Here is a 55,917-nt window from a genome sequence, read left to right as displayed (position 1 = left end):
GCTGGAACAACAATGGCACCCACGATGGACAGAGGCGTTCCCCAAACCGTGACGAGGGTGAGTCTCGTGGTCAGCGCCGGCAGCGGGACGACTGGCGCGGCGATCGTCGTCGCGACGCCGGAGCCGATGAGCGGCGACCTTTCCACGGAGACAGGAAGTCGGGGCGTTTCACCGACCGCTCTGGACGGGGAGGCCCCAAGGACAGGAAGGACGATCGCCGAGGTCGCCCTCCGCAGCGCCAGCGCATTCCAGAACCCGCTGTCCCTGACGACGTCGAACCCGGCGACCTCGAGCGGAGCGCAAGGGTCGAGCTGCGTGCCCTAGGACGCGCCAATGCCGAGAACGTCGCCCGCCACCTCGTCATGACTCAGCGGCTGCTGGACAACGACCCTCACACCGCCTACGAACACGCTCGCTACGCCGCCTCCCATGCCGGGCGTGTTGCGGTCGTACGCGAGACCGCAGGCATCGCCGCGTACCTCGCCGGTCACTACAGTGAGGCGCTTCGAGAGATCCGAGCCGCTAGGCGACTGTCCGGTCTCGACCTTCACCGAGCCATCGAGGTCGACTGCGAACGCGCACTGGGACACACCGACAAGGCCCTCCAGGCCGCCAAGGCGGCCGACCCCCTCCAGCTCGACGAGGTTGAGCGCGCTGAGCTGGCCATGGTCATCTCCAGCCTCCGCCACGAGATGGGGCAGACCGATCTCGGTCTCATCGTCATCGAGGACGCCATCCGGGCGCGTCCCTCTGACAGCGACACCCTCAGGCGCCTGCACTCCGTGCGCGCCGACAGGCTCGAGGAGCTCGGGCGTCACCAGGAGGCCGCAGCGATCCGAGACCGCATCGGCCCCGAGCCGACCGAGGAGGACGAGGTCGAGGTCTTCGACATCGAGGACGACTACGACTTAGAGGCCCAGGAGCAGGGCTCTCCAGAAAAGGCTGCTCACAAGGCGGACGATCGTCACGAGGCTACGGAGGCCTCTGCCACCACGGAGACGCCCGCTGAGAGCGATGCCTCGGACCTCGATGCGGCCGACCAGGATGACACCGAGTGGACGCAGTCCTTCGCTGAGCGCGTCGAGGCCGAGATGGCAGAGCTGCTGGAGGCGGCTGAGGAGACGTCGGCGTCCCCGTCGGCAGACGAGGCAGAAGAACAGTCTTCCCCGGCTGACGCGGACGGAACCACAACCCCGACAACAACCCCGACCGACGACGCCCCAGAGGAGTCCCGATGACCCTGCCCGAACAGACTCCTCTCGACACTTCCGCGACCCTCCTGGTCAGCGAGCAGCCCCTGTGCGCCGCCTACGACGTCGCGCTGCTGGACCTCGACGGCGTCTGCTTCGCAGGCGAGGCCCGGGTGCCCTACGCCGCCGACAACGTCAACGCCGCCCGCGCAGCCGGGATGCGCCTGTCCTTCGTCACCAACAACGCCTCCCGGGCGCCTCAGACGGTCGTGGACAAGCTCAAGGCCAATGACATCGTCGCCGAGCCCGCAGAGGTCTTCAGTGCCGCCATGGATGCGGCCGCCATGCTCACCGAGCATGTCGAACCCGGCTCCATGGTCCTCGTCGTCGGCGGCGATGGCGTACGACAGGCCCTCCTCGACGAGGGCTTCCGAGTGACCAGCAGCGCGCAGGACGAGCCGGTCGCCGTCGTCCAGGGATGGGACCCCGCAGTCGACTGGGCCCTGCTGTCCGAGGGGCTCTACGCCGTCAACGCCGGTGCCCTCCACGTCGCCACCAACCTCGACGCCACCCTGCCGACCGAGCGGGGCTTCGCCCTGGGCAATGGCAGCCTCGTGGCCGCCGTCGTCAACGCCTCCGGCAAGGAGCCCCTGGCGGGGGGCAAACCCTTCCCCGGGATCTACACACGAGCTCTCAAGCGCGCCGGTGGCACCAGGCCGCTGGCCGTCGGCGACCGGCTCGACACCGACCACGTCGGTGCCCGGGCCGCCGGAATCCCCGGGCTCCACGTCCTCACCGGTGTCTCAGATGCCCGAGACGTCGTCGCAGCACCGGCCGCTGAGCGTCCCTGCTTCCTCCACACCGACCTGCGCGGCCTGACCGAGCCGCATCCCGAGCCCGTCCGAGTCGTGCAGGACGGTCAGGAGTGGTGGCAGGTCGGCGACCGACGCGCCCGCGTCGTCGGCTCGAGGCTCGAGCTGCAGCACGGGGGAGCCGTGACCGCCCAGGACGGCGCCCCCGTGCGCATCGACCTGGACTCCTACCGGGCCCTGGCCGTAGCCGCCTGGGACTGGTCCGACGCGCAGGACGCCCGGGCAGAGGCCGCCGCGCTGGACCTTCCCGAGATCGAGGTCATCGAGCCCTGAGACCGATCCGGTCTCAGGAACAGTCCGCGGAAAGGACAGAACGACGTCGAGGTGAGTCAGGAATGAGCCGCAACGAACCGGAAGCCACCGGACAGCAGGCCCCGCCTTCAGGGGCTCCTGAGCGACCGGCGGCTCCCAGGCCGCCGGTCCCCGCGCCCCCGCGCGCCGATGCCGCGATGTCCGCCTCCCACCACCTCACCGACCACGCCGACGAGCTCGCCGAGATCGGGCGGATGCCTCTGGAGGAGCGCGCCGCCGCGCTGTCCGCCATCCACGAGGAGCTCACCGCCGTTCTCCACAAGGCGGAAGGCTGACATGGCCCGCCTCATCCGCATCGACTCCGAGCTCGTACGCCGTGGACTGGCACGCTCCCGCACCCACGCCGCCGCGCTCATCACCGACGGCCACGTCACTCTTGACGGCGTGGTGGTCACCAAGCCGGCCCGCCAGGTCAACCCCGCCCATGCCATCGAGGTCCTCACTCCTTGCGGAGACGACTATGTCTCACGTGGCGCCCACAAGCTCGCAGGCGCCCTGGACGTCTTGGGGGAACGCGGCCTGGCGCCTCGTATCGACGGCCGCCGCTGCCTGGATGCGGGAGCCTCCACAGGAGGCTTCACCGACGTCCTCCTGCGCCGCGGTGCCGAGCACGTCGTCGCCGTCGACGTCGGCTACGGCCAGTTGGCCTGGTCCCTGCGCTCCGACCCACGTGTCACCGCCCTGGACCGCACCAACATCCGAACCCTCGACCCGGCCGCCGTTGCCCCGGCCCCCGACCTGGTGGTGGGTGACCTGTCCTTCATCTCCCTCACCCTGGTCCTCGAGCCACTGCTGCGCGCCGCGGCCGACGACGCCGACCTCCTGCTCATGGTCAAGCCCCAGTTCGAGGTGGGCAAGGACCGGATCGGGCACGGGGGAGTGGTGCGCGACCCGCAGCTCCACGTGGAGACCGTCCTGGCCGTGGCCGAGCACGCGCACACGCTGGGAGTGGGTGTCGACGCCGTCGCCGCCTCACCGTTGCCCGGTCCCGCTGGTAACGTCGAGTACTTCCTGAACATGCACGCCTCCCGCGCCGGGAGCCCTGAGGACCTGCGCGGCGGTGAGCTGCGCGCCCAGGTCGAGCGCGCCGTCGCCGAAGGCCCCGCTGCAAACAGCTCCCGACGAAGCAGAGCAAGGACCCAACCATGAGCAAGCTGAGCCCCACAGGCGCCGTGAGCAGCGTCAAGCCCGCCGGCTGCCCCGAGCCCCCGGAGCAGCCGGCGACGGAACCGCACCACCGGAGGATCTCGCGCGTCATGCTCCTGCAGCGCGACCTCAATGACAAGCCGGTGCCCGTCCCTCGGCCCAGCGCCCCCACGGCCTCAGCCGTGGCCCGGGCCTCGGCCGCGCTGCGCGCCCACGGCGTCGAGCCCGTCGGACCGGAGTGCACCGACCACGTCGACCTTGTACTCGTGCTCGGTGGTGACGGCACGATCCTGCGTGCCTTCGAGATCGCCCGCGAACGCGACATCCCCCTGGTGGGCATCAACACCGGGCATGTCGGCTTCCTGGCCGAGGCCGACCCCGACGGCATCGAGCAGGTCGTTGCCGACCTCGTCGCGGGCCGCTACACGGTCGAGACCCGCACTACCCTGAACGTGGAGGTCGTCTCCCCGGACGGGACGGTCACCCGCGAGTGGGCCCTCAACGAGGCGGCCCTGGAGAAGCGGGACCGCGCCCGCATGCTGGAGGTCGCCATCGGTGTGGACGGCCAGGCCGTCTCCTCCTTCGGCTGCGACGGCCTCATCATGTCCACGCCCACCGGCTCGACCGCCTACGCCTTCTCCTGCGGCGGCCCCGTCATCTGGCCCGAGGTCGAGGCCCTCCTCCTGGTGCCGGTGGCCGCGCACGCCCTGTTCACCCGCCCCTTGGTCCTGGGGCCCGACTCGTGCATGGAGGTCGTCGTCCAGAGAGCGGGCTTCGGAGGCGCCGAGATCTGGTGCGATGGCAGGCGCAGCCTGGACGTGCCCGTCGGCGCCAGGATCCGCGTCAGCCGGGCGGAGCGCCCGGTACGCCTGGCCCGGTTCAACGAGGCCCCCTTCGCCAGCCGCCTGGTGCGCAAGTTCGACCTGCCCGTGGAGGGTTGGAGGGCCTCATCCTCCGCCGACGAAAGCGAGCCGGTCGCGGACACCCCTGCGGATGGGACCACGGACGGGCCTGCCGACCATCCGGCCGAGGCAGCTGCCCAGCAGGCCCTCTCGGGAGGGATGACGTGATCGAGTCCCTGCACATCGAGGACCTCGGTGTCATTGAGGAGGCCGATCTCCCCCTCAGCCGCGGCCTGACCGCCCTGACCGGTGAGACCGGCGCCGGTAAGACGATGGTGCTGACCTCCCTGGGGCTGCTGCTGGGCCAGCGCGCCGAGACCACCATCGTGCGCACGGGCTCCGAGCGCAGCCTGGTCGAGGGCGCCTTCCTCGTCGACCCCGACTCGCGCGCCGCCGCCCGCGCCCTCGAGGCCGGGGCCGACCTCGACGACGACCTCCTCCTGGCCTCGCGCACCGTCCCCTCCACCGGCCGCTCCCGCGCCTACCTGGGAGGACGATCCGTTCCGGCCTCGGTTCTCAGCGAGGTGGGAGGCCGACTGGTCTCCGTCCACGGCCAGGCCGACCAGCTGCGGCTGCGTTCGGCCGCCGCCCAACGCGCCGCCCTGGACTCCCTGGGCGGGGCCGAGCATGCCGCCCTGTGCCGTCGCTACTCCCAGGCCTACCAGGCGCGCAGGCAGGCCGCCCAGGCGCTCGAGGAGTGGCAGGCCTCGGCCCAGGCCCGGGACGCCGAGGTCGCGCAGCTGCGCACCTGGCTCGAGGCCCTAGCAGAGCTCGACCCCCGCAGCGGCGAGGACCGGGACCTGACAGCAGAGGCCGAACGGCTCGACCACGCCGAGGACCTGCGCAGGGCCGCCACCGGGGCCAGCACCGCCCTGAGCGGCGAGGAGTCCGCCACCGGCCAGACACCCGACGTCGTCTCACTCATCGCCTACGCGCAGCGCAGCCTCATGGCCGAGTCCGAGCGCGACCCCGCCCTGGCCGAGCTGGCCGCGCGCACCCAGCGCCTGGGCATCGACGCAGCCGACATCGCCGCCGAGTTGAGCGAGTACCTGTCCTCCTTGAGCGCCGACCCGGCCCGCCTCGCCCACGTCCAGGACCGCCGTGGCGAGCTGGCGCGTGCCTGCCGGGAGATCGGTGGGCCCCAGGAGCAGATCGACGACGTCGACGCCCTCCTGGCCTGGAGCGAGCGCGCCGCCGCGCGCCTGGCCGAGCTCGATGGCCCCCAGGACACCGCCACCGTCCTGGCCGAGCGGCTGGCCACGGCGGAGGAGGAGCTGGCCGACGCCGGCGACGAGCTGAGCCGGGCGCGCCGGCTGCTCGCCGAGCACCTGGAGCAGGCTGTTACCGCCGAGCTGGAGGGCCTGGAGATGAAGGGGGCGCGGCTCGTCGTCGCGCTGAACCGGCTCAACGAGCCCGGGCCCACCGGCGTCGATCTCATCGAAGACGAGGGTGCGGGTGTGGGTCGACGGGCGTGCGGAGGCGGCCGCGCCGCCAGGGAGATCGGCCGGCGCCTGGCGCGCCTGGCGCGTCACCACCAGGTCGTCGTGGTCACGCACCTGGCCCAGGTGGCCGCCTGGGCGGACACCCACCTCGTGGTGCGCAAGGAGACGGTCGCTGACCCGGGTCCCCAGACGGAGGCCCCCGCCGGCTCCACACCCGACCCCACTCTCTGGGAGGCCCCTGAGGAGCCCCGGGAGGATGTGAGAAAGTTCGAGTCGGGACGCACCCGCACGCAGGTCTTCGTCGTCGAAGGCCAGGAGAGAGAACGCGAGCTGGCCAGAATGCTGTCAGGCCACGAGGACTCTCACGCCGCGGTCCGGCACGCCGCTGAGCTTCTCCAGGAAGCAGTCGTGGGACAATCCGGGCCGTGAGGAATCCCTTCCGCAGGAAGCCTGCGTCCGTCTCCGAGCAGCCCAGCGGCGTCGTCCGTGTTGACGCGCGCACCAAGAGGCTCACCAAGCGCCTCCAGCCCGGTGAGATCGCGATCATCGACCACACCGACATCGACCGGGTGGCCGCTGAGGCGCTGGTCGAGTGCGGTCCCTCCGCGGTTCTCAACGCCTCCCCGTCGATCTCCGGACGATACCCGAACCTCGGGCCGGAAATCCTCCTCGACGCCGGCATCCTGCTCGTGGACGACCTGGGCCCCGACGTTATGCGTCTGCACGACGGTCAGCGCATCGCCATCGAGGACGGCACCGTGCGCATCGAGGGCAAGGAGCAGGTCGTCGCCGAGGGCTCGGTCCAGACCAAGGAGACCGTCTCAGACGCCATGGAGGCGGCCCAGAAGGGGCTGGCCGTCCAGCTCGAGGCCTTCGCCGCCAACACCATGGAGTACATGCGCGGCGAGTGGGACCTGCTCCTCAACGGCGTCGGCATGCCCACGCTGTCCACGCAGATGAGCGGCAAGCACGTCCTGGTCGTCGTGCGCGGCTACTCCTACAAGGAGGACCTTCAGGCGCTCAAGCCCTACATCCGCGAGTACAAGCCCGTCATCATCGGCGTCGACGGTGGTGCCGATGCCGTCCTGGAGGCCGGATTCAAGCCGGCCATGATCGTGGGCGACATGGACTCCGTGTCGGACAAGGCGCTCACCTGCGGCGCCGAGATCGTTGTCCACGCCTACCGCGACGGGCGGGCCCCGGGGCTGGCCCGCGTCGAGGAGCTCGAGGTTGACCACCACGTCTTCGCCGCCACCGGCACCAGCGAGGACATCGCCATGCTCATGGCCGACGAGGCCGGTGCCGAGATCATCGTCGCCCTGGGGACGCACGCCACCCTGCTGGAGTTCCTCGACAAGGGGCGCGCCGGCATGTCCTCGACCTTCCTGACCCGGCTCAAGGTCGGTGGCCGCCTCATCGACGCCAAGGGTGTCTCCCAGCTCTACCGCACCCGCATCTCCGGCTGGTGGCTGCTGCTCCTGGCTTTGTCGGGCACCTTCGCCCTGGCCATCGCCCTCATGGCCACCCCGGGCGGACAGACCTTCCTGGGACTGTCCGGCGCCGTGTGGGACGACATCGTCAACTTCTTCCGCTCACTGGTGGGCCTGGCCCCGAACTCACCCACCGTCTAACGACTCCCGCCCATCCGAGAGGCAGCCCCTCTCACGGTCATCTCCAAGGTCTCAACCATGATCGACTTCCGCTATCACCTGGTATCGCTCATCTCCGTGTTCCTGGCCCTCGCCGTCGGCGTGGTGCTGGGTGCCGGCCCCCTGCAGAACTCGCTGGGGACCGCGCTCAACGACCAGGTCACCGCCCTGCGCGAGGACCGCAACGCCACCCAGACCAAGCTTGAGCAGACCGAGACGGCCGTCAACGAGCGCGACTCCTACATCACCCAGGCCGCTAGCAGCCTCCTGCCCGGAACCCTGGCCTCCAAGAACGTCGCCCTGGTGCTCCTGCCCGAGGCCAAGGCCGAGGACGCCGATGCCGTCGCCACCCAGCTCAAGACCGCCGGCGCCACCGTCACCGGTCGGGTCAGCCTGACCACCACCTGGGTGGACCTGTCCCGCGAGAGCTACCGATCCACCTTCTCCGGCCAGATCCAGGGCAACCTGGGCACTGCCGGCTCCAAGGACGCCAACGGGATCCTGGGGGAGGGGCTCGCCAAGGCGCTCACCGGCAACGACGACTCCTCCCGCGCCCTCATGGACCTGCTGACCGTCGACACCTCCGGCACTCCGTTCGTCACCGTGGACTCCACACCCACCGGGCCGGCGGAGATGATCGTCGTCGTCGGTCCTCGCCCCCAGGCCGCCTCCGCCAAGGGGGCCACGGTCGAGGCCTCCCCGGGGCAGGACCCCAAGGCCTGGGCCAACGCCCTGGCCGGCACGGCATCGCGGGCGACCACGGTCGTCGTCGGATCCGCCGACGGCGATGACAACGTCGTGTCCGTCATCCGCTCCGAGGACGCGAAGGTCACCACCGTCGACTCCGTCGGACAGGTCGCCGCCTCGGTCTCCGCGCCCCTGGCCCTGGCCTCCACCCAGGCAGGAACCATCGCCCACTACGGCTTCGACAAGGGCGCCGACGCCGCCATGCCGCCAGTGACCAAGTAGCGCCGGCGGCCCCGCTCGCCGCGGAGGCTCCAGCGGATCAGAGGATTCGGCCTCGTCAAGGGGCGCCGCCGCGGCGATCGACTCACTGTCTGCCTTAGGCTGAGACCATGGCTGGCACGATCACGCGAGTAGGCACCTGCGCCCGACGCCTGGCGCAGGTGGGGATCAAGGCTGCGGGCGTCACCCTGTCCTGGTCCACCTCCCTGGCGCCCATCGCCCAAGGACTCGAGCGCACCAACTTCCACGGCCGCACCGTGAGCCTGCGCGGAGGCGTCGGGGCCGCGGCCGGGGCCGTCATGGCTGCGATCGAGGTCGGTCGGCTCACGCGCGACGCGTCTGCACCCGCCTTATCGGCCCCGCGCCGCGGCGCACGCGTGGGGCTCGCCGCCACCCTCGCGACGGCGGCCGGAGGGTGCGCCGGACTGGTCGACGACCTCGACGCCGGGGCCCACGACGGTGACGCCCCCGCCAAGGGACTCAAGGGTCACCTGAGCGCCCTCGCCCAGGGGCGTGTCACCACCGGAGTCCTCAAGATCGCCGTCATCGGCTCGGGAGCCCTCATCGGCGGCGTCCTGCTGGCCCGCCACCGCAGCGCAGGCGCCGGCGGGCGCCCCCTGGCCGCGAGCGCCGCCGACGCCGTCTCGAGCGCCGTCGTCATCGCCTCCTGGGCCAACCTCCTCAACCTCCTCGACCTGCGACCCGGCCGGGCCCTCAAGGCCGCCTCCATCGTGAGCGCCCCGCTGCTGGCCACCCCCGGCGCCGACGGCGAGCCCACCCGGCTGCTGGCCGCGGGCACGCTGGGAGTCAGCCTCACGGCCCTGCCGGAGGACCTTCTGGAGAACACGATGCTGGGTGATACCGGGGCCAACGCCGTCGGCGCCCTGCTGGGAACCTCCCTGGCCTGCCACCCCAGGCCGGTGGTGCGTGCCGGAGCCGCCCTGGGCGGCGTGGGCCTCATCCTGATCAGTGAGAAGGTCTCCTTCTCCCGCGTCATCGCAGACACCCCGGTGCTGGCCGCACTCGACGGGCTGGGACGCCGGCCCTGATGGCGTTGCAGCAACGCCGCGGCGGTCTGCTCTCGGTGGCCGGGGGAGTCGCCGGCCTGACCCTGGTCTCCCGTGTCCTGGGCTTCCTGCGCTGGCTCGTTCAGGCCGCCACCGTCGGCACCGGCACGGTGGCCGGTGCCTACACCACAGCCAACCAGCTTCCGAACACCCTCTACGAGGTCGTCGTCGGCGGGGTCCTGGCCGCCACCGTTGTCCCCCTCCTGGCCGCCCCGATCGCCGCGGGCAGGCGCGAGGAGGTCACCGTCACCGCCTCCGGGCTGCTCGGCCTGGTCCTGGCCGTTCTGACCCCGCTGTCCCTGATCCTCATCGTCTTCGCCGCCCCGATCGCCGCCTTCCTCCCCACCTCCCAGGGCGTGGACCCGGCGCTCCAGCATGAGCTCGTCGCGTCTTTCCTGCGCATGTTCGCCCTCCAGGTGCCCATGTACGGGGTGGCGGTCGTCCTCACCGGCGTCCTCCAGGCCCACAACCGCTTCACCTGGCCCGCCCTGACCCCCATGCTCTCCAGCCTCGTGGTCATGGCGACCTACGGCCTCTACGGAGTCCTGGCCGACGGCGCCGACGCGACCGCCTCCGGCCCCGCCCTGCAGGTCCTCGGATGGGGGACCACCCTCGGGGTGGCGGCGCTCAGCCTGCCGCTGCTGTGGCCGGTCCACCAGCTGGGACTGGGGCTGCGCCCCACCCTCAGGCTGGGAGGCGCCCAGGCCCGGCGGGCGCTGCGCCTGGGCGGGGCCGGAGTATGGACGATCCTGGCTCAGCAGCTGAGTGTCCTGGTGGTCCTCGCCCTGGCCCGCTGGGGCGGGCAGACCGGCACGGCAGCCGTCTACCAGTACACGCAGGCCGTCTACGTCCTTCCCTACGCGGTGCTCGCCGTCCCCGTGGCCACCGTCCTCTACCCCCGCCTGACCGCCGCCTTCGACGCCCACGCACGCCAGCAGAAGAGCTCCAGCGCGGACGAGGTCGTCAACGCTCTGGTCGCCACCTCCACGGCTCTGGTCACCGCCGTCGCCGTGGCCGGCACAGCCATACTCCTGGCCGCCAGCGACGCCGCCGAGCGCTTCTTCTCCTTCAAGCAGGTCGACGGGATGGGACAGGCCCTGGCCGTCCTGGCCCCGGGACTGATCGGCTACGCCCTCATCTACCAGGTCACCCGGGTCCTCTTCGCCGCCGACCGCTCGCGGCCGGCCGCCCACGCCACCGCGGCCGGCTGGTTGACCGTGGCGCTGGCCTCCGCCGCCTGCGTGCGTCTCATGGCGCCGTCGGGCGGGGACGGCAGAGCCACCCTCGTCGCACTCGGAGCGGGCACGACCGTCGGGATGACGGTGGCCGGGGTGAGCCTGCTGGCCGTCCTGGCCCGCGTCATGGGAGGCCGGGTCCTGCGCCCGGTTCTGACGACCCTCGTCACGGGGCTCCCGGTGGCCCTTGCCACCGGCCTGGCCGTCCGGGTGGCAACCACCCACGTGGCCTCCCTGACCCTGGCGGTTCTGACCGCCGTGCTGGGAGCCACCGCGGCTGCCGTCACCGTCCTGGCGGCGATCCACCTGGCCGACCGCAGCCTGCTGAGGACCGTGCGCGGCGCCCAGAGGACGGCAACGAATACTGAGAAGGACCCTGAGAAGGGCGCCAAGAAGGACGAGGACGACAAGGAGAGCACATGAGCACCAGCGCCGTCAGCGGCTCGAACGAGGTCGGTGCCCCGCTGGTCCCGGGCACCGGGCGCCTGCGGATCCTCCAGGTCAGCGGATCGGCCGCCGGAGGGGTCCGCGCCCACCTGGCCGACTGCGCCCGGATCCTGGCGTCTGACGGCCACGATGTCATCGTCGAGGCCCCGGCCTCTGTCCTGGACGGGCTGGATGTTGCTCCCGCCCGCGCCGAGCCGCTCGAGATCGGCCCCCGCCCCAGCCTCGGCGACACCCTGGCCGTGGCCAGGCTGCGACGACTGGGACGCCGCGCCCACGCCGTCCACGCCCACGGCCTGCGCGCCGGTGCCCTGGCCGCCCTCGCCCTGGGCCGACGCAGGCGCGGCCGCACCCGGCTGGTCGTGACCCTCCACAACCTCACCGTCGGAGGCCGCCTGACCACCCTGGTAGGGGAGAGGCTCGAACGGCTCATCGCCTCGCGCGCCGACCTCGTCCTAGCCGTCAGCCCCGACCTGGCCGAGCGTGCGAGAGATCTCGGCGCCCCACGCGTCGAGCTCGCCGTCATCCCCGCGGCGGCCCCGCAGTCGCGTTCCGAACCGGCGTCCCCTGCCCCGGCAGCACTGGAGGACGTCTGGCCGCAGGACAGTGCCCGCGTCCTGACCGTCGCCCGCCTGGCCCCGCAAAAGGGTCTGCCTCTGCTGCTCGACGCCGCCTCGATCCTGGCCCGCGACGTCGAGGCCGGCCACCTGCCCGCCTTCACCTGGGCCGTCGCCGGAGACGGGCCCGGCAAGGCCGAGGCCGCAGAACGTATCGCCGCCGAGCGCCTTCCAGTGAGCCTCCTGGGCCGGCGCACCGACGCAACCGGTCTCATGGAAGATGCCGACGTCGTCGTCCAGACCAGCCTGTGGGAGGGCCAGCCCCTCACCATCCAGGAGGCCCTGCGCGCCGGCGTCGCGATCGTGGCCACCGACGTCGGCGGCACCGCTGTCAGCGCCAGAGGAGGAGCCGTCCTCGTCGCCCCTGAGGCTCACGCCATCGCCGAGGCCCTCGCCGCGATCCTGACCGATCCGAGGGCCCGCACCCGAGCTGCGCAGAGCGCACGCCAGGCGGCCGGGCTCCTACCCGGATCCGAGGATCTGTCGGCCCAGCTGCGTCAGGCGGTTCTTGCCCAGCACTGAGCCGGGCAGCCCCGAGCGGTAGCATCGTTGGTGCCAAGGCGCCTATCAACCACCGTGCCAGCAGCGAGAAGAGGAGCCAATCGTGGACGACCCGGTGACAGGGACCCGCGGGAGCAACGGCTACGAGAACGGCCTCGCCGACGAGCGCGAACCGGACCGGGAGCTGATCTCCAGCGAGCGGGTCTGGAACGGCCCGATCTTCGCGGTCGACGCCGACCACGTGCGCCTGGGCCCCGGTCAGGAGCCGGTCGCCCGCCAGGTCGTCGTCCACCACGACGCCGTCGCCGTCGTCGCCCTGCGCGAAGGGGCCGAATCCTCCCAGGCCGACGACGCCCCGGAGATTCTCATGGTCCGCCAGTACCGCCATCCCGTGCGCGCCTGCCTGTGGGAGATCCCCGCCGGCCTGCTCGACGTCCCCGGCGAGGCCCCGGTGATCGCCGCCGCCCGCGAGCTCGCCGAGGAGACCGACTACACCGCGGCCACCTGGAACACCCTGGCGGAGTTCTACGCCTCACCCGGCTTCACCACCGAGGGGGCCCGGATCTTCCTCGCCCAGGACCTGAGCCTGCTGCCCGAGGACCAGTGCACTCCTCGTGAGGCCGAGGAGGCCGAGTTCGTACCCACCTGGGTGCGCCTGGATGAGGCCGTCGACGCCGTCATGGACGGACGCCTGCACAATCCCTCCACCGTGCTCGGAGTCCTGGCCACGGCCCAGGCCCGCGCTCGCGGCTGGGCCGAGCTGCGCCCTGCCGACGCCCCCTGGCTGCGCAGCCCCGAGAGCCTTGAGGCAGGGTAGAGGTCTACGACGACCAACTAGTTAGGTATTCCTAGGTAAGGGTTACCTTTGATTAGGTGGCGTGTTCAATCCCACCTCGCGACGCCCCGTCACGAACTTGCCAGCGTTGAATTCGGCAAGCATGATCTTGGTTAAACTCGTGGCACGACGACCAGCGACGCCCCGCAGCCGATCCTGAAGCCAGCCCTCGGGCTGGTTCGCGGACTCCATCGGCCAGCAAGGACGTGGTCGAACCGACCGCGATGTGGTCAGACCGTGAGGCGTCGTCAGCGACTAGGGGAGGAGCAGTCATGACACAGAGCGACGATGACTCTACCCGGGCGCGCGTTCTCGACCTCATCGCTGAAAAGGGGCCGGTTTCGGCGGCCCAGCTCGCCAAGGTCCTGAGCCTGACGCCTGCCGCGGTACGCAGGCACATCACCGCATTGGAGGACGCCGAGCAGATCGAGGTCCATACACCGGCCCTCACGGGGAAGCGCGGCCGCGGCCGCCCCGCTCGGCACTACGTCCTCACGCCCAAGGCCCGTACGTCCTTCGCGGAGGGGTACTCCGACCTGGCCAACCGTGCCCTGCACTACCTGTCCCAGGTCGCCGGTGACAAGGCTGTCGACTCCTTCGCCGCTGCCCGCGGTCGCGACCTGGAGCGCCGCTACGCCGCCGTCGTCGAGTCGGCCGGCAAGGACCCCTCCGAGCGGGCCCGTGCCCTGGCCGACGCCCTGACTCTCGACGGGTACGCGGCCTCCGTGCGCGACGTCGGTGACGGCTCCTTCGCCGTCCAGCTGTGCCAGGGCAACTGCCCGGTGCGTGACGTCGCTGGGGAGTTCCACGAGCTGTGCGACGCCGAGACGCAGGCGATCTCCCGTCTCGTCGGCGTCCCCGTCCAGCGTCTGGCCACCCTGGCCGGAGGCGAGCACGTCTGTACCACCCACATTCCCATCGCCATGCCCGCGCTGCGCAAGCGCGCGGTGCGGGCGGCGGCTAAGACGCGAGGCCTTGAGACCAAGCGAATGGAAGGAACCCGATGACACTGCCAACAACCGAGACTGCGCGTAGCACCGACGACGAGATCATCGACTCGATCTCAACGAGCTACGACTTCGGCTGGCACGACTCCGACGAGGCCGGTGAGAACGCCAAGCGAGGCCTTGATGAGCAGGTGGTCCGCGAGATCTCCGCCATCAAGGAGGAGCCCGAGTGGATGCTCGCCAAGCGGCTCAAGGCCTACTCCACCTTCGAGCGCAAGCCCATGCCCACCTGGGGCGTGGACCTGTCCCAGCTCGACATGGACGCCGTCAAGTACTACGTGCGCTCCACGGATCGGCCGGCCAACTCCTGGGAGGACCTGCCCGAGGACATCAAGAACACCTACGACCGCATCGGCATCCCCGAGGCCGAGCGCGAGCGCCTTGTGGCGGGAGTCGCCGCCCAGTACGAGTCGGAGGTCGTCTACCACCAGATCCGCGGTGACCTGGAGGAGCAGGGGGTCATCTTCGTCGACACCGACACCGCCGTGCGCGAGTACCCCGAGCTCGTCAAGGAGTACTTCGGTACCGTGGTGCCCGCCGGTGACAACAAGTTCGCCGCCCTCAACACCGCCGTGTGGTCCGGAGGCTCCTTCATCTACGTCCCCAAGGGCGTCCACGTCGAGATCCCGCTCCAGGCCTACTTCCGCATCAACACCGAGAACATGGGCCAGTTCGAGCGCACGCTCATCATCGCCGACGAGGACTCCTACGTCCACTACGTCGAGGGCTGCACGGCCCCCATCTACTCCACCGACTCCCTGCACTCGGCGATCGTGGAGATCGTGGTCAAGAAGAACGCCCGCGTGCGCTACACGACCATCCAGAACTGGTCCAACAACGTCTACAACCTCGTGACCCAGCGCGCCACCTGCGAGGAGGGCGCCACCATGGAGTGGGTCGACGGCAACATCGGCTCCAAGCGGAACATGAAGTACCCGGCCGTCTTCCTCATGGGTCCCCACGCCCGCGGCGAGGCCCTGTCCATCGCCTTCGCCGGTGCGGACCAGCACCAGGACACCGGTGCCAAGATGGTGCACATGGCGCCTCACACCTCCAGCCACATCGTCTCCAAGTCGATCGCCCGCCATGGAGGACGCAGCGCCTACCGCGGCCTGGTGCAGATCATGAAGAACGCCCGCCACTCCAAGTCCAATGTGCTGTGCGACGCGCTCCTGGTTGACGAGATCTCCCGCTCGGACACCTACCCCTACGTCGACGTGCGCACCGACGACGTCGAGATGGGACACGAGGCCACCGTCTCCAAGGTGAGCGCCGACCAGCTCTTCTACCTCATGCAACGGGGCCTGACCGAGACCGAGGCCATGGCCACGATCGTGCGCGGCTTCGTCGAGCCCATCGCCCGCGAGCTACCCATGGAGTACGCCCTCGAGCTCAACCGGCTCATCGAGCTGCAGATGGAGAACTCGGTGGGCTGAACAGCCCGATGCGCCGAATCGTCCACTCAAGCCTTCGACCCATATCTGACACCACCGGCCGGATACCGGCCAAGGAGCACCCCCACATGCCTGACCTCTCCACCGATCACTCGAGCGCCACGCTCGAGGGCGCCCACTCCCACGGCGGGCCGCGCTACGTCTCCTCACGTGCCGACCGCCCCACCTCCTTCGACCCCGCCGACATCCCGGTGCCGCGCGGACGCGAGGAGGAGTGGCGCTTCACGCCCATGAAGCGCTTCGCCCCACTGTTCGACCTGGACGCCGTCCGCGCGGCCACCGCCGCCGGCACGGCTGACATCGATGCCGGTGCCGTACGTGTTGAGGCCGACCTGCCCGAGGGCGCACGCCTTGAGACCGTCCCGCGCAGCGACGCCCGCATCGGCACCGTGGGCGCCCCGGTCGACCGCACCGGGGTCACCGCCTGGAACGCCGCCGAGACCGCCACCGTGCTGACGCTCAAGGCCGGCGCTGAGCTGGACAGGGCCGCCCGGCTGGCCATCATCGGCCAGGACCCGGAGCTCGCCCGCCCCACCGCCCAGCACATCCTCGTCGCCGCCGAGCCCGGTGCGAAGGGAACCGTCGTCCTCGACCACACCGGCACCGCCGCCCTGACCCAGGGTGTCGAGGTGACGGTCGCCGACGGCGCCGAGCTCACCCTGGTGACCGTTCAGGACTGGGAGGACGCCGCCGTCCACGCCTCCAACCACCGGGTGCGGGTCACCGGCCGGGGCGTCCTCAAGCACGTCGTCGTCAGTCTCGGCGGAGACGTGCGCATCTGCCCCGACCTGGGCTTCGCCGGCGAGGGCGGGCACATCGACGCCTACGGCGTCTATTTCACCGACGCCGGCCAGCACCAGGAGCACCGTCCCTACGTCGCCCACACCGAGCCCCACTGCTACTCCCGCGTCACCTACAAGGGAGCGCTGCAGGGCGAGGGCGCGCACGCCGTGTGGGTGGGGGACTGCCTCATCGGCGCGGCCGCCCGCGGCACCGACACCTACGAGCTCAACCGCAACCTCGTCCTGACCGAGGGGGCCAAGGCCGACTCCGTGCCGAACCTGGAGATCGAGAACGGCAACATCGAGGGTGCCGGCCACGCCAGCGCCACCGGCCGCTTCGACGACCTACAGCTGTTCTACCTGCGGGCCCGCGGCATCCCCGAGGCCGAGGCCCGTCGCCTCGTGGTCCTGGGCTTCTTCAACGAGATCGTCGCCGAGATCGGTGTCGGCGAGGTCGAGGATCGCCTCATGGCCGCCATCGAGAAGGAGCTCGAGCTCACCGGCCTCATCGCCGCCCGCACCGACCAGGACCCCGCCGCCGCACCGGCAGCCGAGTGACAGGCCGGACCCTCACAGCGGTCCACCCACTCGTCACCAGACCCATCACCAGCTGAAAGAAACGTCGCATGAGCACTCTGCAGATCAAGAACCTCCACGTCCACGTGGCCACCAACGACGGCCCCAAGCCCATCCTCAAGGGAGTCGACCTGACCATCGACTCCAACCAGGTGCACGCCATCATGGGGCCCAACGGCTCGGGCAAGTCCACCCTGGCCTACTCCATCGCCGGCCACCCCGATTACGAGGTCACCGACGGCGAGGTTCTGCTCGACGGCGTCGACCTGCTTGAGATGAGCGTGGACGAGCGGGCCCGCGCCGGCCTCTTCCTGGCCATGCAGTACCCCGTCGAGGTCCCCGGCGTCTCCGTGGCCAACTTCCTGCGCACCGCCAAGACCGCCATCGACGGCCAGGCCCCCAAGGTGCGCCAGTGGGTCGGCGAGGTCAACCAGGCCATGAAGAACCTGCGCATGGACCCCTCCTTCTCCCAGCGCGACGTCAACACAGGCTTCTCCGGCGGCGAGAAGAAGCGATTCGAGATCCTCCAGATGGAGCTGTTCCGCCCTCGCTTCGCCGTCCTGGACGAGACCGACTCCGGCCTGGACGTCGACGCCCTGCGTATCGTCTCCGAGGGCGTCAACCGTCTCCACGACGAGTCCGACGCCGGCTTCCTGCTCATCACCCACTACACGCGCATCCTGCGCTACATCAAGCCCGACTACGTCCACGTCTTCGTCGACGGCCGCGTGGCCGAGGCCGGCGGCCCCGACCTGGCCGACCGTCTGGAGGAAGAGGGCTACGACCGCTACCTCGCCTGACCGGTCTCACCCGTGCCGGGGCCGACGACGGCGCGCCGCGCATGATCCCGTCGTCGTCGCCCCCGGCACTGAAGAAGTGGGACTAAGGTTCCACATGACCTCGGAGTCCAGCCGCCCCCGAGCACATCGCGCAACGCTCGCATCGAATCGGAAAGGCACGTCATGACCCAGTCCACCGCCCCGTCCACCTGGGCGCCTTCCACCATCGCGCTCAGTGCCGAGGAGGTCGCCGCGATCCGCGCCGGCTTCCCCTACCTTGAGCGGCCCGCCCGTAACGGTGAGCCACTGGCCTACCTGGACTGGGCCGCCACGAGCCAGAAACCGGCCGGCGTCATTGCCGCCGAAGCTGACTTCCACCGCACCTCCAACGGCGCGGCGGGGCGCTCGACCTACCAGCTCGCCGACGAGGCCACGGCCACCTTCGAGGACGCTCGCGACGCCGTGGCCGCCTTCGTCGGCGCCCGTGGCAGCGAGCTCGTCTTCACGAAGAACGCCACCGAGGCCATCAACCTCGTCGCCCTGGCCATCGGGCACGCCAGCCTGGGCCGGTCGGCCGCCCGCGGCGGCGGACCGGCTGCGGCCGACGACGTGGCCAGGCGCCTGGTCATCGGTGAAGGCGATGAGGTCGTCGTCACCCGGGCCGAGCACCACGCCAACCTGGTGCCCTGGCAGGAGCTGTGCGCCCGTACCGGCGCCACCATGCGATGGCTGGACCTGACCGAGGACGGGCGCATCGACATCGCAACGCTGGACGTCATCTCCGAGCGCACCCGCGTCCTGGCCCTGACCCACGCCTCCAACGTCACCGGTGCGATCAGCCCACTCGACCTCATCCTGCCGCGCGCCCAGCAAGCCGGTGCGCTCGTCGTCCTGGACACCTGCCAGTCGGCGGCCCACCTCCCGCTGGACTTCCGCGCACTGAAGGCCGCCGGCGTGGACGCCATGGTGCTCTCCAGCCACAAGATGCTCGGCCCCACCGGTATCGGCGCGCTCGTGGCCACCGAGGAGCTACTGGCGGCGATGCCGCCGGTGCTCACCGGAGGCTCGATGATCGAGGTCGTCACCATGGAGTCGTCGACCTATATGAGCGGCTCGCCCCGCTTCGAGGCCGGCAGCCAGCCTCTGGCGCAGGCCGCCGGGTGGCACACGGCCGTGGACTACCTGGCGAGCATCGGCCTGGACCGGCTCCACGCCACCGAGCAGGTCCTGACCCGGCAGGTTCTTGACGGCCTTGCCCAGGTTCCCGGCCTGCACCCGGTGGGCCCCGCCGATACCACCGACCGGCTCGGAGTGGTCGCCTTCTCCATCGAGGGGGTCCACCCGCACGACGTCGGGCAGGTTCTCGACGCTGCCGGTGTCGCCGTACGCACCGGGCACCACTGCGCCCAGCCGATCCATCAGCACTTCGGCGTCCACGCCTCCTCACGCCTGTCCTTCGGCGCGTGCTCCACGCCCGAGGAGGTGGACCGCTTCCTGTCCGCCATCGCCGACGTCCGACGCTACTTCCAGAGGTGAGCATGAACGAACTCGACCAGCTCTACCAGCAAGTCATCCTCGACCACTCCCGTGAGCGTCACGGCTCCGGTGCCCTCGACGCCCCGGACGCCACCAGCCACCAGGTGAACCCCACCTGCGGTGACGAGGTGACCCTGGGTGTGCGCGTCAAGGACGGCAGGATCGAGGCTGTCGGCTGGGAGGGGGACGGATGCTCGATCTCCCAGGCCTCCATCTCGGTGATGCACGACCTCGTCGACGGCGCCGACCTGGCCACTGTCGCCCGACTCGAGGCCGACTTCGACACCCTCATGCACTCACGCGGCAAGGGTGTCGACGACGCCGTCCTGGACGATCTCGAGGACGGTGCCGCCTTCGAGGGGGTCTCGAAGTACCCCAACCGCGTCAAGTGCGCCCTGCTGGGCTGGATGGCTCTCAAGGATGCACTGGCCAAGTCCGGTGTCGCCTTACCCGCTGTCGAGCGGACAGACCCCGAGTAACCCGGCCGTCCCACTGCCTGACCACCGTCTGACCTCCGAGGAAGAAGGAGAAGCCATGAGCGAGAACCCCAGGGGGGTGCCGGCCGCCGCCGACAACCCCATGGCCGCCCAGCACACACCGGCCGTCGTTGCCGGCACCGAGGGCGTCGACGTCGCCGCCGTCGAGGAGGCGCTGCGCGACGTCATCGACCCCGAGCTCGGTATCAACGTCGTTGACCTCGGCCTGCTCTACGGGGTGTCGATCGAGCCCGACGGGACCGTCGTGCTCGACATGACCCTGACGACCGCTGCCTGCCCGCTGACCGATGTCATTGAGGAGCAGGCCCAGCAGGCCCTGTCCCTCATCGCTGACAAGGTCCGCATCCAGTGGGTGTGGCTGCCGCCGTGGGGGCCGGACAAGATCACCCCCGAGGGCCGCGAGCAGCTGCGCGCCCTGGGCTTCAACGTCTGAGGTCGGGCTGAGAGACAACTGCTGGCCTGTTCCTGAGTGGCCCGTGCACCGGAGATCGGTGCACGGGCCACCACATCGTTAGAGGGACAGAGTTACGACGGAAGTCAGGACAGGTCCTCCTCGACGCCGAGGACGGCCTCGCGCAGGACGCGCGCGTGGCTGTGGACGTGGTCGTGACCGGCGAACAGGAGCGTCACCCGTCCCTTGAGGGCCTTGTCGCGCAGGTGCTCGACGGCGGCAGCCGCCTCGGGCCGCTCGGTGAGCTCTGCCCGGTAGGCGTCGACGAACTGGGGCCAGGGCATCTCCCCGTGGTGGAAGGCACGGCGCAGCTCGGTGGTGGGGGTGGCGTCCTTGGCCCACTCATCCAGGTCTGCGCGATCCTTGGAGATGCCCCGGGGCCAGAGCCGGTCCACCAGGACCCGTGCTCCGTCCTCGGGGTTGGGCTCCTCGCGGATGCCTTTGAGGACCACGTCGTCTGAAGAAGGAAGCCGCCCGCTCATGCCTTCCACGCTACCCGCCTCCGCTGCCGGTGCGATCCCATCGGCCCGCAGTGGACCGAGCATGCACTGCAATGCATCCATGGTGTCTTTCAGCGCCGTTGGCGAGTCGGTCTCAGCAAGCCACAACGCGGCCTCGTTCATTGCACCGGACAGCAGATGAACGACGGGTTCCACCGGCCGGGAGACGAGGATGCCATCCTCCATGAGGCTGGTCAGCACCTCCGTCAGGAGCCTCTCGGAGCATGCCCCGTCCATCTTCTTCCACTCGCGCCACCCCAGCACCGTCGGCGCGTCAATGAGCATGATCTGCCGGATCTCGGGATGGCTGTAGGAGGCAAGAAACGCCTCGCAGCCTGCGACGAGCTCCTTCCATGGATCCGCGCATGGCTGGGCCGCGGCCTGAACCCGGTCAGCGACCTCCTGCTGCACCTGCCGAAGGACTGCGAGGAAGAGATCCTTCTTGCCGGCGAACTGATGGTAGAGCGCGCCCTTGGTCAGTCCCAGAGCATCCACGACGTCACTCAAGCGCACCGAGGCGTAGCCCTCAGCGGCGAAGCGCTGCCGAGCCTCGGCGATGAGCGCCGTCTCGGTCGCCTCGCGCTGAGCCCGACGAGTTCCGGGCATGCATCCTCCGATCATTGACATACTGAGAGTATGTGAAATGCTTGGGCGTACCCATAGTATGTGAATCATTCGCTGACGCTCAGGAGGTCAGATATGCGTTTGCGAGACCATTACCCGATCGTCGTCACCGCGCAGAAGGAGGAGTCGCGAGACTTCTGGCAGCGTTACCTAGGTTTTCGTACCGTCTTCGACAGCTCCTGGTTCACCCTGATGGCGCACGACGGCGCGTCGATCGCCTTCATGACGCCTGACCACCCGTCCGCCCCGCCCGGATCGAAGACCTTCACCGGGCGCGGTGTGTGCTTCGAGCTGGAGGTCGACGACGTCGACAAGGCCCACGCGGAGCTGACTGGCAAAGGGGCATCGGTGACGTATCCGCTGAGTGACGAGCCCTTTGGCCAGCGCCGGTTCGGGTTTGCCGACCCCTGTGGGTTGTGGATCGACGTCGTTGAGCAGATCGAGCCGGAGGCCGGCTACTGGGAGCGGTATATGCAGTGAACGCCGAGTTGCTGAATGCTGATCAGAGCGCGGCTGATCGCAGAGCGACCACCAGCCGTCAATCCTTGCGCCATCGAACGACCGCCGCGAGGAACTCCCGTTTCAGGGCCCGGGCGAGTCGTGCATCGGGGTATCCGGTAGTGGCAATGAGGCGGAAGAGTGAATGCACCGCCTCGGTGTCGACGCTGGCCGCCAGGGCCGCAAGGCGGGCAGGCGTCAGCTGGGCCTCCATACGGGAGACCATGACCTGTGCGCGCTGCTCAATCTGCGTGTCCGACAGCTTGGCAGGATCTTGCGAGTAGAGCGCTAGCGACTCGGCGTCGTAGCGAGGATCCGGATCGACGAAGAGGAACTCTGCCTCCGGCGGCATCTGACCGCGGTAGCAGGCCAGGTCGGTCAGGTCCCGCTCCTTGCGCACAGCGCAGCGGGTGGCCTCATCGGGAGCGGCCTGCTCCAGCCGGTCGAAGAAGGCCGCCATACGCGGGGACATCGGTGAGACCGTCGCCCCAGTCCTGGCTCGCTCCAGCAGACCGGCGAGCATGTCTCTCTGTCCGGTGACCTCAGCCAGATGCTCCTCGACGGCAATCAGTGCCTCGGCGAGGTCCTCGACAACGGAACCGGTCGCTGGACGCGCTCCAGCCGCTCCGGCCGTGGGTGCGTCGTCGGTCTGCTCGACGCCGGTCGCCTCGGGCTCGTCGAGGACGCGTTTGATGGTCTCCAGGGACACACCGGCCTGGACCAGCCAACGGATCCGGGAGAGCCGGGCCACGTGACCCAGGTCGTAGTCGCGCCAGCCGCCACGTTCACCGGGAACCGGCAGCAGCCCCAGCGAGTGGTAGTAGCGCACCGTGCGCACCGTCGTCCCGGTCAGCCCGGCGATCTCTGCAACGCGCATGGGGACAGTCTCACACGGCACCTGGATCCTGATTCTCGTACCGCCCCCATGGGGCGGGCCGGATTCTGATCCGCTGGGTTCCGCTTGGCGGGGTCAGACCATGGGGAGCGCGAACCGTTTGCCGGGCCCCACCGACGTTGCTACTGTGCCCGCGTGATGACAGGCGAATCAGACTTCGACGGTGGCAGGGCTGCACCGTCTCGCCCGTCGCAGATGGGAGGGGTCTGGTGAGCGGTACGCGGGCCAATCTTCAGGTTGGCGAGATGCTTCAGGGAAGTGCGGGCAACCTGTCGGTCAGAGGCTGCCTGCTGTTCAAGGAGTGGGATACCCAGGATCGCTGCTTCTACTACTGGGAGGAGTGGCAGCTCATCGGTGGCAGCAACGCCGATACCTGGGTCGAGCTTGACCACGACCCCGGTGAGATCCTCTTCTACGAACCCGTTCGTCTCCAGGAGACGATTGAGCCGTGGGCCCTGGCCGTTGGTCAGAGACTGCAGCTGACGATCAATGGTGCCCCGCACCAGGCTCTCGTTGAGGAAGTCACTACCGGCACGCTCGAAAGCGTCATCGGCTCTCCGGTGTGCCCCCTGAACATCGGCGAAACCATGACCTACGTCGAGCTGCGGCTGACGGACCCGGCCGGTGTAACCAGCCGGCTGACCATTGACAGCCACCGTTTCCGTGATCTCCTGGCTTACCGCAAGACCACCCTGTCCAGCGCCCAGCAGAAGCAGCTCTTCGGGCGCGTCCTGTGCAGCAGCCGACCCGTCGGCGGCGGAACGGGCCGGAACATCGGATGCGCCATCGTCGCTGCCATCGTCAGCATCGTGCTCGCCGTCGGGCTGTTCTCCGCTTGCTCCAGCAGCAGTCGTTCCAGCGGTGGAGCCGACTCCACCAGCACCTCGGACTCGAGCTCCTCACGGACCTATCGTCACCGCCCGGTCTACGGAGGCGGCGGAGGCGGAGTTGGCAAGTAGGCCCGCACCCGTCAGCGACGGCGTGCCCGCCATGCGCTCCCGGTACCGGGTGAGCATGAATGGGGACTTCGCCCCGTTTGTCGGGTACCGGCCACGTTGCTACCGTGCTCGCGTGAGTGCGATGAGCCTGTGTTCTGTCAGCTACAAGATCAGTGATGCTGAGCCACACGCGCTCAATGATCTCTCTACCGTTGAGTCGATTCTCCTCGACGCCGCCCGGGAAGCGGGACTGACTGCCGTATCCAGTGCGCACCACCGGTTCGAGCCCCAGGGACTGAGCGCCGTCGTCATCCTCTCCGAGTCGCATATCGCCGCCCACACCTGGCCCGAGTCCGGCACCGGCTACGTGACCCTCACCAGCTGCCGCACATTGACACCCGTGCAGATCGAGGCCGTGGGGGAGATAGTGCGTCGGCGCCTGCGAGCCCGGCAAGTGACCAGCTCCGGGACCACGCTGTGAGCATCAGAGGCGACCTGAGAGTTGGCGAGACGCTTCGGGGTTCCTTGAGGAAGAAGAGTCACTCCTACACCGTCATGGGTCGAATTCTCCTGAAAAGTCGGGATAAAAGAAGTCGGCGCCTCACTCGGTGGGAGCAATGGCGCCTGATCGACGACAACAGCAAGCAGCTCTGGCTTGAGATCAATCGTGACGCCAATGAGGTCATACTTCACGAGCCGGTTCCTATTCAGCCGACGATTGATCCGCTCGCGCTCGAGGTCGGTCAGACCCGGCAGCTGAAGGTCAATGGTCAACCTTATACCGTTGAGGTCAAGGACATATACGGAGCCGATATTGACCATGAGACCGGATCCATCACGCATCTGAGGGGAGCTATCGCCGCGACGACCTGCGTCGAGCTTCATGTCAAGGGTGCGAGGAAGTCGCTCTCCAGCATAGTGATCGATGAGCATCGAAGCCGGGAGCATGAGGCCTACAGCAGAACGGTCCTGTCGCCCTCGCAGCAGTCCAAGGTCTTCGGCAGGACCGTGTCGCGGCCATGGTGGGTTCCCGGCTTCGTGCGAAGGTTCTGCCGGTGGTTCCCAGCGGCGATCTCCGGGGAGAGCGGAAGCTGGTTGACCCCTCTTTTCTGGTTCGTCCTGCTCTTCGGTGTCATGGTGCTTATCGAGTGGATTGATGATGACGGTCTCATTCCATCGGAAGGCGGCTCATTCTTCCGGAACCGCTCAGTCTACGGAGGCGGGGGCGGCGGTGTCGGAAAATAGTGAAGAACTCGGATCCTCATCCTCTCACCGGTCATACATGAAGGAGAAGACATGTCGCTCATGACCATCGCTCACCACTCAACGGTCGACCTCAACTGGCAGTCCCTGCTCAGCACCATCGTCTACGCGGTGCTCGGAGTCGTTCTGCTCATGGTGTTCGCACTGCTCGTCAACCGCATCTTCCGTCTTGATCTCAGGCGCGAGCTCATCGAGGACCAGAACATCGGCCTGGGGCTCGCCTTCGCCGGCACGGCGGTGGCCATCGCCATCATCATCGCGGCCACTATCCTGAGCTGAGCGGCTCACCATGACCCATGGCCGAATCGGGCGGCGGGAGAACGTCGCCCTGTTCACCGCGGCCCTGCTGGCCGCGATCGGTGGGCTCATCTATGAGCTCATCCTGGGTACGGCGGCCTCCTACCTCCTGGGTGACTCCGTCCTCAGCTTCAGCCTCGCCACCGGCATCACCCTGTTCGGCATGGGGATCGGCTCGCTGCTGGTCAACCGCTTCCGCTCCGCACCAGCGGTCGTCTTCGGCGTCAGCGAGGTGCTCCTCGGCCTCATCGGCGGCAACTCCGTCCTTCTGCTGTACCTGGCCTTCGGACGCACCCACCTGCACTGGGTCGTCTTCGGCGGCATCAGCCTGACCATCGGCATCCTCATCGGCCTGGAGATCCCGCTGCTGGTGCGGACCTTCGCCGCCTTCGGGCGCCGCTCGACCAGTGAGCTGCTCGGCAAGGTCATGGCGATCGACTACTTCGGCTCACTGGTGGCCTCCCTGGTCTTCCCCCTGGTACTCCTCCCGCAGCTCGGCCTCATGCGCGGGGCCTACCTGGTCGGGGCGCTCAACGTCCTGGTCGCGGTGCTCGTCCTGCTCCAGGTGCGCACACCTCGTAGGATCCTGTGGGCGGCCACCGCTGCCGTCGTAGCACTGGTCGGCATGTTCGCGGCCGCCAACCGCATCGAGCGCAGTGTGGAGGCGCTGACCTACAACGACCCGGTCGTCTACTACGAGCAGACCGCCTACCAGAAGGTGGTCCTCACCGACTACCAGAACGACCTGCGCATGTACCTCAACGGCCAGCTCCAGTTCTCCAGCCTGGACGAGGCCCGCTACCACGAGACCCTGTCCGCCAGCGCCATGACCTCGGTGAAGGACCCCGCCCACGTCCTCGTGCTCGGGGGCGGTGACGGTCTGCTGGCGCGAGAGATCCTGCGCTACCCCAGCGTCAAGGACGTCACCATCGTGGACATCGATCCCGACGTCACCGAGTTGGCGCGGAGCAACCGCCTGCTCAAGGATCTCAACAAGGCCTCCTTGTCCGATCCCCGGGTGCGTGTGGTCAACGACGACGCCTTCACCTACGTCCGGGACTCCGACGCCGCCTACGACGTCGTCCTCATCGACCTGGTCGACCCCTCCAACGAGAAGCTCGCCAAGCTCTACGCCACCGAGTTCTACCGGCATGTTGAGGCGCGGCTGGCACCCGGGGGCGTCATGGTCACCCAGGCCACCTCCACCTTCTTCTCGCCCCATGCCTTCTCCACCGTGGCCAGTACCGTTGCCGCCGCCCAGCCGGATCGCCAGGTCCTGCCCTTCTCGACCAACATCCCGTCCTTCGGGGAGTGGGGCTTCGTACTGTCCACTAAGACGCCGCAGAATCTCATCAGCCAGCCACTGCCCGAGGGACTGACCTATCAGGACCGAGAGACCCTGGAGTTCATCATGCGGACCAAACCTGCCCGTACTGAGACCATGGAGCCCTCCACGCTCCTGCATCCTCGGATCGTCGAGGTCTACAACCGAGACATGCGGCAGTGGCGCTACTACTGAACCAGGACGAGGCGGCGAAGTCGGTTCGGTCCGAATCATTCCGAAGCGACTTCGCCGTCACCCTGATACCGCACCGAGTCGGTTACCGCACCGAGTCGGCCGCCTTACCTCATCTCAGGATTCTGATGGTCAGCCAGGCGGCGATCCCGGCGATCATCACACAGCTCATCAGGGACACGATGACCGCCATGCCGAGGATGAACAGATAGAGCATCGACGTCAGCGTGGCCAGCCAGATGAGCGCGACACGAGCAGCAGGAGGAAGCGCCGTCGCCAGGTATGCCCCGGCGGCGATCAGCACCAGCCCGCTGACGGCGAGGGACATGAAGTCGGGGTCAGTGACGTTGAAGGGCTCGAGCGTCCCTCCCCAGATGATGATGAGGAGGCCGCAGACAACCAGGCAGGCTCCGGCGATGTTTCGTCCGCTCAGTTGTAGCCGGGGAGACTTGTCATGGTTCGTTGTTGTCATATTGCTGCTTTCCTTTCGATGATGCGATGCGCGGTTGTCGCCAGGGCGTCTGTCGCTATCCGTCGTTTGCCGAATCCGCGAGCTCGCATCCCCAGCTGCGGGCGTCGGTCTCCTCGCCACCGGCCAGCGGTCCCTTGTTCGCTGTGACCACGAAGCTCCTGACCGATGCCGTCCGCCGACCCTGATGACGCTGCAGCGCCTTGGCAATCGCCTTGGCCGCTGAACCGCTGAGCCAGCCCCTGGAGACGACTGTGTCGAAGGCGGATACGTTGAGGGATGCTGGAAGCGCTGTGCTTCCCAGCCACTCGCCGATACCGTGGGAGGACCCTCTCGTCCCCTTCTGCTCACATGCCTTGGTCCGCGAGGTCGCAGTCGGCAGTCCCCGGTTGTGGGTGGGGGCTCCCAGCACGAGCAGATCCAGGTCTGCGGGCAGAGTGCTCGGAGCCTGATCGACCTCGACGACCTGAGCCTCGGCCCCGCCGTCAAGCAGTCCGGTGGCGACGGCCTCGGCGATGGCCCGGGTATTGCCGAAGTAGGACTCAACAATGATGAGTGCCCTGGTCATGGTGTCCTCCTGAGGGCCGGTACCGGCGGTGTTGCTGTTGACGTGTGCGTCATGAACCCACTGTTGGGTGTGACGCCACGTCGCACGCAAACGGGGCCCGCCGCTCAGAAGGCGGCGGGCCCCGTCAGACCGCGGAGATCGGTGGGGAGGGGAGATGAGTGATATGGCGGTGATCGGCGTCGCCGCGGCTGCCTCAGAGCTGGGAGGCGTCGACGGCGAAGGTGTTGCAGGCCTGCACCGAACCGGAATTCATCCCGGTGGTGAACCAGCGCACGCGCTGCTCGGAGGAGCCATGGGTCCAGGTGTCGGAGTCGACGTGCCCCTTGGCCCGCTCCTGGATGTGGTCGTCGCCCACGGCCTCCGCCGCTCCCAGCGCACCGCTGATCTCCTCGCTGGTCGGGCGGTCGAGGAAGGGCTGACCGGTCTCCGGGTCGGGGGTGGAGGAAGCGTGGTTGACCCAGATCCCTGCGTAGCAGTCCGCCTGGAGCTCCAATCGCACCGAGTCCGAGGTCGCGCCGCTGCCCGAGCGGTCGGCCGCCGCCATCTGACCGGTCAGGTGCTGGATGTGGTGCCCGAACTCGTGGGCCACGATGTACTCCTCCGCCAGGGGCGTGTCCGTGGCCCCCAAGGACCTCTCCATCTCGGAGAAGAAACTCATGTCCAGGTACACCGTCTGGTCCCCTGAGCAGTAGAACGGTCCCACTGCCGAGGATGCGTTGCCGCAGGCCGAGGAGATCTGGGTCCCGTCCCACAGGACGAACTCGGGTTTGGCATAGGTGATCCCTGCCTGGGCGGGCAGCTGGTCCGTCCATACCGCGTCGAGGGACTCGGCGGTGGCCACCATGCGGCACTGGGTGTACTTGTTGGCACTCTCCCCGCTGGTGCACACGGAGGTGTCGATCGACGAGGCCGTCGACTGCGTCGTCCCCGCCTGCTGCTGCGCCCCCAGCAAGGAGGACAGGTCCACGCCGGTGAGCTGGGAGATGAGGACGACGGCGATGACGGTCAGGATCGAGCCACCGCCGATCATCGCGCCCCGGCCGCCGCCGGAACGGGTCTGAACCCGATTGGGATCGGTCTGAATATCACGGTTGAAGGACACGGGCCACCTCTGAGAACACGCCTGAACGACTCCACGCTACCGGGCGACTGCCGGAAGCGCGAAGCAGGAGCGCCGCCGGCGGGCCGGGCGGGCCTCAGCGCCCGCACCAACCGTACCGGGGTAGCCTGACACCGTGCTCTACGACCTGCTGTACAAGACCGTCCTGACCCGCATCGACCCCGAGCTGATCCACGACGTGTGCCTGGACGCGATCGAGGTGACCGGCAAGGTCCCCTTCGTCAGGGACGTGGTGCGCCAGATGTGGGGGCGCCGGCCGGCCTTCCCGGTCCCCTCCGCCAATCAGGGTGGTCCCTTCGCCCGGCCCGTCCCCGGCGTCCTGGGGCTCGCCGCCGGGATGGACAAGGAGGGGCAGGCCGTCGAGGGCCTGGACATGCTCGGCTTCGGCTTCATCGAGGTCGGCACCTTCACCGCCCACGCTCAGAACGGCAATGACAAGCCCCGCATGTGGCGCTATCCGCAGATGCGGGCCGTGCGCAACCGCATGGGCTTCAACAACTCCGGAGCAGACGAGGCCGCCAAGCGGCTGAGCGCCCTGCGACGCACGCCGCGGGGACGCTCCATCGTCGTCGGCGCGAACATCGGCAAGACCAAGGTGACGCCGCTGGAGGACGCGGTTGAGGACTACCGCTACTCGGCCGCGGCAGTGGCTCGCTGGGTCGACTACCTCGTCGTCAACGTCTCCAGCCCCAACACCCCAGGGCTGCGCAGCCTGCAGAGCGTTGAGGCGCTGCGCCCGATCCTGGAGGCGGTGCGCGAGGCCGCGGACCACGCCGCGAGAAGGCAGGTCCCGCTCCTGGTCAAGATCGCCCCTGATCTGGCCGACGAGGACCTCGACGCCGTTGCCGACCTGGTCCTCGACATGGGGCTGGACGGAGTGGTGGCCACCAACACGACCATCGACCACGACCTGGGGGAGGGCGGTCTGTCCGGTGCACCGCTCCTGCCTCGCTCCCTGGAGGTCGTGCGCCGCCTGCGCAGCAGGCTGGGGGAGAAGCCCACCATCATCGGCGTCGGCGGCATCTCCTCCATCATGGACGCCGAGCTCATGCTCGACGCCGGAGCGGACCTGCTCCAGGCCTACACGGCCTTCATCTACAACGGGCCGGCCTGGCCAGGGCGGATCAACCGCGCCCTGGCCACCGCATCGGCCGCTTCAATGAGCCGCGCATCGCGCTGATCCCCGCTTCCGTCAGGCGGGGCGCTTGTCCGGGGAGGAGGTCAACGACGGATCCCGCTCGACGACGTCGCCCAGGGCGGCGTCGACTGCGGCCATGACGTCGTCGTCCAGGCTCACGCCCGACGCCTTGACCGTGTCCACCAGCTGCTCGGGGCGCGAGGCACCCACGATCGCCGAGGAGACTGCCGGGTTGCGCAGCACCCAGGCGATCGCCAGCTGAGGCATCGTCAGCCCGAGGTCCTGGGCGATGGGACGCAGGGCCTGGACCGCGGTGAGCACATCGTCGCGCATCCACCGCGAGATCATCTGCCGACCGCCCTTGTCGTCGGTGGCGCGTGACCCGGCGGGTGGCTCCTGCCCTGGCAGGTACTTGCCCGACAGGACCCCTTGGGCCATGGGTGACCACACGATCTGTCCCAGCCCCAGCTCCTGGCTGGTGGGGACCACCTCACCCTCGATGACCCGCCACAGCGCCGAGTACTGGGGCTGGTTGGACACCAGTCGGAGCCCCATCTGCGCGGCCAGCTCCTGACCGGCCCGGATCTGCTCGGCCGTCCACTCCGAGACACCGATGTAGAGGGCCTTACCGGCCCGCACGACGTCGGCGAAGGCCTGCATGGTCTCCTCCAGCGGGGTCTCATGGTCGTAGCGGTGGGCCTGGTAGAGGTCCACGTAGTCCATGCCCAGGCGCGTGAGGGAACCGTTGATGCCCTCCATGATGTGCTTGCGCGACAGGCCCACGTCGTTGGGGCCCTTCGGGCCGACGGGCCAGTAGACCTTGGTGAAGACCTCCAGGGACTCGCGGCGCCGGCCGGCCAGTGCCCGCCCCAGAACCTCCTCGGCGGCCGTGTTGGCGTAGACGTCCGCGGTGTCGAAGCTCGTGATTCCCAGGTCCAGGGCCGTGTGAACGCACTCGATGGCGGTATCCGCCTCCACCTGGGAGCCGTGAGTGAGCCAGTTGCCGTAGGTGATCTCGGTGATTTTCAGTCCTGAAGCGCCCAAGCGCCTGTATCCAACCGTATGTTCCATACCACCACCCTACGACGCGGTCCCACGATGCGGAACCGTCGTGGGACCGGGTGGAACGGGGCGGAACGAGCCGGGGCTCAGGAGGGGTACTGGCCCCGCTTCACCAGAGTGGCGGGACGACGCCAGCGCCGCAGCATGAAGCAGCGCGACATGATGTAGAAGAAGATCGTTCCCTCGTCCTTGACCCGGTCGGCCCCGAACTTCTCATTGAGCCGGCGGCGCAGCCGGGTCCAGCACCAGACCGAGTCGGCGATCGCCAGCAGCAGGTAGCCGTTCATCGCCAGCACGGTGTAGAAGCTCACCAGCGGGTACTGCGGCAGAATGCGGCCGAAGCCGAAGGAGGCGATGAGCAGAACGAAGATGAGGGGCATGAAGAACTCACCCAGGTTGAAGCGCGCGTCAACGTAGTCGCGGATGTAGCGCTTGACCGGCCCCTTCTCCCGAGCCGGAAGGTACTTCTCCTCACCGGTGACCATGGCCTCGCTCTGCCGCTTCCAGGCGGCGTCCCGGGCCGCGCGCGCCTCCCGCTTGGCGGCCTGACGATCCTTGGGAACGACGGGGTGCAGGTTCTTGGCCTGCTGGTCCTTGCGCCTGGGGGTGGGGCGCCCCTTGCCGACGGGCTTGGAGGCCGGCTCGGCCACGGGCTCCGGCTCAGGGGTCTGGCTGCGCTTCTTGAACAGGCTCACGGTGCACAGACTAGCGGTAGCGGCGCGATACCCTGAAAACCATGATCACTGTTGATGCCGTGCGCACCGCCGTGCACACCTCCATGCCCGTCATCGTCTCCGACCTGACCGACCTGGTCGCGATCCCCTCGGTCTCCGCCTCCAGCCACGACCAGTCCCAGGTCCAGCGTTCCGCCAAGGCCGTGGCCGCGCTCCTGCGCGACAGCGGTCTGGACGCCGAGATCCTCTCCGTACCCGCCCCCGACGGCGCCCCCGGCCGGCCGGCCGTTCTGGCCCACAAGAAGGGACCCCAGGGCAGCCCGCACGTCCTGCTCTACTCCCACCACGACGTCCAGCCCGTCGGCGACCCGGCCGGTTGGGACCAGGCCGATCCCTTCACCGCCGAGCGCCGCGGTGAGCGGCTCTACGGGCGCGGTACCTCCGACGACAAGGCCGGCGTCATCACCCACGCCCACGCCCTGCGCACCCTGGCGTCCCTGGCCGACGGCGAGTTGCCCTGCTCGGTGACGGTCTTCATCGAGGGCGAGGAGGAGGTCGGCAGCCCCTCCTTCGAGAGCTTCCTGAGCACCTACCGGGACCGGCTCGCCTCCGATGTCATCGTCGTGGCCGACTCCTCCAACTGGAAGGTCGGCACCCCCGCCCTGACCACCCTGCTGCGCGGCGTCGTCCAGGTCGATGTTCGTCTCGACATGCTCGACCACGCGCTTCACTCCGGCCAGTACGGCGGTCCCATCCTGGACGCCGCCACGGCCATGTGCCGCCTCATCGCCTCCTGCCACGATGAGGCCGGTGACGTCGCCGTTGCCGGACTGGTCAGCCAGTCCCAGGCCGAGGCCGACTTCCCGGACTATCCGGAGGCCGACTTCCGCGCTGACGCCGGGGTCCTCGACGGCGTCGAGCTCGTCGGCACCGGCGACCTCACCGCCCGGTTGTGGACCAAGCCCTCGCTGACCCTCATCGGCATGGATGTCACTCCCCTGGACCTGGCCGGTAACGTCCTGGCCCCCTCGTGCACGGCCCGGCTCTCGCTGCGCATCGCTCCCGGGCAGGACCCCGCCAAGGCCCAGGATGCGCTGGTCGCCCACCTGGAGAAGCACGTGCCCTTCGGGGGGCGGCTGACCGTCATCGGCCGCGAGGCGGGGCCGGCCTTCGACGGATCCGAGGCCACCCCCGCGTCCGAGGCCGCCCACTGGGCGCTGTCCACCGCCTGGGGCACCGAGACCGTCAACATCGGCCAGGGCGGTTCCATCCCCTTCATCGCCACCCTCAAGGAGACCTTCCCCGAGGCCCAGGTGCTCGTCACCGGGATCGAGGACCCCGACACCCGCGCCCACAGTGAGAACGAGTCCATGCACCTGGGCGAGCTCGAGCACATCGTGGTCGCCGAGGTCCTCCTCCTGGCCCGTCTCGGCGGCGCCATCGCCTCGTGATGGCAACCGCGTACCGACTCCGCCGCCGGAGAATGATCACGTGAGGGCCCTCCTCGCCCCCGGCGGTCTGTGGCCCGAGCCGGCCGGAGTGCCTCTGGCCGGCTCGGGCCGCGGTCTTCCAGCTGGCCGCGTCGCCGCCTGCCTGGCGCGCGGCTGGCACACGGTGCGTCCCGACGATTCTCTGACGCTGACACCCATGGCCGATGGCGGTCCGGGCTCGGCTCAGGTGATTGCTCCGGAGCGCATCGTCTCCCGCGAGGTCATCCAGGGGCAGGGGCCGCTCGGACAGGTCCGGGAAGTCGACCTGGTACGACTGGCTCGCGGCCCGCGGCGGGCCGCAAGCCGGCGCCCCGGGGAGGGCAGAACCTGGTTCCTCGACGCCGCCCGCCTCCTGGCGCTTCCCACCGACTCCGGCGAGGGGGCCCAGGAGGCTCTTCAGGGCAGCACCTACGGTCTGGGACAGGTCATCGGCACCGCTCTGCGGCGCACCCGTCCCTCCGACACGCTTCTGGTCGGGCTGTCGCGATCGGCCGTCCACGACGGCGGGGCCGGAGCGCTCGACGCCCTCGGTGACGCCACTGCGGCCATGGACCTCCTGGCCGGTCGCAGCCTCGGGCTGGTCCTGGCCGACGACGTCGCACTGGGAGGCATGAACGGTGCCGGGGCGTCCCTGGCGGAGGTTACCTCCTTGAGTCCCGAGCAGGCCCAGGAGCTGGACCGCCGTGCCTGCGCCGTCGCCATGGAAGCCGTGAACGGGGCCGACACCATCCGTCGCAGCTCCTCCGGAGGGCAGGGGATGCTTCCGGTCGTCTCTGCACTCGACGACCCCCGGACGTCGTCGGTTCCTGGGAACCTGGAGCTCGAAGGGGCGGCCCGGATGAGCGCCTCAACCTGGGGGACCGGCGCGGCAGGGGGCAGCGCCATGGTGCTGCGGTCCCTAGGAGCGTGGGCTCGGCCCGGAGCCCGCGTCATGGCGGAGATCCTCGATCTGTCGGGGTCGGTGCGCGACCAGGACCTGGTGGTCACCGCCTCGGGCGAGCTCTACGACGTCCTGGCCGACAGCATCGTGGGAGTCGTCGGGCAGCACGCCGCCTCGCAGGCGCTGCCCTGCGTCCTCGTGTGCGGACGGAGCGCCACCACCCGCGGCGAGCTGGCCGGTGCCGGCGTCACCAACGCCTACAGCCTGCAGGAGCCCCACGCCGTCGAGCCCTGGGACTGCGATGGCCCGGATGCGCTGGAGACGAGGCTGACGGACTTGGGGGCGCGACTGGCTCGCACATGGTCGCGTTGAACCAACAAGCCCGTCGCTGCCCCTGCGCTGCCCCCCGTGGAGCGCAGGACGGGTCAGACGGTCGGAGCCGTGGCGGTCGAGTCGCGCATGATGAGGTCGGGGGCGAACAGCATCTCAGTGTCGGCCGGCCGTTCACCGTCGAGCTGCGTGAGCAGCGTGGACACGGCGGCCCGGCAGATGGCGTCCACGGGCTGACGCACCGTCGTCAGCGGTGGGTCGGTCATCGGGATGAGCGGCGAGTCGTCGTAGCCGATGACGGAGACGTCCTGCGGCACGGACCTGCCGGTCTGGCGCACGCCCTCAACGGCGCCAAGTGCCATGACGTCCGAGGAGCACACGATGCCGGTGCACCCCTGCTCGAGCAGGTGCAGCGCCGCACTGACGCCTCCCTCGTAGGTATAGAGCGTCTCCACGATCCGCAGCGGCTCGTCGGGCAGGGCCTTGCTCATGGCGTCCTCGTATCCGGAGCGCTTGCGCTGAGCCGGCACCATGCGCATCGGCCCCATGGCCAGTCCGATACGTCGATGTCCTAGGGCGATGAGATGGTCCACCGCGATGTGGGTGGCTCGACGGTCGTCGGTGGCGAAGCCCGGGGCCTTGATGGTCGGGGCGTTGCCGTTGACCGTCACCAGGGGGACGCCGCGCTCGCGCAGACGCTGGTAGCGGGTGACGTCACCGGTGGTGTCCGCGTGACGCCCGGAGACGAAGATGATTCCCGCGACGCCGCGGTCCACCAGCATCTCGATGTACTCGTCCTCGCTGATCCCACCGGGCGTCTGCGTGCACAGCAGGGGAGTGTGCCCGGAGGGGGCCAGGAGCTGCTCGATCTGTTGGGCGAACAAAGGAAAGATCGGGTTGCTCAGCTCGGGCACGATGAGTCCCATGAGTCCCCGGGAGGCCTGGTGCACGGACTCGGGCCGTTCATAGCCCAGGATGTCGAGCGCTGCCAGCACCTGCCGACGAGTCGAGTCGGCCACATTGGACTTTCCGTTGAGCACACGCGAGACGGTGGCGGTGGAGACACCGGCCTGATCGGCGATGTCGGTGAGGGTGAGTCGCTGTGGCATGAGTGAATCCTACGAGGATCAGTGAGGGTACAGGGGCCTCTTGGCGGGAACCATCGGTGGCTCGCCGCCCGGGCCTCCATTCGCAATCATCGCAGATCACGCACTGTTTACGTGAATCAGGAGTGGCAGCTCCCCGGTCGCAGATCCTGATCCCTCGCTGTCTTCCCCTGCCTGGCGCCACGATTTAACTGGCTGTTGCAGTGATCGAAATAGTTGAATGAATTCTGCGTTCGAATGTTCTACGCCACAGTGACGGCTTCCAGCCAGGTCGTCGTCGTCGGAGGGACGAGTAGGCGTCCCTGGTCCTGTCGCAGGGGCTGAGACGACAGCAGCACCTTCGCCTCGGCTGACAGGATGATTGGGGAGTCGGAGGTGTTGACGACGACCAGAACGCCGCGCACCAGGAAGACCAGGGCCTCAGGCGGGCACCACTCCAGGCCGGTGACGAAGGCCATGGGGGCGCACGCCAGGTTGTACTCGTCCCGCACATGAGCCGCGTGCCGCACGGTCGCGGCGGGAGAACCGAACTGCGAGGACTGTGCCTGAGCGTGCTCGGCCACCATGCTGGCCAGCTCCAGGGGAGTGGTCGGCTTGTCGGCGTCGGACAGGGCGATCTCATCACCCTGGCGCAGGTAGAGCGAGCCGGGCAGCGCCAGCATCATGGCCTGCAGCGCCAACCCCCGAAGCAGCCGTTCGTCGTGGTCGACGGAGTACCAGCGCTGTCCGTCCCCCGGGTCCAGCTGCTCGGACAGGATGTGGGGAGGCAGGAAACGCCAGGTGGGCGGTGCCCCGAAGCGGTCGTGCTCGTCCAAGGACCGTGTCAGGTGGGCGGTGAGCGACTCGGCGTTCCAGCGCGTCAGGGTCAGGCAGTCGTCACGCAGGTGGTGCACCCAGTCGTCCTGGAGGTGGTGGCGTAGCGAGTCCGGGTAGTCGGCGGTCACGTCGGCACCGACGATGCCGTTCTCCACGTACTCGGCCAGCTGGCCGTGCAGCATGGCGAAGTGGGCGCTCAGGCGGTCCAGCCGGGTCTCGCTGGCGACCTGAGGAGGCACGATCGTGCCCAGGTCGATGCCGGCCGCACCGGCTTGCAGATAGGCCTCCGAGCGGCGCAGCAGGTCATCGCCCGGGCCCTCCAGGCCCGTGATGAAGCCGGTGGTCCGCCGTGCATGGGGACCCGTGATCGGCCCGAGCGCGCCGGAGACGCGCACGACGGTGCGCAGCCCCAGGGCGCGCGCGTTATCGATGAACCGGCGGATCGAGTCCAGCTCGGAGCCGACGTCAAGCAGGCTCGGACGGATGAGAACCGCGTCCATTCCCAGGTGCAGGGCGTGCTCGATAATAGGATCCGTGTGTTCTAGATCGGCGGCTCCCAGGGCCGGCGACGGGACCTCGTAAACCAGCGCGTGGCGCCACCACTCCTCCGGACCGTCGTAGGGCCGGTGGACGAGGGTGGTGGTCGTGGTCACGGCAGGTGTCTCCCTTCCGTCGGGCTCGCGCCCAGGAGCGTCACTCCCAAGAGTGCTTCGTCGGTGTCTCGAGGGTGTGTGGCGACCACATACTGAGGAGATCGGATGCCGTTGCTCCCTTGAGACGGTGTCGGAGGCGTCGCAATGGTGACGTCCATCGTAACCCGCTTCTGCGTTACCTTGTGACCATGTCAGTGCAGCATTCTGGATCCGAGCCTGTGCGTCTCGATGGAAACGGAGGACTTGGGCCGGCCGGGTACCGATCTGAGGACGCCGAGCGCTTTGTTCACGAGCAGGCGAAGAATCCCCAGCGCACTCCTTTTGAACGTGACCGGGCCCGGGTCCTGCACTCCTCGGCGCTGCGTCGCCTGGGCGCCAAGACCCAGGTCCTAGGGCCGTCGGCCGACGACTTCGTGCGCACCAGGCTCACCCACTCCCTTGAGGTGGCGCAGGTGGGGCGTGCGCTCGGCCAGGCGCTGGGATGCGATCCCGACGTCGTGGACGCAGCCTGTCTGTCCCACGACCTGGGCCATCCGCCATACGGGCACAACGGGGAGAAGGCGCTCGACGTCGTCGCTCGCCAGATCGGGGGCTTCGAGGGCAATGCCCAGACCTTCCGGATTCTCACCAGACTGGAGCCCAAGACCCTTGCCGAGTCCGGACGAGCGGTCGGCGTCAACCTCACCCGGGCCAGCCTCGACGCCGTCGCCAAGTACCCCTGGCTCAAGGGGCGGGGACCGGGTGGGCCGGGCGGGCGCAGCGCGCGCAAGTACTCCGCCTACGAGGACGACGCAGAGATCTTCACCTGGATGCGTCAGGGGGCGCCGGAGGGCAGACGCTGCATCGAGGCCCAGATCATGGACCTGTCCGACGACGTCGGCTACTCCGTCCACGACGTCGAGGACGCCATCGCCCTGGGGCGCTTGGACCCGGCCTGCCTGACCGAGCCGCGCGAGGTCGATGAGCTGCTCGAGGCCACCCGGGCTTGGTACGGCAACGACCTCAGCGCCGATGCCCTGGGGGCGGCCTTCGACAGGCTGTCCGCTCAGCCCTACTGGATCCGCTCCTACCACGGCACGGTGGCCGACGCCGCACACTTGAAGAACCTCACCAGCGAGATCATCGGCCGCTTCGTCTCAGCGGTCGCCACCTCGACCCGTCAGACCTACGGCAGCGGACCCCTGACCCGGTACGAGGCCGAGCTCGTCATCCCCGAGGAGACCGCAGCGGAGATCCTCCTGCTCAAAGGAATCGCCGTGCGCTACGTCATGGAGCCGCGTGAGCACGAACCGGTCTACATGCGCCAGCGCACCCTCATCTTCGACCTGGCCGACGCCCTCATGACGGGTAACGGGAAGGCCATCGACTCCGTCCTGACCGATGCCTGGCACCAGGCTGAGGACGATGACGCGCGTCTGCGAGTGGTCGTCGATCAGATCGCCGCGCTGACGGACACCTCCGCGCGCGCTTGGCACGCCCGGCTGTGCGGCATGTTCTCTGCGGTGTAGCAGGGGGTGCCGCAACCACCTTCCCGGGATGCCGGCCGCCTCGCCTACCATGGCCCTGTGGCGGGACTGATCAGGCGCGAGGACATCGAGGCAGTGCGCGAGCGTGCCCGGATTGAGGACGTCGTCGGCGAGCACGTCACCCTCAAGAGCGCCGGGGTCGGTTCCCTCAAGGGGCTGTGCCCCTTCCACGACGAGCGCACCCCCTCCTTCCACGTCCGCCCCCAGCTGGGCTACTGGCACTGCTTCGGTTGCGGTGAGGGCGGGGACGTCATCACCTTCATCGAGAAGATCAACCACCTCGGTTTCGCTGAGGCCGTCGAGTATCTGGCGGACCGCACCGGGGTGCAGCTGCGCTACGAGGAGGGCGGCGCGGTCCGGCGAGGAGTGGAACCGGGGACCCGCCAGCGACTCATGGACGCCAACCGGCTGGCCGAGGCCTGGTTCCGCGAGCAGCTCGCCACCCCGGAGGCCCAGGCGGGCCGCGACTTCCTGACCTCCCGGGGCTTCGACCGCCATGCCGCCGCGCACTTCGGCGTCGGCTACGCCCCCACCGGTTGGGACAACCTCGCCCGCCACCTTCGCAGTGCCGGCTACACCGAGGCCGAGCTGGTCGACTCCGGGCTGTGCAGCCGGGGCGGACAGGACGGGCGCCGTGTCTACGACCGCTTCCGGGGCCGCCTCATCTGGCCCATCCGCGACGTGACCGGAGCGACCGTCGGCTTCGGGGCCCGCAAACTCTCGGAGGATGACCAGGGCCCCAAGTACCTCAACACCCCTGAGACCCCCGTCTTCCACAAGAGCCAGGTCCTCTACGGGCTGGACCTGGCCAAGCGGGAGGTCGCCCGCTCCCACCGCATCGTCGTTGTCGAGGGCTACACCGACGTCATGGCCGCCCACCTGTCCGGGGTGACCACCGCCGTGGCCACGTGCGGCACCGCCTTCGGCGCCGACCACGTGCGAGTCGTGCGCCGCCTGCTGGGCGATGTCGACGACCCCGCGGCTGGCGTCGTCACCGGGCAGGGGCGCGAGGCCCGCGGAGGCGAGGTCATCTTCACCTTCGATGGCGACGCCGCCGGCCAGAAGGCCGCCCTGCGCGCCTACGCCGAGGACCAGCGCTTCGCCACCCAGACCTTCGTGGCCGTCGATCCGGGTGGTCTGGATCCCTGCGACCTGCGCATGAAGGAGGGGGACCAGGGCATCCCGCGCCTTCTCTCCAGACGGGTGCCGCTGTTCGAGTTCGTCATCCGCACCTCCCTGTCCCACCTGGACCTGGACACCTCCGAGGGAAGAGTGCGCGGGCTGCGCTCAGCGGCGCCGGTGGTCGCCGGTATCCGAGACCGGGCGCTCAAGCGCGAGTACACCCGCAGGCTCGCCGGGTGGCTGGGACTTCCCGACGCCGAGGTCCACAGCGCCGTCCAGGCTGCCCAACGGCGCGGAGCACAGCCCTCCGCGGGGCGCGGCGGCCAGTGGCCCGCCGACGAGACCGCCGGCCCCGACGCCGCAGCCCCGGTACGGGGCCTGCCGCCGGTCACCGACCCCGTGGAGCAGCTCGAACGCGAGGCCCTGGCGGTCATCATCCAGTTCCCGGTGGCGGCCCACCGAGCTGGTGCCGACGACCTGGGGGCCGACTCCTTCGGCCAGCTCACCCATCGAGCCGTCTACGAGGCCGTCGCCGCCGCCGGAGGCGCTGGGGAGGTGCCGGGGCTGGTGCAGCAGGCGGTGCGCGCAGGAATGGGGGAGCAGGAGGCGCAGCGCCGGGCCACGCAGCGCTGGCTCCAGCAGGTGCGCGACGGCGCCATCGGCCTGGTCGAGGCCGCCATCACCGAGCTCGCCGTGGCCCCCCTGCCATTGCCGACCATCCGGGGGCGCGGCACGGAGGTGGACGCATTGGGACTGGACCGCTACGCCAAGGGTGTGCTCAGCTCCCTGGCCGTCATGGGCATCAACCGCCAGCTCGTAGAGATGCGCTCGCGGCACCGGCGGATGTCCCCGCAGGATGAGGGCTACCGCGAGCTGTTCTCCCAGATCGCGGCCCTTGAGCAGCGCCGCATGCGCGTCCGGCAGGGAACCTGACACCTGCAGACGGCCCACTCGGGGAAGCTGGGCGGGTAGCCTGGCCGACATGCCGATCCTGCGACGTCGTCGAGGCTCATCCGCCCGATCCGCTAGAACGCTGCCCCTTGAGATGCGTGAGCAGCTGCGTCAGCCCGCTCTGGGGGCCGTTCCTCTGGACGAGGACGGCTCCGCATGGGCAGTGGCCACCACTGACGCCCTCGTCGTCTTCAGCGGGCATAGTGAGCCCGAGCACTACGCCTGGGACGAGGTGGAGCAGGGCTCCTGGGACGCGGGTGAACGAGCCTTCACCCTGCGATGGACGGACCTGGATCGTGACGACCTCGTCCTGAGTGTTCCGGCAGGGACCCGTGACGGCAACACCTACGCTTCCACCGATGTCGCTCCCTTCGCCAAAGCGCTGCGCCAACGTGTGGAGGCCGCCATCGTCCACAGCACCGTAACGACGCTTCCCAGTGGTGCTGCCGCCACGGCCAGTGTTCGTCGCGGTGCCGACGGGAACCTGTACTCCGTGACCCGACCGACGATGTCCCAGGTCTCAGATGAGGAGGATGCTGAAGCGCTTCAGGCGCTGGAGAACCGCGTCAGAGAGGGTGTGGGGCTGCACACACGGTAGGATGTCCCAAGGATTGCAGCGTTTCTAGCGATTTGCCGGATTCGACGTTGCTGCGGGATATTGCTAAAGTTCACTGCGCGTCAAACGCATTCCTGCGTAGCTCAATGGCAGAGCATCCGACTGTTAATCGGACGGTTGCTGGTTCGAGTCCAGCCGCAGGAGCCCATCGCTCGGAGCCCCAGTCCTACCGGCTGGGGCTCCGTCGTTCTCCGGTATGGGTCATCGGCATGAACATGTCGCAGTAGACGGCGTTCCGGTCTTTGAGAGTGAGCGCGTACGCGAACTGTGAGGCCCGTTGGACCTTCACCGTCTCCCGGGGAGTCTGCGCCGATGATCACGGTGTCCGACTGATCCTGCTCCGGTGCAGCACGTGCTCTGCTCCACGATGGGCCAAGCATGACCTTCCCGCTCGGGTCATGGGAGGATGCCGCCATGGCATACCGCGACATCCGCATCATCGGCGACCCGGTCCTGCGCACCGAGTGCGACTGGATCACTGACATCGACGACTCCGTCAAGGCCCTGGTGGAGGACCTGCTCGAGACGGTCGATGAGGACGGCCGGGCGGGCCTGGCGGCCAACCAGATCGGGGTCGGCCTGCGTGCCTTCTCCTGGAACATTGATGGCGAGATCGGCTACATCCTCAATCCCAAGATCGTCGAGCTCTCCAAGGACGAGTACCAGGACGGGGACGAGGGATGTCTGTCGGTGCCGGGGCTGTGGTTCCCCACGGAGCGCGCCTGGTACGCCCGGGCCGAGGGCACCGACCTGGACGGCAAGGAGGTCGTCGTCGAGGGGGAGGAGCTCATGGCCCGCTGTATCCAGCACGAGTGCGACCACCTGGAGGGGCGCCTCTACCTGGACCGCCTCGACCGTAAGAACCGGGCTCAGGCGATGAAGGAGCTGCGCGCACAGGGCCTGTAACGGCTCTTCAGGACATACGACGGGTGGGGCAACAGACTGGAAAGTCTGTTGCCCCACCCGTGCTACCTGACGGCGACGATGAGGCGGCGGTTCCGCGTTCCTTGGGCCTCTAGCCCACCCGGTGCAACCAGCGTACGGGCGCACCGGCCCCTGCGTAGCGGAACGGCTCGAGCTCGTCGTCCCAGGCCTGCCCCAGGGCCAGATCCAGCTCGCGGCGCATCCTCGCGGGATCAGCCGCGTAGACGAGCGCAGCACGGATCCGGTCCTCGGGGACGACAACGTTGCCGTGAACATCCGTCTGGGCGTGGAAGATCCCCAGGTCGGGGGTGTGGGACCAGCGGCCGCCGTCGGTCCCCACGCTCGCCTCCTCGGTGACCTCGTAGCGCAGGTTCGCCCAGCCGCGCAGGGCGGAGGCGAGGCTGGCACCTGTTCCGGCTGGGCCCACCCAGCTGGTCTCGGCTCGCATCATGCCCTGAGCCGCAGGCTGCTCGGTCCAGTCCAGGTGGACACGTGAACCGAGCACCTCGGCCGCCGCCCACTCAATGTGGGGGCAGAGAGCCCGAGGTGCTGAATGCACGAAAAGTACACCGCGGGTGTAGGCACCGATCATGAGTATCGCCTCCTGGTTGGTTTCGAGATTCGCCTTCCCCAACGGTCTCGACCCTCAACCGGGCTCATGTCATGACGTACGCGGCATGCACGGCTATTGTGCCCGACGGCGGCAGGCCAGGTCCAGCCGGGTGGGTCACAGCCGACGGCACCCGGTGCCGGCCGCCTACTCCCGGGTGAAGACGAGCGCGACGTTGTGCCCCCCGAATCCGAACGAGGTGCTGGCCGCCGCCTCAAGCCCTGGCAGATGGCGCCCCTGCGGTCCGACGACGTCCAGGCCGAGTCCGTCCAGCTCCGGATCCAGCCCGGCTGGGAGAAGCGTCGGCGGAGCCCACCGCTCACGCAGCGCCATGATGGTCAAGACGGCCTCCAGACCACCGGCCCCGCCCAGGAGGTGGCCGGTGGAGGACTTGGTCGCGCTGACGGCCGCGCCCGGCGTGGTCCGGGTCAGGACACCCGCCTCCACGACGTCGCCGACCGGTGTCGAGGTGGCGTGGGCGTTGACGTGCCCGATGGCGCTGGCGTCAAGGCCCGCTCGATCCAGCGCCAGCAGCAGTGCCCGCTCCTGCTCCGCGCCAGACGGCTCGGGGCGGGCCACATCGTAGGCGTCAGCGGTCACCGCCGAGCCGGCGAGCACGGCCAGGATCTGTGCGTTGCGGGACAGGGCGTGCTCGGCGCTCTCCAGAACCAGGATCCCGGAGCCCTCGCCCAGGACGAAGCCGTCACGGTCCGGCGCGAAGGGGCGTGAGGCGGTCGCTGGGTCCTCATTGCGTGTTGACAGAGCCCTCATGGCGCCAAAGGCGGCCACCGTCATTGCGTGGAGGGCTGCGTCCGTACCGCCGGCCACGACGACGTCGGCCCGCCCCAGTGCGATGAGGTCCGCGCCGTAGGCGATGGCCTCAGCGCCTGAGGCACACGCCGACACCGGGGCGTGAATGCCAGCGCGTGCACCCAGCTCGATCCCGACAGCCGCCGCAGGGGCATTGGGCATGAGAGCGGGAACGGCCGTCGGCAGGACTCGCCTGGGACCCTTGTCCCGCAGGATGTCCCACGCCTCCATGACGGACAGGACCGGCCCCATTCCGGGCGACACGGACACCGCGAGGCGTTGCGGGGCGACCTGCGGCGAGCCCGCGTGCTCCCACGCCTGGCGGGCGGCCAGCAATGCGCACTGGCTGGCGCGGTCGAGGCGGCGTATCTGGCGGGCCGTGAGCAGTTCCTCAGGATCGATCGCCAGGGGAGCGCCGATGCGCACCGGCAGCTCGTACTCCTCCGCCCATTCTGGTTCGAGGGAGCGAACCGCACAGGTGCCTGCCTGCAGGGCTCTCCAGGTGGAGTCGGTGTCACCGCCCAGCGGGTTGACGGTACCCAGACCGGTGACGACGACGTCTCCGGGACTGCAGACCGCTGCCGGAGGCATGACGTCTCAGGCCTTCTTGGTATTGACGAGGTCCACCAGGGCTCCGACAGTGGGGAGCGTCGGGATGAGGGAGTCGTCCAGAGCGACACCGAAGCGCTCCTCGACCTGGGTGGCGATTGTCAGCAGCCCCAGCGAGTCGACGTCGAGGTCCTGGGCGAAGGTGGTGGAACGAGTGATGTCCTTGACATCGACACCGGACTCCTCGCTGACGATGTGGGTGACGACGGACAGGACGTCGTCGTTGCTCTGCTCGGCCATGATGGCTCCTTCTGCTGCCGCAAGAGGCCGGTGTGGCTCCTTGTGGCCCTGTGGTTGGAAGATCGGTGCGGTTCGCCGGTGGCGGTGCCGCAGGTGAGACCATTGTCCCAGACGGTGGTGAGCTTCCCGGAATCGGCGTCCCACCGAGACGCCGTGACCGGCCCTCTCCGACGGAGTGGATGGGCCGGTCACGTGGGTGGGCGTGGGATGGGTGCGGGGATCGGCAGCGCGACGAGCACGGGACCGAGCCGCTGTTCCTTCGCCTCCGGGACCAGGTGGGCGGGTCAGTCCTCGCGGCCGACGGCCAGTCGACCCACGATGATCGCCATGTGCAGCATGAGGCCGTCGCGCGCGTTGGTCGCGTCCCAGCCGACCTGCTCGCTGACCCGTCCCAGCCGGTAGCGCACCGTGTTGGCGTGGACGAACAGGTTCCGTGCCGTGGCCTCCAGACTTCCGCCCAGGGCCAGGTAGGTGGCCACCGTGCTCTCGAAGGGATCACCCATCTCGTGGAGAGGGGCGTGGACCAGGCTGAGGATCTGCTCCCCGGCCAGCTCGTCACCTGCCAGGAGGCGCTCGGGAAGGAGGTCGTCGGCGTGGACGGGGTTGGGAGCCTCGGCCCATCCCGGCAGGGCGCGCAGCCCGGCCAGGGCCGAGCGCAGTGAACGGCCCGCGTGGGAGATGCCCGAGACCACGGGGCCGACGACGGCGGAGCCGCCCAGACCGCCCGCCACCTGCATCGCCGCCTGATCCACCAGCTGCTCGGCGTTCTCAGCCCGAGAGCCTGAGGAGGAGTGCCTGGAGGACGGAGCATGGGCCTGTGAGCTGCCTCCCAGGACGATGAGCACGGAGTCGCCGCGCACCGATACCAGGCAGTCGCTGGCGAGGTTCCTGCACTCATGCCGCAGCCGGGAGACTCCGAGTGCGTCCAGGGTGGTCTTGGCGGCGATGGTCGCCACCGGCCCGGTACCGTTCCAGCCGGCGGTTCCGGCGCGGGTGGCGGCGTCCTGGGGATCGTCATGGAGCATCGCGTCAACGGCGACGGACTCGAGCCTGGCGTCCCAGGCGCCTCTGGCCTCGGCGGCGCGGGCGTAGACCTCAGCGGCCGCGAAGCCGACGTCGCGGCCAAAGGTCAGGACGAGGATGCGGACCGTGTCATGGTCCTCGTCGGGGACGGCGCGAGGGGCCTCGTCGACCACGACGTCGAGGACCGTGCGCACCAGTGCCAGGGTCTGCTCCAGCGTGATGACTCCGGTCAGGGCCGCAGGCGCGACGGAGAAGATCTGGGAGGGAACCAGCGGGGTGGAGGGGCTCTCCGCGGAGTCGACGAACATCGTGACACCCAGGCGGGCCACCGCTGCGATCTGGTCGCGGGATCCTTCCGGCAAAGTTCGGTAGAAATCGTGGGCCGAACTGATGCGGTCCAGTGAGTGTTCAATAATTGTGTCCTGCGCCTGTCGCAGTGCAGACACCCCCGGAGCGCTCAACTCATCCATGCTGTGGATGTTACCGACTGGAATATCGTTATGACAGTAGGTTCTTGATTGGCGCGGCGTGTGATTCGACACGAGTTTGTGTTGAAAATACGGGGATAACCAAGAGTGGCGCGTCGGCCAGGCTGCGCGGATTAGGCAGGTTACAATAGCGTAACCATTGTGGAACCCATGGTGAGTGAATCTGCAATGACCTGCGTGTGCGTACCGTGTGTCAGCATGGATGCGTGCCCGTATGCACTCAACTAGATGATTCGGAGGCTCAAGATGATGCAGGCAACCCGTACGGAGGAAGATCTTCTTGGTGCACGGGAAGTGCCCTTGGAGGCCTACTGGGGAATCCACACGCTGCGGGCGATGGAGAACTTTCAGATCTCAGGATCGGTGGTTGGCGATGAGGAGGCTTTTGTTCGTGGCATGGTGCAGGTCAAGAAGGCCTCGGCGTTAGCAAACAGTGATCTTGGGGCCCTGGATCCGGAAGTTGCGGGCGCCATCGTATGGGCGTGTGATCAGGTGCTGGTTGCCGAACGATGCCTGGATCAGTTCCCGGTCGATCAGTTTCAGGGAGGAGCGGGTACCAGCGTCAACATGAATACCAATGAGGTGATCGCCAACCTTGCGCTGGAGTACCTGGGATACGCCAAGGGCCGCTATGACATCGTCAATCCCAACGACCACGTTAACAAGTCCCAGTCGACGAATGACGCCTATCCGACCGGATTCCGCTTGGGGCTGTTCGCGCTCGTCGATTCCCTCATCGATGAGCTCGAGCGCCTCATCGCCGCCATGCGCGCCAAGGGGGCCGAGCTGGTCAACGTCCTGAAGATGGGACGCACCCAGCTTCAGGACGCCGTCCCGATGAGCCTGGGGCAGGAGTTCGAGGCCTTCGCTGTTCTCCTGGAGGAGGAGGTCGGCAGGCTTCGCAACAATGCGGCCCTGCTGCTGGAGGTCAACCTCGGCGCCACGGCCATCGGCACGGGACTCAACACGCCGCCCGACTATCAACGGACCGTCGTCGACCGGCTTCGCGAGGTCACCGGCCTGGATGTCCGAGGAGCGCAGGACCTCCTGGAGGCCACGAGCGACACCGGTGCCTACGTCTCGATGCACGCTGCTATCAAGCGCCTGGCGGTCAAGCTGTCCAAGATCTGCAACGACCTGAGGCTGCTGTCGTCCGGGCCTCGTGCGGGCCTGGGGGAGATCAGGCTGCCTGAGCGGCAGGCCGGCTCCTCCATCATGCCGGCCAAAATCAATCCGGTGATCCCGGAGGTGGTCAACCAGGTCTGCTTCAAGGTCATTGGCAACGACGTCGCACTGACCTTCGCTGCCGAGGCCGGCCAGCTCCAGCTCAATGTCATGGAACCGGTGATCGCCCAGGTCATCTTCGAGTCCATCAACCTTCTCACTCGCGGAATGTCGACCTTGCGCGAGCTGTGCGTCGTGGGGATCGAGGCCAATGAGGAGGTGTGCCGGCGTAACGTCTTGGAGTCGATTGGAATCGTCACCTACCTCAATCCGGTGATCGGTCACCACAATGGTGACCTGGTGGGGCGCGAGTGCGCTCGTTCTGGGCGCAGCGTGCGGGACGTGGTCCTGGAGATGGGGCTGCTCGAGGAATCGGTTCTTGATGAGATTCTCAGCCCCGAGAATCTTCTGCGTCCTCATTTCCGTGACCTGAAGGTGTATTCCGGATCCGATCCGTCGACCCCTCCTGCGGTGCCGACGGCGCTCGAGCCGGGAAACTGACTCGACACGCCCTTCGACGATCGGGCTGCGGATAGTGCGGTGACCCGCTTCCGCCTGTATAGCGGAGTCCGCTTGTTCTCTACCGTGTCACGAGAGCACGCTGCAGGAGCGAATGATCGGGGCGTGGACGTCTTTACCGACCACATTGAGACCTTGCGGATCAACCTTCGACTGCGGCGGACGGGAGCGCCAGAAGACGTAATTGAGATTGTCGCCGTCGCTTGATCCAAATGTGACTTTAGTGGCGGCTTCGATCCAGATGGTGTTGTCAAACCCGTGAACGGTGAGTGACTCGATCTCTCCTTCGATGATGACCACCAGGTTTGTTGCGGTGATTGTTACGTCCCGTGCGCCGGCCGAGACCTTGACCACCTGATCGGTGGAGAGCTCGCCTTCGGTGACGTTGACCTGCTCGGAGGCGGGAACAACCTTGGTGACCTGGGCCTCCGCCTGAGCGCGATTGTCCTCCTCATCGTTGTCGGTCAATTCGTCGTCGTACTCGCGTACCTCTGAGGCCGTGCAGTTCCCGTACTCCATCTGGTCAAGAGGCTTGGTGAGATCCGGCTCGTCCGTGGGCTCCTCGTCGTCCCTGTCGGCAGCGGTGGTCTTGTGGGCATGGCTCGATGTGGCGGAGGACGGACCGGCGAGGAGCGGTCGGCCGATCGAGCAGCCTGACACGGTGAGCAGACACGCGGCCAGAAGGGAGACCGAGCACAGGAACGGGGATCGGGACACTGGAAGACCTCTTTCGACAGACGTGGCAGTGCCGGTGGAACGAGGAAGAACTCGTTCCACCGGCACTGCAGTTGGTCAGTGTGTCCAACTATAGCCGCATGGCCGGGATCAGGACTCTCCGCCCTGGGACCCGGAGGTGCCCGCGTTGACGTTGGTCAGGTCGTAGCGCGCCACGGCCTCAGCCAGGACGGAACGGTCCAGGCGCCCCTGCTCCACCAGCGCCTGGAGAGCACGGACCACCACCGACTGCGCATCAATGAGGTAGTGACGCCTGGCGGCGGCGCGGGTGTCGGAGAATCCGAAGCCATCGGCGCCCAGGGTGTAGTAGTCGCCGGGAACCCAGGCGCGGATCTGGTCGGGAACCAGGTGGTCGTAGTCGCTCGTGGCGATGAAGGGACCGCTGGCACCCGAGAGCTTCTGCGTCAGGTAGGGGACCTGTCGCTCGGCGTCGGGAGCCAGGAAGTTGGCCTTCTCGACCTCCAGTGCCTGGCGCCGCAGCTCGTTCCAGCTGGTGACGGACCAGGTCGTGGCGCGCACGCCCCACTCCTCGGCCAGGATGCGACGAGCCTCCTCGACCCACGGCATCCCGACGCCGGAGGCCAGCAGCTGGACCTCGGGCCCCTCGCCGTCGGGGGCGGAGCTGATGCGGTGGATGCCGCGCAGAATACCCTCGACGTCGACGCCATCCGGTTCGGCGGGCTGGTGGATCGGCTCGTTGTAGACCGTCAGGTAGTACATGACGTCCCGGTTGCGGCCCGAGTCCGGCCCGTACCAGCGCTCGAGGGCGTCACGCACGATGTGCCGGATCTCGTAGGCGTAGGCGGGATCGTAAGTGACGACGGCGTCGTTGGTGGCTGCGATCATGGGGGAGTGGCCGTCCATGTGCTGGGTGCCCTCACCGGTCAGAGTGGTGCGCCCGGCGGTGGCCCCGATGATGAAGCCGCGGGCCAGCTGGTCGCCGGCGGCCCAGAACTGGTCCCCGGTGCGCTGGAAGCCGAACATCGAGTAGAAGATGTAGACCGGGATCATCGGCTCGCCGTGGGTGGCGTAGCTCGTGCCGGCGACCTGGAACAGGGAGACCGAGCCCGCCTCGTTGATGCCGGTGTGCATGAGCTGGCCGGAGGTGGACTCCCGGTAGGACAGCATCATGTCGGCGTCGACCGGCGTGTAGTTCTGACCCTGGGTGTTGAAGATCTTCTTGGTGGGGAAGAGTGACTCCAGGCCGAAGGTGCGTGACTCGTCGGGGATGATCGGCACGATGCGCCGACCGATGCCCTTGTCCTTGATGAGCTCCTTGAGCAGGCGCACGAACGCCATCGTGGAGGCGACCTCCTGCTTGCCCGAGCCGCCCTTGAGGATGTCGTAGGTCTTGTCCCCCGGCAGCTCGAGCTCGATGCCGGCGTCGCGGCGCTCGGGGATGAAACCGCCGAGCTGACGGCGCCGGTCCAGCATGTAGAGCAGCGAGGGGTCGTCGTCGGCCGGCCGGTAGTAGGGCGGCATCTTCGGGTTGGCCTCGAGCTGCTCGTCGGTGATCGGGATGTGGAGCCGGTCGCGCAGGGCCTTGAGGTCGTCCACCGTCAGCTTCTTCATCTGGTGGGTGGCGTTGCGGCCGGCGAAGTGGCCGCCCAGCAGGTAGCCCTTGACGGTGTGGGCCAGGATGACGGTGGGCTGGCCCTTGTGCTCCGTGGCGGCCTTGTAGGCGGCGTACATCTTGCGATAGTCGTTGCCGCCGCGCTGGAGGGCCCAGATCTCGTCGTCGGTCCAGTCCTTGACGAGCTCGGCGGTACGCGGGTCCCGACCGAAGAAGTGCTCGCGGACGTAGGCGCCGTCATTGGCCTTGAAGGTCTGGTAGTCGCCGTCGAGCGTCTCCATCATGAGGTGCTCCAGGGCGTGGTCCTTGTCAGCGGCGAGGAGCTGGTCCCAGCCACGGCCCCAGACCACCTTGATGACGTTCCAACCGGCGCCCTTGAAGAAGGCCTCGAGCTCCTGGATGATCTTGCCGTTTCCGCGCACCGGGCCGTCGAGGCGCTGCAGGTTGCAGTTGACGACGAAGGTGAGGTTGTCGAGCTGCTGGCTGGCCGCCAGCTGCAGCATGCCCCGAGACTCGGGCTCGTCCATCTCGCCGTCGCCCAGGAAAGCCCAGGTGTGCTGCTGGGAGGTGTCCTTGATACCGGCGCCCTGAAGGTACTTGTCGAACCAGGCCTGGTAGATGGCCTCGGCGGGCCCCAGTCCCATGGAGACGGTGGGGTACTCCCAGAAGTCCTCCATGCGGCGGGGGTGCGGGTAGGAGGGCAGGCCGCGGCCGCCGGCCGGGCGGGACTCCTCCTGGCGGAAGCCGTCAAGGTCAGCCTCGCTCAGGCGGCCCTCGATGAAGGCGCGGGCGTAGTTCCCGGGGGAGGCGTGGCCCTGGAAGAAGATGTGGTCGCCGCCACCGGGGTGGTCCTTGCCGCGGAAGAAGTGGTTGAAGCCCACCTCGTAGAGGGTGGCGGTCGAGGCGTAGGACGAGATGTGCCCGCCGACCCCGACTCCAGGGCGCTGCGCCCGGGTCACCATGACGGCGGCGTTCCAGCGCAGCCAGCGTCGGTAGGTACGCTCGGCGCTCTCGTCGCCGGGGAAGTAGGGCTCGTTGGCGACATCGATGGTGTTGATGTACGGCGTCGTCATCTGGGCCGGCACCGTGACGTTCTTCTGACGGGCCTGGGCCAGCATGCTCAGCAGGATGTAGCGCGCCCGCTTGGCGCCCTTGTCCGCGATGAGGGCATCGAGAGACTCGTGCCACTCCTTGGTCTCCTCTGGGTCGTTGTCGGTCACCTTCGTCAGGAGGCCGTCAATGAGCGGCGTGGAGTCACTGGTGGGGCTCACGGAATCCTCTTTCCTCGCGTCTGTGCGGTGGGCCCGAGCCTCGCTTGCGCGCCGTGGGACCGAAAAAGGCATCGGCGTACGGTGCTGAAGTCAGGCCGCTGTGGACGATGGCCCTAATCTACGACCTGCGGCGGTGCTGACGCTGCCCCAGGCGGGAGGAAAGTCCTACCTCACGTATGGTGTGGGCCACATGACTGAGGGTTGGATCCCGCATCCCGGGAGCCATGAGAGTCGGGGAGCCCTCGGCGGCTCCCGAAACAGTGTTCAAAGCAAAGTTCAAGGTAATCTGAAGAGCGTGTTCACTTGCGCGGCCGGCACTGGGTGAGGTGGGCTAGTACCCATCGCCCAGCAGGGGGCGAGCGAGAGACGGGCGCAGCCCAGAAGGACGGTGTGAGGAAGTGGCGAGTACAGCGGGTGGGGCTTTCGGCTTCGCCTCCGGTCTCATCATCCAGGAGTTCGGCTACGACGACGACGTCGACGAGACCTTGCGGCAGGTGGTTGAGGCAGAGACCGGAACCACTCTGGTGGACGAGGACTATGAGGACGTGGCCGACTCGGCCATCGTGTGGTGGCGTGATGACGACGGCGACGTCGACGACCTCACCGACCTCCTGGTGGATGCTCAGGCCAACCTCGACGGCGCAGGTCTCATCTGGGTGCTGACGCCCAAGGCGCGCACCACCGGGGCCGTCCCGACCGCAGAGGTGGAGGAGGCGGCAGCGACCGCCGGCATGCACGCGACCTCTGCTGCCTCGATGGGGCAGCACTGGAGCGGAATCAGGGTCTCCAGTCGGGGACGCTGAGAGGGGCCGTGGCCGACGGAGGCGCCCTGCTCTACGAAAGACGGAGATGATTAGTGGTCTGCGTAGTGGGGACGGTAGAGTCGTCGGCCGAGACGGCCCGCGCCGTCAACTGCATGTGCGGACACCTGGAGCACGGTAAGAGTGCTCTCGGAAACGTCCGTGCTTGGACCTGTAGCTCAGTTGGTAGAGCAACGCGTTTACACCGCGTCGGTCGTCGGTTCGAGTCCGGCCGGGTCCACCACAGGCGTGACCTCGTCACTCGCGCGCCCGCGAACGGCCGCGCCCGCAGCAGCCTCAGGCACCGTCCCGCGAGCCGAGGCGTCGAGCCAGGCCGGCGACGACGTCGACGAGATCCGTGATTCCCGGGTCCTCGATGGGGAAGTGGCTGCACTCGCGCAGCACCACCAGTTCGGCCGGACCCGCGGCACGCGACAGCACCCGGGCGCTGAGCTCGACCGGCGTCCACGAGTCCCGGCCGGGGTGCAGTAGCGTCACCGGCGTGCGGTTGCGCTCGGGCGGGGTGTGCGTGAATCGCAGGTAGGAGGCGAGGAACCCCAGGGGGACCTTGGCGGCGCCCCCGCGTGGGTCGACGGCGCACAGACGAGACAGCGCGCGGTTGCGGCTCATCCGCCGCAGGTTCGCCACGGCGCTCATCGGCACCATGGTGCGCGCCAGCCCTCCGCGGGCGAGCGCCGACAACGGCCCGCTCAGGACGCCCAGTGCTCCCGCACGCGTCATGTGCGCCCGGGCGCGCCAGTGCCCCGGGTCGAGCAGGCACGTGGCGGCCACCGCGCTCACGTACGGCGAGCGGGTCGCCACCTCGTAGGCGAGCAGGCCGCCGATGCTGGCGCCCAGAAGCACCAGGGGACGGTGGTCACGCTCGGCCTCTACGAGGTCGACGAGGAGGTCGACCCAGGCGTCGTAGCGCACGGCCGCGGGATCCGGTGACGTCGTGCGCCCGTACAGAGGCAGGTCGACGGCGCTGACGTCGATGCCGCGTGAGGCCACCAGCGCGGCGATACCCGGGGGCGCCGCCCCATGGATGAGCAGCACTCGGGCCGGCGCCCCCGGGTCGGGTGCACGCGCGATGTGCACACGGTGGCCGTGCCACCGCCACCACGTCGACTCAGGCACCAGCGAGGCCGCGCGCTGGTGGTGCGGCGGCAGGAAGGGCACGTACGGATTGGCCGGCATGCGTCGATGCTAGCCGCGCGACCCGCGGCGCCCGCGTTTCATCGCAGAGAGTCCACGAACCCGCCCAGCCGCTCAAGACCCAGGGCGATCTCCTCCCGGCTGGCCGTGTAGGACAGGCACACGTGCGTGCCGGCCGCCGCCACCCCGAAGTCGCGCCCCGGGGTCAGGGCCACCCGCGCCTCCTCCAGTGCTCGCACACAGAAGTCCCAGAGGACAGCCCCGTCGCCGACACGTCGAAGTAGACGTAGAAGGCGCCGTCGGGCACCGCAGAAGCGGCAAACGATGGTGCTCTTCAGATGATGATTGTGCATGCGTTGCCGCTCGCCGTTGGTGTGGGCTGCCAGGATGTCTTGCACCGTCTGCCAGGTGGCAGCGTCCACCAGTGGCTCGTGCTGTCCCGCGTACTCGACGCCCTGGAAGGTGACAACGCCCTTGTAGTGGGGGTGGCGCAGCAACTTCTGCAACCGCTCGACTGAGACGGGGTGGCCGGTTTGTGGGCTGTTGGTGGGACGGTGAGGTCGCGATTGTTGAGATGGTCGGCCAACGTCCGTACCGTCCAGTTGCCTGTCACATACTCCTGGAAGGCCAGCCGGATCAGCGGTGCGTGCTCCTTATCGAGGGCGACGGTACGGACTTCTCTCCCGTTCTCGTCGCGGCGGCGGACGTTGCGGTACCCCAGCGGTGCCTTGCCCAGCAGTCCAGAGAGTGCGCGGCGGCCGATGGCGGCGCAGGACTGGCCGGCGATATAACGCTGCTTGGCCTGACGCTTCTGCTCGTCGTTCAGGCCGCGCGGCCGACGGGCGATTCCACGGGTATTGCGGAGGTCGCTGACCTGCTGCTTGCTGATGCCATAGCGCTGGCAGATCTCGCGCACCGGCACGCCCTGCTGGTAGAGGGTGATTATGTCCTCCTTCTGTGCTGGCGTAAGGCGGGTGTGATGCTGGCGCAGGCGCCGAGGCGGGGGAGCGGCTATGGTAGCCGTGGTTGTAGTGGCTGCAGCGGCTCCGTCGTCGGGCGGCAACGTCCTGGCGAACTCCAGCAGCGTCTGCCAGTTCCTGGTCACGGAGGAGCAGAGAGCCACCACAAGTTCCGTATACGAATCCCTGGACCGTGCGACAGCCTGTTGGGCAGCTGGAGGAGGCAGAATGAGTAACGATCAGGCAGGAATCCCGGCGGAGCTGGCCGAGGCGCTATCGGAGAACGAGACGGCGGGGAAGATATTCGCGGCTCTGCCTTCATCGCACCAGAACGAGTACCTGCGCTGGATCAGTGAGGCGAAACGTGCCGAGACCCGCCAACGCAGAGCTGCCAAGGCTGTGGAGATGATGGTCGACAAGCACGGGTAGAGCGGCCCGTTCCTTACCAACTCAGTGCGACGGCGACGGTGATGGCGAGACGGATCGCCAAGCGATATCGCCGCCGCGGTGCGTCTCAAAGGTTCTTCGTGAACCGGTGACGCCACTCGGGAGGGGTGCCGAATTGCTGGAGACGACGCTGTCCGCGCAGAACGACCTGATCGTCAACCCAGCGCTCCCACTGCGTGGCGCGTGCCCGTTCGCCTGTGCTCAGGGGCTCAGCCACGCCGGCACCGATGAGATCGTCCAGGATCATGAGAGACGACTCGGGAACCTGGACTTCCCAGGAAATGAGCTTCCAGGGGCCATCCGGTCCCAGGAGGACAAACGAGCGGTTGAGGTCATGAAGGTCGTTGAAGTGCTCGTCCTCGCCGCCCTCGGAGTACCAGTACCAGCGTGTCAGTCGGAATGATTCCCAGACCTGCGTCCAGCTCTGATAACGCTCCCGCAGCGCGCGATCCAGCAGAGCCAGCGTGTCCCACGCCTCCGCCTCCGTCAGCCAGCCCAGTGCGCTGCCGTACCGTGTCAGCATGGCTGCGCGAACTATGTCCCAGGCCGCGAAGTCCACGTTCTGGATCCCTCGGTCGTTGCTCCGCATCCGTTCCAGGCGCCACAGCGTCTCGGCGGCGTCCTGGGAGGACTCGGCCGAGCCTCGCAGCTCGTAGCGCTCCGCCTCCGCCAGTGAGGTGTTCGTCCATCGGGCCCGTTCCTCGTCGAAGTCGCTGCGGTGGCCGGACATGATCAGCCAGAAGACCTGAGTGAGAAGGTCGAGGCGGGAGTGCACTCCCCAGTCCCGGGCGAGCATGTCGCGCTTGCCTTCAAGGTCGGAGCAGGCCAGGCGATCCCACGGCTCATGGTGGCACAGGGAGTACGGCGCAGAGATGGCCACAAGTCGTTCGTACGGGCCGCAGGAGAACGAGCCGGGCTCTGCGCCCCGCACGGGGCGATGGTGCTCGGTGAGCTCATTCCATGTGGACTCCTCGCCCTCATGAGGAGACGATGCGGCTTCGTCCCGACGCTGCCGAAGTTTCTGACGAATTGGTCTATATAATTCGGCGACACAAATTACCCCGAAGAAAACCAGGGCAATAACGAGGGTGGGGATCTGCGAGGACATGAAGAATATTGTGCAGCATACAAACAGGCGAGCACCAAACTCGTGCGTAGAGATTGATGCCGTTGTTATTGGGTTGAATGCCCGTTTATTTACAGGCTGCCGATCAGTCT

53 protein-coding genes, 2 tRNA genes and 4 pseudogenes (1 of these 59 cut by a window edge) are annotated in these 55,917 nt (G+C 68.4%); 37 read left to right on the top strand and 22 right to left on the bottom strand.

Annotation, left to right across the window (positions count from 1 at the left end):
* Positions 1-362: 362 nt before the first annotated feature.
* The 19 genes from BQ8008_RS05750 to BQ8008_RS05660 all read left to right on the top strand — a co-directional run bounded on the left by BQ8008_RS05750 (position 363) and on the right by BQ8008_RS05660 (position 20,242).
* Entirely contained in the window at positions 363-1,238 is an 876-nt protein-coding gene (locus BQ8008_RS05750) for a hypothetical protein (RefSeq protein WP_108833182.1), read from the top strand.
* On the top strand, positions 1,235-2,335 hold the full coding sequence (locus BQ8008_RS05745; protein WP_108833181.1) for an HAD-IIA family hydrolase: 1,101 nt from the start codon (positions 1,235-1,237) through the stop codon (positions 2,333-2,335). The genes BQ8008_RS05750 and BQ8008_RS05745 overlap by 4 nt, the downstream gene beginning before the upstream one ends.
* A 62-nt stretch (positions 2,336-2,397) precedes the next feature.
* Entirely contained in the window at positions 2,398-2,649 is a 252-nt protein-coding gene (locus tag BQ8008_RS05740) for a hypothetical protein (RefSeq protein ID WP_108833180.1), read from the top strand.
* Position 2,650: 1 nt separating this feature from the next.
* A complete protein-coding gene (locus BQ8008_RS05735) occupies positions 2,651-3,523 on the top strand; it encodes a TlyA family RNA methyltransferase (protein ID WP_108833179.1) in 873 nt (290 codons plus the stop codon).
* Positions 3,524-3,630: 107 nt separating this feature from the next.
* Entirely contained in the window at positions 3,631-4,590 is a 960-nt protein-coding gene (locus BQ8008_RS05730; protein WP_234415453.1) for an NAD kinase, read from the top strand.
* A complete protein-coding gene (locus BQ8008_RS05725) occupies positions 4,587-6,293 on the top strand; it encodes a DNA repair protein RecN (protein WP_108833177.1) in 1,707 nt (568 codons plus the stop codon). Before BQ8008_RS05730 ends, BQ8008_RS05725 begins: the two co-directional genes overlap by 4 nt.
* Positions 6,290-7,495: a putative cytokinetic ring protein SteA gene (steA, locus tag BQ8008_RS05720; RefSeq protein WP_108833176.1), complete on the top strand. Its 1,206-nt coding sequence runs from the start codon at positions 6,290-6,292 to the stop codon at positions 7,493-7,495. Before BQ8008_RS05725 ends, steA begins: the two co-directional genes overlap by 4 nt.
* A 57-nt stretch (positions 7,496-7,552) precedes the next feature.
* Positions 7,553-8,482 (top strand): copper transporter, encoded by a 930-nt coding sequence (locus BQ8008_RS05715; protein WP_108833175.1) that lies wholly within the window; start codon positions 7,553-7,555, stop codon positions 8,480-8,482.
* Positions 8,483-8,589: 107 nt separating this feature from the next.
* Positions 8,590-9,528, top strand: coding sequence for a hypothetical protein (locus BQ8008_RS05710; RefSeq protein ID WP_108833174.1), 939 nt, complete (start codon positions 8,590-8,592; stop codon positions 9,526-9,528).
* Positions 9,528-11,204, top strand: coding sequence for a murein biosynthesis integral membrane protein MurJ (gene murJ / locus BQ8008_RS05705; protein ID WP_108833173.1), 1,677 nt, complete (start codon positions 9,528-9,530; stop codon positions 11,202-11,204). The genes BQ8008_RS05710 and murJ overlap by 1 nt, the downstream gene beginning before the upstream one ends.
* Positions 11,201-12,364: a glycosyltransferase family 4 protein gene (locus tag BQ8008_RS05700; RefSeq protein WP_108833172.1), complete on the top strand. Its 1,164-nt coding sequence runs from the start codon at positions 11,201-11,203 to the stop codon at positions 12,362-12,364. The genes murJ and BQ8008_RS05700 overlap by 4 nt, the downstream gene beginning before the upstream one ends.
* A gap of 82 nt (positions 12,365-12,446) precedes the next feature.
* Positions 12,447-13,160 carry an NUDIX domain-containing protein gene (locus tag BQ8008_RS05695; protein ID WP_108833171.1) on the top strand — a complete coding sequence of 238 codons (714 nt, stop codon included), beginning with the start codon at positions 12,447-12,449 and terminating at the stop codon, positions 13,158-13,160.
* A 290-nt stretch (positions 13,161-13,450) separates the two neighbouring features.
* A complete protein-coding gene (locus tag BQ8008_RS05690; RefSeq protein ID WP_108833170.1) occupies positions 13,451-14,185 on the top strand; it encodes a helix-turn-helix transcriptional regulator in 735 nt (244 codons plus the stop codon).
* Positions 14,182-15,621: a Fe-S cluster assembly protein SufB gene (gene sufB, locus BQ8008_RS05685; RefSeq protein WP_108833169.1), complete on the top strand. Its 1,440-nt coding sequence runs from the start codon at positions 14,182-14,184 to the stop codon at positions 15,619-15,621. The genes BQ8008_RS05690 and sufB overlap by 4 nt, the downstream gene beginning before the upstream one ends.
* Positions 15,622-15,707: 86 nt before the next feature.
* On the top strand, positions 15,708-16,979 hold the full coding sequence (locus BQ8008_RS05680) for a SufB/SufD family protein (protein ID WP_108833168.1): 1,272 nt from the start codon (positions 15,708-15,710) through the stop codon (positions 16,977-16,979).
* Positions 16,980-17,047: 68 nt separating this feature from the next.
* Positions 17,048-17,797 carry a Fe-S cluster assembly ATPase SufC gene (gene sufC, locus BQ8008_RS05675; protein ID WP_108833167.1) on the top strand — a complete coding sequence of 250 codons (750 nt, stop codon included), beginning with the start codon at positions 17,048-17,050 and terminating at the stop codon, positions 17,795-17,797.
* A gap of 162 nt (positions 17,798-17,959) precedes the next feature.
* Positions 17,960-19,312 (top strand): aminotransferase class V-fold PLP-dependent enzyme, encoded by a 1,353-nt coding sequence (locus BQ8008_RS05670; RefSeq protein WP_108833166.1) that lies wholly within the window; start codon positions 17,960-17,962, stop codon positions 19,310-19,312.
* 2 nt (positions 19,313-19,314) lie between these two features.
* Positions 19,315-19,791: a Fe-S cluster assembly sulfur transfer protein SufU gene (sufU, locus tag BQ8008_RS05665; RefSeq protein WP_108833165.1), complete on the top strand. Its 477-nt coding sequence runs from the start codon at positions 19,315-19,317 to the stop codon at positions 19,789-19,791.
* A gap of 55 nt (positions 19,792-19,846) precedes the next feature.
* Positions 19,847-20,242: a metal-sulfur cluster assembly factor gene (locus BQ8008_RS05660; protein WP_108833164.1), complete on the top strand. Its 396-nt coding sequence runs from the start codon at positions 19,847-19,849 to the stop codon at positions 20,240-20,242.
* 104 nt (positions 20,243-20,346) lie between these two features.
* On the opposite strand, the gene BQ8008_RS13665 is transcribed toward BQ8008_RS05660, so the two are convergent.
* Positions 20,347-20,742, bottom strand: coding sequence for a DUF488 domain-containing protein (locus tag BQ8008_RS13665; protein ID WP_234415452.1), 396 nt, complete (start codon positions 20,740-20,742; stop codon positions 20,347-20,349).
* Between the two features lie 63 nt (positions 20,743-20,805).
* Positions 20,806-21,366: pseudogene (locus tag BQ8008_RS13980) on the bottom strand (TetR/AcrR family transcriptional regulator); the annotation flags it as partial.
* A 60-nt stretch (positions 21,367-21,426) separates the two neighbouring features.
* On the opposite strand from BQ8008_RS13980, the gene BQ8008_RS05650 reads away from it, so the two are divergent.
* The gene (locus tag BQ8008_RS05650; RefSeq protein WP_234415250.1) at positions 21,427-21,864 is read left to right on the top strand and encodes a VOC family protein; all 438 of its coding nucleotides are present in this window, start codon (positions 21,427-21,429) and stop codon (positions 21,862-21,864) included.
* 58 nt (positions 21,865-21,922) lie between these two features.
* Here the strand turns inward: BQ8008_RS05650 and BQ8008_RS05645 are convergent, their stop codons facing one another.
* Positions 21,923-22,759, bottom strand: coding sequence for a MerR family transcriptional regulator (locus tag BQ8008_RS05645; RefSeq protein ID WP_108833161.1), 837 nt, complete (start codon positions 22,757-22,759; stop codon positions 21,923-21,925).
* 227 nt (positions 22,760-22,986) lie between these two features.
* Here BQ8008_RS05645 and BQ8008_RS05640 point away from each other — a divergent pair, with 227 nt between their 5' ends.
* The 5 genes from BQ8008_RS05640 to BQ8008_RS05620 all read left to right on the top strand — a co-directional run bounded on the left by BQ8008_RS05640 (position 22,987) and on the right by BQ8008_RS05620 (position 26,794).
* Positions 22,987-23,736 carry a hypothetical protein gene (locus BQ8008_RS05640; protein ID WP_108833160.1) on the top strand — a complete coding sequence of 250 codons (750 nt, stop codon included), beginning with the start codon at positions 22,987-22,989 and terminating at the stop codon, positions 23,734-23,736.
* 121 nt (positions 23,737-23,857) lie between these two features.
* Positions 23,858-24,196 (top strand): S-adenosylmethionine decarboxylase family protein, encoded by a 339-nt coding sequence (locus BQ8008_RS05635; RefSeq protein WP_108834715.1) that lies wholly within the window; start codon positions 23,858-23,860, stop codon positions 24,194-24,196.
* Positions 24,193-24,960: a hypothetical protein gene (locus BQ8008_RS05630; RefSeq protein WP_108833159.1), complete on the top strand. Its 768-nt coding sequence runs from the start codon at positions 24,193-24,195 to the stop codon at positions 24,958-24,960. The genes BQ8008_RS05635 and BQ8008_RS05630 overlap by 4 nt, the downstream gene beginning before the upstream one ends.
* A gap of 51 nt (positions 24,961-25,011) precedes the next feature.
* Entirely contained in the window at positions 25,012-25,257 is a 246-nt protein-coding gene (locus tag BQ8008_RS05625; protein ID WP_009401877.1) for a DUF350 domain-containing protein, read from the top strand.
* 10 nt (positions 25,258-25,267) lie between these two features.
* Entirely contained in the window at positions 25,268-26,794 is a 1,527-nt protein-coding gene (locus tag BQ8008_RS05620) for a polyamine aminopropyltransferase (RefSeq protein WP_108833158.1), read from the top strand.
* Between the two features lie 109 nt (positions 26,795-26,903).
* Here BQ8008_RS05620 and BQ8008_RS05615 read toward each other — a convergent pair whose 3' ends face one another.
* From BQ8008_RS05615 to ypfJ, 3 genes are all read right to left on the bottom strand, one after another.
* Entirely contained in the window at positions 26,904-27,263 is a 360-nt protein-coding gene (locus BQ8008_RS05615; protein ID WP_108833157.1) for a hypothetical protein, read from the bottom strand.
* A 55-nt stretch (positions 27,264-27,318) separates the two neighbouring features.
* Positions 27,319-27,828 carry a flavodoxin family protein gene (locus BQ8008_RS05610; RefSeq protein ID WP_108833156.1) on the bottom strand — a complete coding sequence of 170 codons (510 nt, stop codon included), beginning with the start codon at positions 27,826-27,828 and terminating at the stop codon, positions 27,319-27,321.
* Positions 27,829-28,021: 193 nt separating this feature from the next.
* A complete protein-coding gene (gene ypfJ, locus BQ8008_RS05605; protein ID WP_108833155.1) occupies positions 28,022-28,930 on the bottom strand; it encodes a KPN_02809 family neutral zinc metallopeptidase in 909 nt (302 codons plus the stop codon).
* A 133-nt stretch (positions 28,931-29,063) separates the two neighbouring features.
* Between ypfJ and BQ8008_RS05600 the strand changes: the two genes are divergently transcribed.
* Positions 29,064-30,128 (top strand): quinone-dependent dihydroorotate dehydrogenase, encoded by a 1,065-nt coding sequence (locus BQ8008_RS05600; RefSeq protein ID WP_108833154.1) that lies wholly within the window; start codon positions 29,064-29,066, stop codon positions 30,126-30,128.
* Between the two features lie 12 nt (positions 30,129-30,140).
* Here BQ8008_RS05600 and BQ8008_RS05595 read toward each other — a convergent pair whose 3' ends face one another.
* Together BQ8008_RS05595 and BQ8008_RS05590 are read right to left on the bottom strand one after the other, a co-directional pair.
* A complete protein-coding gene (locus BQ8008_RS05595; protein WP_108833153.1) occupies positions 30,141-31,157 on the bottom strand; it encodes an aldo/keto reductase family protein in 1,017 nt (338 codons plus the stop codon).
* Between the two features lie 77 nt (positions 31,158-31,234).
* Complete coding sequence (locus BQ8008_RS05590; protein WP_108833152.1) at positions 31,235-31,843, bottom strand: DUF3043 domain-containing protein; 609 nt, start codon at positions 31,841-31,843, stop codon at positions 31,235-31,237.
* Between the two features lie 41 nt (positions 31,844-31,884).
* On the opposite strand from BQ8008_RS05590, the gene BQ8008_RS05585 reads away from it, so the two are divergent.
* Both BQ8008_RS05585 and BQ8008_RS05580 read left to right on the top strand, forming a co-directional pair.
* On the top strand, positions 31,885-33,273 hold the full coding sequence (locus BQ8008_RS05585; RefSeq protein WP_108833151.1) for a dipeptidase: 1,389 nt from the start codon (positions 31,885-31,887) through the stop codon (positions 33,271-33,273).
* A 40-nt stretch (positions 33,274-33,313) separates the two neighbouring features.
* A complete protein-coding gene (locus tag BQ8008_RS05580) occupies positions 33,314-34,564 on the top strand; it encodes a glycerate kinase (RefSeq protein ID WP_108833150.1) in 1,251 nt (416 codons plus the stop codon).
* Between the two features lie 53 nt (positions 34,565-34,617).
* Here BQ8008_RS05580 and BQ8008_RS05575 read toward each other — a convergent pair whose 3' ends face one another.
* Entirely contained in the window at positions 34,618-35,631 is a 1,014-nt protein-coding gene (locus BQ8008_RS05575) for a LacI family DNA-binding transcriptional regulator (protein ID WP_108833149.1), read from the bottom strand.
* A gap of 239 nt (positions 35,632-35,870) precedes the next feature.
* Entirely contained in the window at positions 35,871-37,097 is a 1,227-nt protein-coding gene (locus BQ8008_RS05570; RefSeq protein ID WP_108833148.1) for a glycosidase, read from the bottom strand.
* A gap of 188 nt (positions 37,098-37,285) precedes the next feature.
* Between BQ8008_RS05570 and BQ8008_RS05565 the strand changes: the two genes are divergently transcribed.
* The 5 genes from BQ8008_RS05565 (at position 37,286) to def (ending at position 42,218) form a co-directional block, all read left to right on the top strand.
* On the top strand, positions 37,286-38,605 hold the full coding sequence (locus BQ8008_RS05565) for a deoxyguanosinetriphosphate triphosphohydrolase (protein ID WP_108834713.1): 1,320 nt from the start codon (positions 37,286-37,288) through the stop codon (positions 38,603-38,605).
* A 57-nt stretch (positions 38,606-38,662) separates the two neighbouring features.
* Positions 38,663-40,678, top strand: a complete 2,016-nt coding sequence (dnaG, locus tag BQ8008_RS05560) for a DNA primase (RefSeq protein WP_108833147.1) — start codon at positions 38,663-38,665, stop codon at positions 40,676-40,678.
* 49 nt (positions 40,679-40,727) lie between these two features.
* Positions 40,728-41,294, top strand: coding sequence for a hypothetical protein (locus tag BQ8008_RS05555; protein WP_108833146.1), 567 nt, complete (start codon positions 40,728-40,730; stop codon positions 41,292-41,294).
* Positions 41,295-41,384: 90 nt separating this feature from the next.
* Positions 41,385-41,456, top strand: a tRNA-Asn gene (locus BQ8008_RS05550).
* Positions 41,457-41,726: 270 nt separating this feature from the next.
* Positions 41,727-42,218, top strand: coding sequence for a peptide deformylase (gene def / locus BQ8008_RS05545; RefSeq protein ID WP_108834711.1), 492 nt, complete (start codon positions 41,727-41,729; stop codon positions 42,216-42,218).
* A 109-nt stretch (positions 42,219-42,327) separates the two neighbouring features.
* Here def and BQ8008_RS05540 read toward each other — a convergent pair whose 3' ends face one another.
* The 4 genes from BQ8008_RS05540 to BQ8008_RS05525 form a co-directional block, all read right to left on the bottom strand.
* Positions 42,328-42,828 carry a DUF3145 domain-containing protein gene (locus BQ8008_RS05540; RefSeq protein WP_108833145.1) on the bottom strand — a complete coding sequence of 167 codons (501 nt, stop codon included), beginning with the start codon at positions 42,826-42,828 and terminating at the stop codon, positions 42,328-42,330.
* 165 nt (positions 42,829-42,993) lie between these two features.
* Complete coding sequence (locus tag BQ8008_RS05535; RefSeq protein ID WP_108833144.1) at positions 42,994-44,247, bottom strand: beta-ketoacyl-[acyl-carrier-protein] synthase family protein; 1,254 nt, start codon at positions 44,245-44,247, stop codon at positions 42,994-42,996.
* Positions 44,248-44,253: 6 nt separating this feature from the next.
* Positions 44,254-44,505: an acyl carrier protein gene (locus tag BQ8008_RS05530; RefSeq protein ID WP_108833143.1), complete on the bottom strand. Its 252-nt coding sequence runs from the start codon at positions 44,503-44,505 to the stop codon at positions 44,254-44,256.
* A gap of 284 nt (positions 44,506-44,789) precedes the next feature.
* Positions 44,790-45,998, bottom strand: a complete 1,209-nt coding sequence (locus tag BQ8008_RS05525; protein WP_199907940.1) for a PucR family transcriptional regulator — start codon at positions 45,996-45,998, stop codon at positions 44,790-44,792.
* 264 nt (positions 45,999-46,262) lie between these two features.
* On the opposite strand from BQ8008_RS05525, the gene aspA reads away from it, so the two are divergent.
* Entirely contained in the window at positions 46,263-47,741 is a 1,479-nt protein-coding gene (aspA, locus tag BQ8008_RS05520) for an aspartate ammonia-lyase (RefSeq protein ID WP_108833141.1), read from the top strand.
* Between the two features lie 87 nt (positions 47,742-47,828).
* Here aspA and BQ8008_RS05515 read toward each other — a convergent pair whose 3' ends face one another.
* Together BQ8008_RS05515 and aceE are read right to left on the bottom strand one after the other, a co-directional pair.
* On the bottom strand, positions 47,829-48,476 hold the full coding sequence (locus tag BQ8008_RS05515) for a DUF3060 domain-containing protein (protein ID WP_108833140.1): 648 nt from the start codon (positions 48,474-48,476) through the stop codon (positions 47,829-47,831).
* A gap of 108 nt (positions 48,477-48,584) precedes the next feature.
* The gene (gene aceE / locus BQ8008_RS05510; RefSeq protein ID WP_108833139.1) at positions 48,585-51,338 is read right to left on the bottom strand and encodes a pyruvate dehydrogenase (acetyl-transferring), homodimeric type; all 2,754 of its coding nucleotides are present in this window, start codon (positions 51,336-51,338) and stop codon (positions 48,585-48,587) included.
* Between the two features lie 398 nt (positions 51,339-51,736).
* On the opposite strand from aceE, the gene BQ8008_RS05505 reads away from it, so the two are divergent.
* Positions 51,737-52,141, top strand: coding sequence for a DUF3052 family protein (locus BQ8008_RS05505; RefSeq protein ID WP_076131796.1), 405 nt, complete (start codon positions 51,737-51,739; stop codon positions 52,139-52,141).
* Between the two features lie 165 nt (positions 52,142-52,306).
* Positions 52,307-52,382 (top strand) — tRNA-Val (locus BQ8008_RS05500).
* Positions 52,383-52,435: 53 nt separating this feature from the next.
* Here BQ8008_RS05500 and BQ8008_RS05495 read toward each other — a convergent pair.
* The 4 genes and pseudogenes from BQ8008_RS05495 to BQ8008_RS13910 all read right to left on the bottom strand — a co-directional run.
* Positions 52,436-53,335, bottom strand: a complete 900-nt coding sequence (locus BQ8008_RS05495) for an alpha/beta fold hydrolase (RefSeq protein WP_108833138.1) — start codon at positions 53,333-53,335, stop codon at positions 52,436-52,438.
* A gap of 38 nt (positions 53,336-53,373) precedes the next feature.
* Positions 53,374-53,600: pseudogene (locus BQ8008_RS13655) on the bottom strand (aminotransferase); the annotation flags it as partial.
* Between the two features lie 133 nt (positions 53,601-53,733).
* A pseudogene (locus tag BQ8008_RS13975) lies at positions 53,734-53,790 on the bottom strand (hypothetical protein); the annotation flags it as partial.
* A 359-nt stretch (positions 53,791-54,149) separates the two neighbouring features.
* Positions 54,150-54,398, bottom strand: a pseudogene (locus tag BQ8008_RS13910) (helix-turn-helix domain-containing protein); the annotation flags it as partial.
* 82 nt (positions 54,399-54,480) lie between these two features.
* Between BQ8008_RS13910 and BQ8008_RS05485 the strand changes: the two are divergent.
* Positions 54,481-54,681, top strand: a complete 201-nt coding sequence (locus tag BQ8008_RS05485) for a YdeI/OmpD-associated family protein (protein ID WP_108833137.1) — start codon at positions 54,481-54,483, stop codon at positions 54,679-54,681.
* 85 nt (positions 54,682-54,766) lie between these two features.
* Here BQ8008_RS05485 and BQ8008_RS05480 read toward each other — a convergent pair whose 3' ends face one another.
* Positions 54,767-55,807 (bottom strand): DUF1266 domain-containing protein, encoded by a 1,041-nt coding sequence (locus BQ8008_RS05480; RefSeq protein ID WP_108833136.1) that lies wholly within the window; start codon positions 55,805-55,807, stop codon positions 54,767-54,769.
* An 89-nt stretch (positions 55,808-55,896) separates the two neighbouring features.
* Positions 55,897-55,917 carry the final stretch of an aminotransferase class I/II-fold pyridoxal phosphate-dependent enzyme gene (locus tag BQ8008_RS05475; RefSeq protein WP_108833135.1) on the bottom strand. The gene runs 1,152 nt beyond the window's last position, so only the last 21 of its 1,173 coding nucleotides appear in the window; its start codon lies off the right edge, out of view; it ends in the stop codon at positions 55,897-55,899.

This window comes from Actinomyces sp. Marseille-P3109 (assembly GCF_900323545.1).
GTDB lineage: Bacteria > Actinomycetota > Actinomycetes > Actinomycetales > Actinomycetaceae > Actinomyces.
The sequence above is the reverse complement of the archived record's forward strand: the minus strand, read 5'-3'. Positions and strand labels throughout refer to the sequence as shown.

What these genes read in the sequence shown, in the direction of transcription:
- def (WP_108834711.1), top strand. Translation starts at nt 41,727, where the DNA reads ATGGCATACCGCGACATCCGCATCATCGGCGACCCGGTCCTGCGCACC.
- BQ8008_RS05750 (WP_108833182.1), top strand. Translation starts at nt 363, where the DNA reads ATGACTCAGCGGCTGCTGGACAACGACCCTCACACCGCCTACGAACAC.
- BQ8008_RS05555 (WP_108833146.1), top strand. Translation starts at nt 40,728, where the DNA reads ATGCCGATCCTGCGACGTCGTCGAGGCTCATCCGCCCGATCCGCTAGA.
- BQ8008_RS05680 (WP_108833168.1), top strand. Translation starts at nt 15,708, where the DNA reads ATGCCTGACCTCTCCACCGATCACTCGAGCGCCACGCTCGAGGGCGCC.
- BQ8008_RS05690 (WP_108833170.1), top strand. Translation starts at nt 13,451, where the DNA reads ATGACACAGAGCGACGATGACTCTACCCGGGCGCGCGTTCTCGACCTC.
- aspA (WP_108833141.1), top strand. Translation starts at nt 46,263, where the DNA reads ATGATGCAGGCAACCCGTACGGAGGAAGATCTTCTTGGTGCACGGGAA.
- BQ8008_RS05670 (WP_108833166.1), top strand. Translation starts at nt 17,960, where the DNA reads ATGACCCAGTCCACCGCCCCGTCCACCTGGGCGCCTTCCACCATCGCG.
- BQ8008_RS05540 (WP_108833145.1), bottom strand. Translation starts at nt 42,828, where the DNA reads ATGATCGGTGCCTACACCCGCGGTGTACTTTTCGTGCATTCAGCACCT.
- BQ8008_RS05525 (WP_199907940.1), bottom strand. Translation starts at nt 45,998, where the DNA reads ATGGATGAGTTGAGCGCTCCGGGGGTGTCTGCACTGCGACAGGCGCAG.
- BQ8008_RS05625 (WP_009401877.1), top strand. Translation starts at nt 25,012, where the DNA reads ATGTCGCTCATGACCATCGCTCACCACTCAACGGTCGACCTCAACTGG.
- BQ8008_RS05480 (WP_108833136.1), bottom strand. Translation starts at nt 55,807, where the DNA reads ATGTCCTCGCAGATCCCCACCCTCGTTATTGCCCTGGTTTTCTTCGGG.
- sufC (WP_108833167.1), top strand. Translation starts at nt 17,048, where the DNA reads ATGAGCACTCTGCAGATCAAGAACCTCCACGTCCACGTGGCCACCAAC.
- BQ8008_RS05485 (WP_108833137.1), top strand. Translation starts at nt 54,481, where the DNA reads ATGAGTAACGATCAGGCAGGAATCCCGGCGGAGCTGGCCGAGGCGCTA.
- murJ (WP_108833173.1), top strand. Translation starts at nt 9,528, where the DNA reads ATGGCGTTGCAGCAACGCCGCGGCGGTCTGCTCTCGGTGGCCGGGGGA.
- BQ8008_RS05700 (WP_108833172.1), top strand. Translation starts at nt 11,201, where the DNA reads ATGAGCACCAGCGCCGTCAGCGGCTCGAACGAGGTCGGTGCCCCGCTG.
- BQ8008_RS05610 (WP_108833156.1), bottom strand. Translation starts at nt 27,828, where the DNA reads ATGACCAGGGCACTCATCATTGTTGAGTCCTACTTCGGCAATACCCGG.
- BQ8008_RS05530 (WP_108833143.1), bottom strand. Translation starts at nt 44,505, where the DNA reads ATGGCCGAGCAGAGCAACGACGACGTCCTGTCCGTCGTCACCCACATC.
- BQ8008_RS05615 (WP_108833157.1), bottom strand. Translation starts at nt 27,263, where the DNA reads ATGACAACAACGAACCATGACAAGTCTCCCCGGCTACAACTGAGCGGA.
- BQ8008_RS05565 (WP_108834713.1), top strand. Translation starts at nt 37,286, where the DNA reads ATGTCAGTGCAGCATTCTGGATCCGAGCCTGTGCGTCTCGATGGAAAC.
- BQ8008_RS05575 (WP_108833149.1), bottom strand. Translation starts at nt 35,631, where the DNA reads ATGCCACAGCGACTCACCCTCACCGACATCGCCGATCAGGCCGGTGTC.
- sufU (WP_108833165.1), top strand. Translation starts at nt 19,315, where the DNA reads ATGAACGAACTCGACCAGCTCTACCAGCAAGTCATCCTCGACCACTCC.
- BQ8008_RS05645 (WP_108833161.1), bottom strand. Translation starts at nt 22,759, where the DNA reads ATGCGCGTTGCAGAGATCGCCGGGCTGACCGGGACGACGGTGCGCACG.
- BQ8008_RS05660 (WP_108833164.1), top strand. Translation starts at nt 19,847, where the DNA reads ATGAGCGAGAACCCCAGGGGGGTGCCGGCCGCCGCCGACAACCCCATG.
- BQ8008_RS05735 (WP_108833179.1), top strand. Translation starts at nt 2,651, where the DNA reads ATGGCCCGCCTCATCCGCATCGACTCCGAGCTCGTACGCCGTGGACTG.
- BQ8008_RS05635 (WP_108834715.1), top strand. Translation starts at nt 23,858, where the DNA reads ATGAGCCTGTGTTCTGTCAGCTACAAGATCAGTGATGCTGAGCCACAC.
- BQ8008_RS05535 (WP_108833144.1), bottom strand. Translation starts at nt 44,247, where the DNA reads ATGCCTCCGGCAGCGGTCTGCAGTCCCGGAGACGTCGTCGTCACCGGT.
- BQ8008_RS05595 (WP_108833153.1), bottom strand. Translation starts at nt 31,157, where the DNA reads ATGGAACATACGGTTGGATACAGGCGCTTGGGCGCTTCAGGACTGAAA.
- BQ8008_RS05495 (WP_108833138.1), bottom strand. Translation starts at nt 53,335, where the DNA reads ATGCCGGCCAATCCGTACGTGCCCTTCCTGCCGCCGCACCACCAGCGC.
- BQ8008_RS05745 (WP_108833181.1), top strand. Translation starts at nt 1,235, where the DNA reads ATGACCCTGCCCGAACAGACTCCTCTCGACACTTCCGCGACCCTCCTG.
- BQ8008_RS05740 (WP_108833180.1), top strand. Translation starts at nt 2,398, where the DNA reads ATGAGCCGCAACGAACCGGAAGCCACCGGACAGCAGGCCCCGCCTTCA.
- sufB (WP_108833169.1), top strand. Translation starts at nt 14,182, where the DNA reads ATGACACTGCCAACAACCGAGACTGCGCGTAGCACCGACGACGAGATC.
- BQ8008_RS05620 (WP_108833158.1), top strand. Translation starts at nt 25,268, where the DNA reads ATGACCCATGGCCGAATCGGGCGGCGGGAGAACGTCGCCCTGTTCACC.
- BQ8008_RS05715 (WP_108833175.1), top strand. Translation starts at nt 7,553, where the DNA reads ATGATCGACTTCCGCTATCACCTGGTATCGCTCATCTCCGTGTTCCTG.
- BQ8008_RS05585 (WP_108833151.1), top strand. Translation starts at nt 31,885, where the DNA reads ATGATCACTGTTGATGCCGTGCGCACCGCCGTGCACACCTCCATGCCC.
- BQ8008_RS05730 (WP_234415453.1), top strand. Translation starts at nt 3,631, where the DNA reads ATGCTCCTGCAGCGCGACCTCAATGACAAGCCGGTGCCCGTCCCTCGG.
- BQ8008_RS13665 (WP_234415452.1), bottom strand. Translation starts at nt 20,742, where the DNA reads ATGAGCGGGCGGCTTCCTTCTTCAGACGACGTGGTCCTCAAAGGCATC.
- BQ8008_RS05710 (WP_108833174.1), top strand. Translation starts at nt 8,590, where the DNA reads ATGGCTGGCACGATCACGCGAGTAGGCACCTGCGCCCGACGCCTGGCG.